Origin of the sequence: Micromonospora sp. NBC_00617 (assembly GCF_045161355.1) — a bacterium.
In the GTDB taxonomy this organism is placed as follows: domain Bacteria; phylum Actinomycetota; class Actinomycetes; order Mycobacteriales; family Micromonosporaceae; genus Micromonospora.
In genome coordinates this window covers 4,297,610-4,355,148 of sequence record NZ_CP107751.1, presented here as the reverse complement: position 1 = coordinate 4,355,148, position 57,539 = coordinate 4,297,610, and the positions used below count along the sequence as shown (strand labels likewise).

Annotated in this window: 52 protein-coding genes and 2 pseudogenes (2 of these 54 running past the window's edge); 37 read left to right on the top strand and 17 right to left on the bottom strand. The window is 71.3% G+C overall.

What is annotated here, in order from left to right:
- The 10 genes from rpsP to OG505_RS19865 all read left to right on the top strand — a co-directional run.
- Positions 1-166 carry the end of a 30S ribosomal protein S16 gene (gene rpsP, locus OG505_RS19910; RefSeq protein WP_405426452.1) on the top strand. The gene continues 338 nt to the left of window position 1, outside the view, so only the last 166 of its 504 coding nucleotides appear in the window; the start codon falls outside the window, past its left edge; its stop codon occupies positions 164-166.
- Entirely contained in the window at positions 141-401 is a 261-nt protein-coding gene (locus tag OG505_RS19905) for an RNA-binding protein (protein ID WP_172862164.1), read from the top strand. Before rpsP ends, OG505_RS19905 begins: the two co-directional genes overlap by 26 nt.
- Complete coding sequence (rimM, locus tag OG505_RS19900; RefSeq protein WP_405426450.1) at positions 401-955, top strand: ribosome maturation factor RimM; 555 nt, start codon at positions 401-403, stop codon at positions 953-955. Before OG505_RS19905 ends, rimM begins: the two co-directional genes overlap by 1 nt.
- Positions 956-966: 11 nt before the next feature.
- On the top strand, positions 967-1,740 hold the full coding sequence (trmD, locus tag OG505_RS19895) for a tRNA (guanosine(37)-N1)-methyltransferase TrmD (protein WP_405426448.1): 774 nt from the start codon (positions 967-969) through the stop codon (positions 1,738-1,740).
- 143 nt (positions 1,741-1,883) lie between these two features.
- Positions 1,884-2,240 (top strand): 50S ribosomal protein L19, encoded by a 357-nt coding sequence (gene rplS, locus OG505_RS19890; protein ID WP_007456548.1) that lies wholly within the window; start codon positions 1,884-1,886, stop codon positions 2,238-2,240.
- Between the two features lie 181 nt (positions 2,241-2,421).
- A complete protein-coding gene (lepB, locus tag OG505_RS19885) occupies positions 2,422-3,291 on the top strand; it encodes a signal peptidase I (protein ID WP_405426447.1) in 870 nt (289 codons plus the stop codon).
- A 10-nt stretch (positions 3,292-3,301) separates the two neighbouring features.
- Positions 3,302-3,937, top strand: coding sequence for a signal peptidase I (gene lepB / locus OG505_RS19880; RefSeq protein WP_405426445.1), 636 nt, complete (start codon positions 3,302-3,304; stop codon positions 3,935-3,937).
- 13 nt (positions 3,938-3,950) lie between these two features.
- On the top strand, positions 3,951-4,460 hold the full coding sequence (locus OG505_RS19875) for an NUDIX hydrolase (RefSeq protein WP_405426443.1): 510 nt from the start codon (positions 3,951-3,953) through the stop codon (positions 4,458-4,460).
- Positions 4,454-5,266, top strand: a complete 813-nt coding sequence (locus OG505_RS19870; protein ID WP_405426441.1) for a ribonuclease HII — start codon at positions 4,454-4,456, stop codon at positions 5,264-5,266. Before OG505_RS19875 ends, OG505_RS19870 begins: the two co-directional genes overlap by 7 nt.
- The gene (locus tag OG505_RS19865) at positions 5,263-5,586 is read left to right on the top strand and encodes a DUF2469 domain-containing protein (RefSeq protein WP_007075222.1); all 324 of its coding nucleotides are present in this window, start codon (positions 5,263-5,265) and stop codon (positions 5,584-5,586) included. Before OG505_RS19870 ends, OG505_RS19865 begins: the two co-directional genes overlap by 4 nt.
- A 54-nt stretch (positions 5,587-5,640) precedes the next feature.
- On the opposite strand, the gene OG505_RS19860 is transcribed toward OG505_RS19865, so the two are convergent.
- The gene (locus OG505_RS19860; RefSeq protein WP_405426436.1) at positions 5,641-6,768 is read right to left on the bottom strand and encodes a sulfite oxidase; all 1,128 of its coding nucleotides are present in this window, start codon (positions 6,766-6,768) and stop codon (positions 5,641-5,643) included.
- Positions 6,769-7,273: 505 nt separating this feature from the next.
- Here OG505_RS19860 and OG505_RS19855 point away from each other — a divergent pair.
- The 3 genes from OG505_RS19855 (at position 7,274) to OG505_RS19845 (ending at position 15,829) form a co-directional block, all read left to right on the top strand.
- On the top strand, positions 7,274-8,266 hold the full coding sequence (locus OG505_RS19855) for a hypothetical protein (protein WP_405426434.1): 993 nt from the start codon (positions 7,274-7,276) through the stop codon (positions 8,264-8,266).
- A 118-nt stretch (positions 8,267-8,384) separates the two neighbouring features.
- A complete protein-coding gene (locus tag OG505_RS19850; RefSeq protein ID WP_405426433.1) occupies positions 8,385-15,350 on the top strand; it encodes a LamG-like jellyroll fold domain-containing protein in 6,966 nt (2,321 codons plus the stop codon).
- A gap of 32 nt (positions 15,351-15,382) precedes the next feature.
- Positions 15,383-15,829, top strand: coding sequence for a DUF4240 domain-containing protein (locus OG505_RS19845; protein ID WP_405426431.1), 447 nt, complete (start codon positions 15,383-15,385; stop codon positions 15,827-15,829).
- Between the two features lie 84 nt (positions 15,830-15,913).
- On the opposite strand, the gene OG505_RS19840 is transcribed toward OG505_RS19845, so the two are convergent.
- On the bottom strand, positions 15,914-16,408 hold the full coding sequence (locus OG505_RS19840; protein WP_405426429.1) for a transposase: 495 nt from the start codon (positions 16,406-16,408) through the stop codon (positions 15,914-15,916).
- 16 nt (positions 16,409-16,424) lie between these two features.
- Here OG505_RS19840 and OG505_RS19835 point away from each other — a divergent pair, with 16 nt between their 5' ends.
- Entirely contained in the window at positions 16,425-16,784 is a 360-nt protein-coding gene (locus OG505_RS19835) for a suppressor of fused domain protein (protein WP_405426427.1), read from the top strand.
- A gap of 242 nt (positions 16,785-17,026) precedes the next feature.
- Here OG505_RS19835 and OG505_RS19830 read toward each other — a convergent pair whose 3' ends face one another.
- A complete protein-coding gene (locus tag OG505_RS19830; RefSeq protein ID WP_405426426.1) occupies positions 17,027-17,458 on the bottom strand; it encodes a hypothetical protein in 432 nt (143 codons plus the stop codon).
- Between the two features lie 195 nt (positions 17,459-17,653).
- Between OG505_RS19830 and OG505_RS19825 the strand changes: the two genes are divergently transcribed.
- Positions 17,654-18,373: a M23 family metallopeptidase gene (locus tag OG505_RS19825; RefSeq protein ID WP_405426424.1), complete on the top strand. Its 720-nt coding sequence runs from the start codon at positions 17,654-17,656 to the stop codon at positions 18,371-18,373.
- Here the strand turns inward: OG505_RS19825 and OG505_RS19820 are convergent.
- From OG505_RS19820 to OG505_RS19800, 5 genes are all read right to left on the bottom strand, one after another.
- Entirely contained in the window at positions 18,294-19,475 is a 1,182-nt protein-coding gene (locus OG505_RS19820) for an aminotransferase class V-fold PLP-dependent enzyme (RefSeq protein ID WP_405426422.1), read from the bottom strand. The genes OG505_RS19825 and OG505_RS19820 overlap by 80 nt on opposite strands.
- Positions 19,476-19,519: 44 nt before the next feature.
- The gene (locus tag OG505_RS19815) at positions 19,520-20,587 is read right to left on the bottom strand and encodes a tyrosine recombinase XerC (protein WP_405426420.1); all 1,068 of its coding nucleotides are present in this window, start codon (positions 20,585-20,587) and stop codon (positions 19,520-19,522) included.
- Between the two features lie 194 nt (positions 20,588-20,781).
- Entirely contained in the window at positions 20,782-22,080 is a 1,299-nt protein-coding gene (dprA, locus tag OG505_RS19810; protein ID WP_405434612.1) for a DNA-processing protein DprA, read from the bottom strand.
- On the bottom strand, positions 21,990-23,510 hold the full coding sequence (locus tag OG505_RS19805; RefSeq protein WP_405426418.1) for a YifB family Mg chelatase-like AAA ATPase: 1,521 nt from the start codon (positions 23,508-23,510) through the stop codon (positions 21,990-21,992). The genes dprA and OG505_RS19805 overlap by 91 nt, the downstream gene beginning before the upstream one ends.
- 30 nt (positions 23,511-23,540) lie before the next feature.
- A complete protein-coding gene (locus OG505_RS19800) occupies positions 23,541-23,900 on the bottom strand; it encodes a YraN family protein (RefSeq protein WP_405426416.1) in 360 nt (119 codons plus the stop codon).
- A 355-nt stretch (positions 23,901-24,255) separates the two neighbouring features.
- On the opposite strand from OG505_RS19800, the pseudogene OG505_RS19795 reads away from it, so the two are divergent.
- The 5 genes and pseudogenes from OG505_RS19795 (at position 24,256) to frr (ending at position 28,893) form a co-directional block, all read left to right on the top strand.
- Positions 24,256-25,192, top strand: a pseudogene (locus tag OG505_RS19795) (hypothetical protein).
- Between the two features lie 262 nt (positions 25,193-25,454).
- Positions 25,455-26,354, top strand: coding sequence for a 30S ribosomal protein S2 (rpsB, locus tag OG505_RS19790; protein WP_234584235.1), 900 nt, complete (start codon positions 25,455-25,457; stop codon positions 26,352-26,354).
- A gap of 136 nt (positions 26,355-26,490) precedes the next feature.
- Positions 26,491-27,318, top strand: a complete 828-nt coding sequence (gene tsf / locus OG505_RS19785) for a translation elongation factor Ts (protein ID WP_405426414.1) — start codon at positions 26,491-26,493, stop codon at positions 27,316-27,318.
- A 162-nt stretch (positions 27,319-27,480) separates the two neighbouring features.
- A complete protein-coding gene (pyrH, locus tag OG505_RS19780) occupies positions 27,481-28,248 on the top strand; it encodes a UMP kinase (protein ID WP_088946657.1) in 768 nt (255 codons plus the stop codon).
- A gap of 87 nt (positions 28,249-28,335) precedes the next feature.
- Complete coding sequence (gene frr, locus OG505_RS19775) at positions 28,336-28,893, top strand: ribosome recycling factor (protein ID WP_354856362.1); 558 nt, start codon at positions 28,336-28,338, stop codon at positions 28,891-28,893.
- Between the two features lie 82 nt (positions 28,894-28,975).
- Here frr and OG505_RS19770 read toward each other — a convergent pair whose 3' ends face one another.
- Positions 28,976-29,170, bottom strand: a complete 195-nt coding sequence (locus OG505_RS19770) for a hypothetical protein (protein ID WP_405426412.1) — start codon at positions 29,168-29,170, stop codon at positions 28,976-28,978.
- A 181-nt stretch (positions 29,171-29,351) separates the two neighbouring features.
- Here OG505_RS19770 and OG505_RS19765 point away from each other — a divergent pair, with 181 nt between their 5' ends.
- The 3 genes from OG505_RS19765 to OG505_RS19755 all read left to right on the top strand — a co-directional run bounded on the left by OG505_RS19765 (position 29,352) and on the right by OG505_RS19755 (position 33,167).
- Positions 29,352-30,617 carry a phosphatidate cytidylyltransferase gene (locus tag OG505_RS19765; RefSeq protein ID WP_405426410.1) on the top strand — a complete coding sequence of 422 codons (1,266 nt, stop codon included), beginning with the start codon at positions 29,352-29,354 and terminating at the stop codon, positions 30,615-30,617.
- 104 nt (positions 30,618-30,721) lie between these two features.
- A complete protein-coding gene (gene rlmN / locus OG505_RS19760) occupies positions 30,722-31,879 on the top strand; it encodes a 23S rRNA (adenine(2503)-C(2))-methyltransferase RlmN (RefSeq protein ID WP_405426409.1) in 1,158 nt (385 codons plus the stop codon).
- Between the two features lie 31 nt (positions 31,880-31,910).
- Positions 31,911-33,167 (top strand): DivIVA domain-containing protein, encoded by a 1,257-nt coding sequence (locus OG505_RS19755; RefSeq protein WP_405426408.1) that lies wholly within the window; start codon positions 31,911-31,913, stop codon positions 33,165-33,167.
- 87 nt (positions 33,168-33,254) lie between these two features.
- Here the strand turns inward: OG505_RS19755 and OG505_RS19750 are convergent, their stop codons facing one another.
- Positions 33,255-33,476 carry a DUF2631 domain-containing protein gene (locus OG505_RS19750; protein WP_405426407.1) on the bottom strand — a complete coding sequence of 74 codons (222 nt, stop codon included), beginning with the start codon at positions 33,474-33,476 and terminating at the stop codon, positions 33,255-33,257.
- Positions 33,477-33,674: 198 nt separating this feature from the next.
- Between OG505_RS19750 and OG505_RS19745 the strand changes: the two genes are divergently transcribed.
- On the top strand, positions 33,675-35,264 hold the full coding sequence (locus tag OG505_RS19745; protein WP_405426405.1) for a Rieske 2Fe-2S domain-containing protein: 1,590 nt from the start codon (positions 33,675-33,677) through the stop codon (positions 35,262-35,264).
- 171 nt (positions 35,265-35,435) lie between these two features.
- On the opposite strand, the gene OG505_RS19740 is transcribed toward OG505_RS19745, so the two are convergent.
- Together OG505_RS19740 and OG505_RS19735 are read right to left on the bottom strand one after the other, a co-directional pair.
- Entirely contained in the window at positions 35,436-37,031 is a 1,596-nt protein-coding gene (locus OG505_RS19740; protein WP_405426403.1) for a phytoene desaturase family protein, read from the bottom strand.
- A 74-nt stretch (positions 37,032-37,105) separates the two neighbouring features.
- Complete coding sequence (locus OG505_RS19735) at positions 37,106-37,945, bottom strand: YhjD/YihY/BrkB family envelope integrity protein (protein WP_405426401.1); 840 nt, start codon at positions 37,943-37,945, stop codon at positions 37,106-37,108.
- Between the two features lie 51 nt (positions 37,946-37,996).
- Here OG505_RS19735 and OG505_RS19730 point away from each other — a divergent pair, with 51 nt between their 5' ends.
- The 8 genes and pseudogenes from OG505_RS19730 to ispG all read left to right on the top strand — a co-directional run bounded on the left by OG505_RS19730 (position 37,997) and on the right by ispG (position 46,235).
- On the top strand, positions 37,997-38,548 hold the full coding sequence (locus OG505_RS19730) for a GNAT family N-acetyltransferase (protein ID WP_405426399.1): 552 nt from the start codon (positions 37,997-37,999) through the stop codon (positions 38,546-38,548).
- A gap of 595 nt (positions 38,549-39,143) precedes the next feature.
- Positions 39,144-39,269, top strand: a pseudogene (locus OG505_RS19725) (XRE family transcriptional regulator); the annotation flags it as partial.
- Positions 39,270-39,273: 4 nt separating this feature from the next.
- On the top strand, positions 39,274-39,456 hold the full coding sequence (locus OG505_RS19720; RefSeq protein ID WP_405434610.1) for a DUF397 domain-containing protein: 183 nt from the start codon (positions 39,274-39,276) through the stop codon (positions 39,454-39,456).
- 121 nt (positions 39,457-39,577) lie between these two features.
- The gene (locus OG505_RS19715) at positions 39,578-41,560 is read left to right on the top strand and encodes a PQQ-binding-like beta-propeller repeat protein (protein WP_405426398.1); all 1,983 of its coding nucleotides are present in this window, start codon (positions 39,578-39,580) and stop codon (positions 41,558-41,560) included.
- Positions 41,561-41,767: 207 nt separating this feature from the next.
- Complete coding sequence (locus tag OG505_RS19710) at positions 41,768-42,427, top strand: Uma2 family endonuclease (protein ID WP_405426397.1); 660 nt, start codon at positions 41,768-41,770, stop codon at positions 42,425-42,427.
- Positions 42,428-42,591: 164 nt separating this feature from the next.
- Positions 42,592-43,803, top strand: a complete 1,212-nt coding sequence (dxr, locus tag OG505_RS19705; RefSeq protein WP_405426395.1) for a 1-deoxy-D-xylulose-5-phosphate reductoisomerase — start codon at positions 42,592-42,594, stop codon at positions 43,801-43,803.
- On the top strand, positions 43,803-45,053 hold the full coding sequence (locus OG505_RS19700; RefSeq protein ID WP_405426393.1) for a M50 family metallopeptidase: 1,251 nt from the start codon (positions 43,803-43,805) through the stop codon (positions 45,051-45,053). Before dxr ends, OG505_RS19700 begins: the two co-directional genes overlap by 1 nt.
- A 9-nt stretch (positions 45,054-45,062) precedes the next feature.
- On the top strand, positions 45,063-46,235 hold the full coding sequence (ispG, locus tag OG505_RS19695; RefSeq protein WP_354856334.1) for a flavodoxin-dependent (E)-4-hydroxy-3-methylbut-2-enyl-diphosphate synthase: 1,173 nt from the start codon (positions 45,063-45,065) through the stop codon (positions 46,233-46,235).
- A 62-nt stretch (positions 46,236-46,297) separates the two neighbouring features.
- Here ispG and OG505_RS19690 read toward each other — a convergent pair whose 3' ends face one another.
- Positions 46,298-46,885, bottom strand: coding sequence for a PadR family transcriptional regulator (locus tag OG505_RS19690; RefSeq protein ID WP_139586621.1), 588 nt, complete (start codon positions 46,883-46,885; stop codon positions 46,298-46,300).
- A 112-nt stretch (positions 46,886-46,997) separates the two neighbouring features.
- Here OG505_RS19690 and OG505_RS19685 point away from each other — a divergent pair, with 112 nt between their 5' ends.
- Entirely contained in the window at positions 46,998-48,221 is a 1,224-nt protein-coding gene (locus tag OG505_RS19685; protein ID WP_405426391.1) for an MFS transporter, read from the top strand.
- Positions 48,222-48,279: 58 nt separating this feature from the next.
- A complete protein-coding gene (locus OG505_RS19680) occupies positions 48,280-49,119 on the top strand; it encodes a GNAT family N-acetyltransferase (RefSeq protein WP_405426389.1) in 840 nt (279 codons plus the stop codon).
- Between the two features lie 78 nt (positions 49,120-49,197).
- Here the strand turns inward: OG505_RS19680 and OG505_RS19675 are convergent, their stop codons facing one another.
- The gene (locus OG505_RS19675; RefSeq protein ID WP_405426387.1) at positions 49,198-49,758 is read right to left on the bottom strand and encodes a hypothetical protein; all 561 of its coding nucleotides are present in this window, start codon (positions 49,756-49,758) and stop codon (positions 49,198-49,200) included.
- A gap of 817 nt (positions 49,759-50,575) precedes the next feature.
- On the opposite strand from OG505_RS19675, the gene OG505_RS19670 reads away from it, so the two are divergent.
- Genes OG505_RS19670 through OG505_RS19660 form a run of 3 tightly spaced genes read left to right on the top strand, consistent with a single transcriptional unit; the run spans position 50,576 to position 54,265 of the window.
- Positions 50,576-51,430 carry an ATP-binding cassette domain-containing protein gene (locus tag OG505_RS19670; protein WP_405434609.1) on the top strand — a complete coding sequence of 285 codons (855 nt, stop codon included), beginning with the start codon at positions 50,576-50,578 and terminating at the stop codon, positions 51,428-51,430.
- Positions 51,427-53,661, top strand: a complete 2,235-nt coding sequence (locus OG505_RS19665) for a YhgE/Pip family protein (RefSeq protein ID WP_405426386.1) — start codon at positions 51,427-51,429, stop codon at positions 53,659-53,661. Before OG505_RS19670 ends, OG505_RS19665 begins: the two co-directional genes overlap by 4 nt.
- A 10-nt stretch (positions 53,662-53,671) precedes the next feature.
- Positions 53,672-54,265, top strand: a complete 594-nt coding sequence (locus tag OG505_RS19660) for a TetR/AcrR family transcriptional regulator (RefSeq protein ID WP_405426384.1) — start codon at positions 53,672-53,674, stop codon at positions 54,263-54,265.
- Positions 54,266-54,380: 115 nt separating this feature from the next.
- Here OG505_RS19660 and OG505_RS19655 read toward each other — a convergent pair whose 3' ends face one another.
- The 3 genes from OG505_RS19655 to OG505_RS19645 form a co-directional block, all read right to left on the bottom strand.
- Complete coding sequence (locus tag OG505_RS19655) at positions 54,381-55,448, bottom strand: NADH:flavin oxidoreductase/NADH oxidase (protein WP_405426382.1); 1,068 nt, start codon at positions 55,446-55,448, stop codon at positions 54,381-54,383.
- 65 nt (positions 55,449-55,513) lie between these two features.
- Entirely contained in the window at positions 55,514-56,806 is a 1,293-nt protein-coding gene (locus tag OG505_RS19650; protein WP_405434608.1) for a dicarboxylate/amino acid:cation symporter, read from the bottom strand.
- 197 nt (positions 56,807-57,003) lie between these two features.
- Positions 57,004-57,539: the 3' portion of a DUF998 domain-containing protein gene (locus OG505_RS19645; RefSeq protein WP_405426380.1), read on the bottom strand. The gene runs 133 nt beyond the window's last position; the window shows 536 of its 669 coding nt (coding positions 134-669); its start codon lies off the right edge, out of view; the stop codon is at positions 57,004-57,006.

Sequence of the window (57,539 nt, the reverse complement as noted above, 5' to 3'; positions counted from 1 at the left end):
CGGGCTCGCCCCGGAGACCCCGGCCAAGCCGGCCAAGAAGGCCGCCAAGGCTGCCGAGGCTCCGGCCGAGGCCCCGAAGGCCGAGGCCCCGAAGGCCGAGGCGCCGGCGACTGAGGCTCCGGCCGAGGCCCCCGCTGCCGCTGCCGACGCCGGTGAGCAGGCCTGACATGCCTCTGCGTCCGGCGTTGGAGCACCTGGTCAAGGGCATCGTCGACCACCCGGATGACGTCCGGGTGCGGATGGTCGATTCCCGTCGGGGCAAGCGGCTGGAAGTCCGCGTGCACCCCGAGGACCTCGGCACGGTGATCGGGCGGTCCGGCCGGACCGCCAAGGCGCTGCGTCAGGTGATCGGCTCCATCGGCGGGCGCGGGGTACGCGTCGACATCGTCGACTCGTACTGATGCAGCTCGTCGTCGGAAGGATCGGCAAGCCGCACGGTGTCCGCGGGGAGGTCACCGTGGAAGTGCGGACCGACGAACCCGAAGCACGGTTCGCCCCCGGTTCGGTGCTGCGCACCGAACCGGGGGCGACACCCCCTCCAACCATCGATGAGCCCGGGGTGCCGTTCCGGGTTCCCGCGGAGCTGACCATCGAGGAAGCCCGCTTCCACCAGGGTCGGGTGCTGGTCGCGTTCGAGGGCATCCTGGACCGCAACGCCGCCGAAGCGCTGCGCGGGACGCTGCTCGTGGTGGACAGCGCCGACGTGGAGCCTCCGGATGACCCGGAGGAGTTCCACGACCATCAGTTGGTGGGTCTGGCCGTGGTCACGCCGGCCGGTGAGCGTCTCGGCGAGGTCGCCCGGATCGACCACGCGCCGTCGTCCGACCTGCTGGTGCTGCGGCGACCCGAGGGGCGTACCGCGCTGATCCCGTTCGTCCGGGCGATCGTCCCGGAGGTCGACCTGGCCGGTGGACGCGTGATCGTCGACCCGCCGGCCGGCCTGCTCGATCTTTAGGACCAGCCCGCATGCGCGTCGACGTCGTGTCGATCTTTCCGGAGTACTTCGCCCCGCTGGACCTGTCGCTGATCGGTCGCGCGCGCGCCAATGACGTACTCCAGCTCGCCGTGCACGACCTGCGGTCCTGGACCCACGATGTGCACCGCACGGTCGACGACACCCCCTACGGCGGCGGCCCGGGGATGGTGATGAAGCCCGAGCCGTGGGGTGCGGCGCTGGACGCGCTCGCGCCGGCCGAGGCCGCGCCGCCCCGGCTGCTCGTGCCGTCGCCGGCGGGCGTGCCGTTCACCCAGGCCATGGCCCACGAGCTGGCCGCCGAGCCGCACCTGATCTTCGCCTGCGGCCGGTACGAGGGGATCGACCAGCGGGTCCTGGCGCACGCCGCCACCCGGATGCCGGTCACCGAGGTGTCGCTCGGCGACTATGTGCTCTTCGGCGGCGAGGTCGCGGTGCTGGTCGTCCTGGAGGCGGTCACCCGACTGCTGCCCGGGGTACTGGGCAACGCCGGCTCGCTGGACGAGGAGTCGCACGCGCACGGGCTGCTGGAGGCCCCGATCTACACGAAGCCGCCGAGCTGGCGCGGGCACGACGTCCCGGAGGTGCTCCGCTCCGGCGACCACGGCAAGATCGCGCGCTGGCGGCGCGAGGCGGGGCTGCTGCGGACCGCAACCCAGCGCCCGGACCTGCTGGCCGCGCTACCACCCGAGCGGCTCGACAAACGAGACATCGCGGCGCTGGAGCGGGCCGGATTTCAGCCGCCGCCGGGGGATGTGGCAAAGTAGGGGGGTTGCCGCATCCGTCCGCGCCCGTGGGCGGCTGCGAGGATCCCCGACCGGGGTCGGTCCGCCGATCACCACCCGGGAATCAGAATCACCCACCCGCGCGCCGAGTGACGGTGCGCCGTGAGCCTTACGAGGACGCAGCGATGAACATCCTGGACGCCCTTGACGCCCAGTCGAAGCGGACCGACCTTCCTGACTTCCGTGCCGGTGACACCGTCAAGGTGCACGCGCGGGTCGTCGAGGGCAACCGGTCCCGTGTCCAGATCTTCCAGGGCGTCGTGATCCGCCGCCAGGGTGACGGTCTGCGCGAGACCTTCTCGGTCCGCAAGGTCAGCTTCGGTGTCGGCGTCGAGCGGACCTACCCGCTCAACGGTCCGGGCATCGACCGGATCGAGATCGTGACCCGCGGTGACGTGCGTCGCGCCAAGCTCTACTACCTGCGCGAGCTGCGCGGCAAGAAGGCCAAGATCAAGGAGAAGCGGGAGAAGCAGCCCAGCTGACTTCCCGCTCGCCACGCCGCCTGAGCTGCGCGTATGCCGTACCGCCCAGACCGCACTACCCTGGTCGTACGGGCGCAGCCAGGCGGCGGCCCCGCCTTCGTGGCGGGCAGCTGTCCACTACCGCCCGTGGAGCCTCGACGAGGCTCCCGGGCGGTGGTGTTTCTGCGGACCGGGGAGTGGCGTGGTGCAGACGCTTGACGAGGACGGCACCGTCGATCCGTGGCGCCGGCGGGTACGCCGCGGCCGCCGCCAGATGCCTCTCTGGCAGGAGCTTCCACTGCTGCTGGTGGTCGCGTTCTGCCTCGCGGTGCTGATCCGCACATTCCTGCTTCAGGCGTTCTTCATCCCGTCCGGTTCGATGGAGGACACCCTCCTGATCGGCGACCGGGTGCTGGTCAACAAGGTCGTCTACGACGTCCGTGACCCGGTGCGCGGCGAGGTGGTGGTGTTCCGGGGCACCGACCGCTGGGCGCCGCAGGTCGACGAGCAGCCGGAGCCCGGGTTCGCCGGCAAGGTCGCCCGCACCGTCGGGGACCTGGTCGGGGTGAGCCGTCCCGGTGAGAAGGACTTCATCAAACGGGTGATCGGCCTGCCCGGTGACCGGGTGAAGTGCTGCGACTCCCAGGGCCGGGTCACCGTGAACGGGACCCCGCTCGACGAGCCGTACGTGCTGCGTGACTCCCCGCTGGATTTACCACCGAATCCGCAGGAGTGCCGCTCCCGACGCTTCGACGAGGTGGTCGTACCCCCGGGTCAGATCTTCGTGATGGGCGACCACCGTGAGGTCTCCCAGGACGCGCGCTGCCAGGGGCCGGTGCCGATCGACAACGTGGTCGGCCGGGCGTTCATGGTGGTCTGGCCGTCATCGCGCTGGGCCGCGCTGTCGGTGCCGTCGACCTTCGACGACGTGGCCGGGCCGGCCGCCGCCTCCTCCGGGGCGCCCCCGGTCCGTCCGTCCCCGCAGGGCGGTGTGCTGCTGATTCTCCCGTTGATGGCCGCGCTGAGAGGTTCCCGCGCGTTCCGGACGGTGCCGTCCGGCCCGGCAACGTAGGCTCCTTGGCGTGATTGACGAGCAGACCGACAAGCCGCGCAGCTCCTTCTGGAAGGAGCTGCCGATCCTGCTGGGTGTGGCGATCCTGGTCGCGGTGCTGGTCCGCGCCTTCGTGCTGCAGACCTTCTTCATCCCCTCTCCGTCCATGGAGAACACTCTCAAGATCGATGACCGGGTGTTGGTCAACAAGCTGGTCTACGACTTCCGATCACCGCACCGCGGCGAGGTGATCGTCTTCAAGGCACCCACCGAGTGGAGCGGCAACCCCGACGGTGAGGACTTCATCAAGCGGGTGATCGGCGTCGGCGGTGACCACGTGGTCTGCTGCGACGCGCAGGAACGGCTGATGATCAACGGCAAGTCGCTCGACGAGCCGTACATCTTCTCGATCGACGGGGTCCGCGACAAGCCGGCCGACCAGGAGTTCGACATCACCGTGCCGAAGGGGCGGCTGTGGGTGATGGGCGACCACCGGTCGGCCTCGGGTGACTCGCTGGAGCACTGGCAGCAGTCCGGGCAGAACATCACCGAGGCCACGATTCCCGAGGGCGAGGTGGTCGGGCGGGCGTTCACCGTCTTCTGGCCCGTCAACCGGGCCACCTGGCTGACCGTGCCCGATCAGTTCGACAGCATCGGAAAGCCGTAGAACCGGCGGGGGCATGGGCGATCGACCGCACGTCTGGCAGGCTGGTGCGGTGACCGTCTACACCCCTCGACGCGCGGCGCGGGTGCTGCTCGTCGACGCGGCCGGCCGGGTCCTGCTGTTCCAGGGCTTCGACCCGGCCCGCCCGGAGCACCGCTACTGGTTCACTCCCGGCGGCGGGCTCGACGAGGCGGAGTCTCCGGCGGCCGGCGCGGCACGGGAGCTGGCCGAGGAGACCGGGCTGCGGGTCGATCCCGCCGACCTGGGCGAGCCCGTCTGGTCCGACACGACCGAGTTTCCGTTCGACGGCGACTGGTACCGCCAGAAGCAGGACTTCTTCCTGTTCCGGGTGCCGTCGTGGCAGGTCGACACCGTCGGCTTCAACGACGTCGAGCAGCGCAGCATCGCCGGCCACCGCTGGTGGCTGCCGGCCGAGCTGGCCGCCAGCGGCGACCGGTACTACCCGCCCGAGCTGCCCGACCTGCTGGCCCGGCTCCTGCCGCCGGCCGTCGAGGCATCGTGCTGACCCCGCCGCGCACCGTCGTACGCCGGGAGGCCGGCCTGTACGCGCTGGAACGGGCGCTGCAGCGGCGCGGGTTCCGGCACGTGGCGGGCGCCGACGAAGCCGGCCGGGGCGCCTGCGCCGGCCCACTGGTCGCCGCCGCGGCGGTGCTGCCGGAGGGACGACGCGGTGAGATCGACGGGCTGGCCGACTCCAAGCTGCTCACCCCGGCCAGCCGGGAGCGGGTGTACGCCGAGGTCGTGGACCGCGCCCTGGCGTACGCCGTGGTGGTCATCCCGGCTGACGAGGTCGACGCCCGGGGGCTGCACGTGTGCAACCTGGCCGCGATGCGCCGGGCGCTCGCCTCGCTCACCACTCGACCGGAGTACGTGCTGACCGACGGCTTTGGCGTGGACGGCCTGGGCGTGCCGGGGCTGGCGGTCTGGAAGGGCGACCGGGTGGCCGCGTGTGTGGCGGCGGCCAGCGTGCTCGCCAAGGTCACCCGGGACCGGATCATGGTGGAGCTGGACGGGGTGTTCCCGGCGTACGGCTTCGCCGAGCACAAGGGCTACATCACCCCGGAGCACAGCGCGGCGCTGCGGGAGCACGGGCCGTGCCGGGAGCACCGCTTCTCGTACGTCAATGTCGCCGCGGTCTCCGGCCGCGACGGCCGGCCGCCGCGCGCCCGACGGCCCGTCGGCCCGGCGTCGGACGAGCCGATGGAGCGCTCCTGGGCGTCAGGGGGTACCGTCGGCGTGGCGTTGGGCGAGCAGCCTCGGCCTCCGTCGCCGGTGGGGGAAGATGTGGTCATGGAAGGCGGAGTGCGATGAGCGCGGAAGATCTCGAAAAGTACGAGACCGAGATGGAGCTGCAGCTCTACCGGGAGTACCGCGACATTGTCCGCCAGTTCTCCTACGTGGTGGAGACGGAGCGCCGGTTCTACCTGGCCAACCAGGTCGACCTGCACGTGCGCAACTCCGACGGCGAGGTCTACTTCGAGGTCGAGATGCACGACGCCTGGGTGTGGGACATGTATCGTCCTGCCCGCTTCGTGAAGAACGTCCGAGTGATGACCTTCAAGGACGTCAACGTCGAAGAGCTGGAGAAGCCCGACATCTCGCTGCCCGCCGACTCCGGCTTCGGCGGCTGACGACTCCCGGCCACGCCACGGTCCCCCCATCCGTGGCGCGGCCGGCCGGGTGGGTCACTCGGCCGGCACCACGACCTCGACGCGCTGCACCAGGTTGTTGGCGAAGCCGCCACGGTTCCACGGCTGCTCGACCGGCTGGGTCCGCCCGGACGCGTCGGTCGCCCGCGCGCTGAGTACGTACCGGCCCGGCGTCGCCGTCCACTCGTGCCGCCACCGCCGCCAGGCGAACTCCCCGCCCGTTGCCGGGTCCAGCTCGGCCGGCGCCCAGCTCGCCCCGCCGTCGACGCTCACCTCCACCGCGACCACCGGCGCGTGCCCCGACCAGGCCCGCCCGTCCACGGTGCACGGTCCCGGTGGCAGCACCCGGCGGCGCGTCATGAAGTCGGGAAAGCCCGGCGGGCGGACCAACGCGCGCGGTTCGATCCGGGTGACCGGCACGCCGGGGTCGTCGGCGTCGCGACGCAGCCGGTACGCCACCGCGTTCTGGTAGCCCTCGAACGGCTCCGAGCGGACCTCGATCGAGCGCAGCCACTTCACGTGCGCCATGCCGTACCAGCCCGGCACGATCAGCCGCAGCGGGGCACCGTGCTGCGGCAGCAGGGGAGCCCCGTTCATCTCGTACGCCAGCAGCACCTCCTCGCGCAGCGCGTCGGCCACCGGCAGCGCCCGCTGGTAGTCCTGCTCGACACCGCGCTCGACACCGTGGTCGGCGCCGGTGAAGACCACGTCGACCGCGTCCGCGCCCAGGCCCGCCTCGCGCAGCAGCGCAGCGAGGGGGGTGCCGGTCCACTCGGCGTTGCCGACCGCCTCGACCAGCCAGGGTTGGCTCACCGGCCGGGGGTGCAGCAGAGCCCGGCCGTTGCCGGCGCACTCCATCGTGACCCGTTGGGTGACCCGGGGTCGCTCGCGCAGGTCGGCGAGGGTGACGGTCAGCGGCCGGTCGACCGCGCCCCCGATGGTCAGCGCGTGCGTCGCCGCGTCGACCTCCGGAATGTCGTAGTGGATCAGCAGGTAGTGCAGCCCGGCCGGGGTCACGTCGTAGCGCAGCGCCTCCAGCGGAAGGCCGTGGTTGCGGGCGGCGAGCTGCAACTCGTCGGCACTGATCGCCTCGTCGGGCTCGGCGAGCCGCGACGGGCCGCTCACGTCGGCCACCGTCGGCGTCCGGTCATCGACAGTCGTCATGTGGGCCTCCCCGGTCCGAGCGGCGGCGCCCGCCGTACGCGGCCCAGCCTAGGCCCTCTGCGACGGCCCGAACACGGCCCGACCCGCTGCCGCAGCGCGCTCGGGTGGGGTCAGTTGGGGAGGGAGTGGAACATCGTCACCCCGGAACGCAGCGGTCGGGGTCGGTATACGCCGGGCTGGCTCTCAGGCGCGGTCCGCACCCGGTCAATACTGGGTCCGTACGGGTGACAAACGCCATTGGTGGAAGGGCTTGCGCCGCCGGTGGCTGCCGTGCATCTCCTGGTTCCGAGGAGTGGCGTGCGCGGTCTCGCTGCTGCCGACCTGCGAAACATCTAGCGCGTGACTCCATGCCTGGCATTTCCAGACTGCAGCTTAACGTCCTTTTAGTATTGTTATCGCCGGCCGGATATCCAGTGATCCGGTTCCGTGTCAAGAGATAGAAAAATTTCACCGGCCTTCGTACGCTTCCGCTCGCCTCACCCAGGGGCGGAACGGGGAGGGTGTCGTGCAGACGCATCGGTGGCAATCACGCGTCTTCATCACCTTGGCTGGGGAGGGCTGCGCGGCGTGGGTTCGCCGCACAGCAATCTTCCTGGTCTTCGTTCTGGTGGCCACGATGTCGGACGTGCCCACCCGGCCGATGCCGCAGGCTACGGCGTCGGCACCGACACCCGCACCAAAGCCGAAGTGTCCGGACGACCGCGCCAACGAGGTGTCAGCCGCAATCGCAGCGAAGCTCTGTGATTCCCGGGTTGAGGTGGCAAACCGACGGACCGAGACGACGCAGGTCTTCGCGAATCCGGATGGCACACTGACGGAGGAGCAGGCGCTCGCCCCGGTGCGGGTGCACCAGGGAGACCAGTGGGTGCCGGTCGACCTGACCCTGCAGCGCAGGTCGGATGGGTCGGTGGCACCGATAGCGCACCCGCTTGCTCTGACGTTCGCGGGCGCAACCTCGGGTGCCGGTGAGCACGAGGTGGTGAAGGTTGGTGAGGACACGGACCAGACGGGGCTGGCCTGGAACGGCGCACTGCCGGAGCCGGTCCTCAATGGCCGCACGATCACCTACCGTGACGTACGCCCAGGCGTCGATCTGGTGTTTCACGCTCACGCCACCGGTTACGAGCAGCACTTCGTGGTCAAGGACCGGGCGGGGCTGGCGCAGGTGCGGAAGCTGTCGCTGCCGCTGCGGACCGGCAAGCTGACCGCGGCCACCGACGGCATGGGCGGCCTGCTGTTGAAGGACGGCCGGGGCCGGCAGGTGGGCCGGGCGCAGACGCCGCTGATGTGGGACGCCAAGGTGGCTCCGCAGTCTGGCGAGCGCGTCAACCACGCTCCGGTCGCGCTGCGCACCGTCACGGCTGGCAAGGGTCGTACGGTCATGGAGTTGACGCCGGACGCGGGATTCCTGGCGCGGACAGACCTGACCTTCCCGGTGACCATCGACCCGCCGACGTCGCTGTCCCCCTCGTTCGACGCGTTTGTGCAGAACACTTAACTCCAGCGACCAGTCTGGCTCGGCGGACCTGAAGTTGGGCTACTCGAACGACGATGGCTCGTTCACTGCCCGGTCCTACCTGCGGTTCAACACCACTGGCTTCGCCGGGAGCCGGATCATGTCGGCCAAGCTGCGGCTGTGGAACTACCATTCCTGGTCGTGCACGGGGGCATCCTGGGAGGCGTGGCGCACCGACTTCGTCGACTCGTCGGTGCGGTGGACGAACCAGCCGACCGCGCGGGCGAAGGTGGGCACCTCCACCGAGACCCGGGGTTACAGCTCGTCCTGCGGTGACGGCTACGTCTACGTCGAGGTCGGCGGGGCGTTACAGACCAGCGCGGACAACAACTGGACCACCGCCAATGTCATGTTGCGGGCCACCTCGGAGACTTCCACGGCAGGCTGGAAGCGCTTCGACTCGGCGGAGGGCACCCACCCGCCGCTGGTGTCGATCACCTACAACACCGCGCCGTCGGTGCCGTCGGCGCTGGCCGTCGCGCCCTGCTACACCGCCTGCGGCTCCGGGGCCGCGACCGCCTCTCTGCGGCCGACACTGTCGGCGAAGCTGGCCGACGCCAACGCCGGGCAGACCCTGCAGGCCGAGTTCGTGGTGCGGAACAAGACCACCCTGGCCACTGTCTCCTCGTCCGGTCTGCGGTCGGGTAGTCCCGCGTGGACCAACGGCTCCACGGCCTCCTGGCAGGTGCCGGTTGACCTGGTCAACGGCGTCCAGTACGAGTGGCAGGTCCGGGCCAAGGACCCGTACGCCTACGGCACCTGGACGGCGTGGACCCCGCTGACCGTGGACACCACGAAGCCGGGCGTGCCGTTCGTGACGGCGGCGATCTACCTCAACGACGCCCAGCCGCACGGCGGCGCGGGCCAGGCGGACACCTTCACCTTCACCCCGGCCTCGGGCAGCACCGACCTCGCCGCCTTCGTCTACAAGTTCGACTACGACACGGCGGCCACCACGATCGCCGCGACCGGGGCGAAGTCGGTCACGCTCAGCCCTCGCGACGGGCACCGCATCCTGACCGTGCAGGCCAAGGACTCCGCAGGTAACCTCTCCGACCCCAACCTCTACGTCTTCGACGCCGGCAACGCGGCGCTGGCCGAACCGCTGCCGGGCGCGACGATCGTCAAGCGCACCAAGCTGCGGATCACCACGCCGGTCTCCGGCTACACGCGTACGTACTTCGAATATCGTCGCGGTCCAGGCGGTGCGACGCTGCCGGTGCCCTCGGCGAACCTGACCTCCGCCACCGGGGCGCCGATCACCGCCACCTCCGCCAGCCCCGTCGCCCTGTCCGCCCTCGGCGGGTACGCGATCTGGAGCGCGACAGACACACTCGGGCTGACCGGCGGGGTCGTCGAGGTTCGTGCCCACCTCTACACCGCCACCGGCATCACCCCGGCGTACACCATCCCCTGGGTGCGCGTCTCCGTCGACTCGAGCGGGGACGGCGCCGCCGGTGAGGAGATCGGTGCCGGCTCGGTCAACCTCCTCACCGGCGACTACTCCATCTCGTCGACGGATGCTGACGAACTGGGCCTCTCGGTCGCGCGGTCCACGTCGTCGCGGGATCTGGCCGCCGGCTACCAGCCGATGGCGGAGCGGTTGACACCCAACCAACAGCAGGTCTCCACCGATCTGACCGGATTTGCCGTGCCATCCACCTCGTCGGCGCTGCGCTCCACCGCGCGGGGCCAGGGCGAGACCACCCCGGCCGACTCGCTGGAGATCACCCCGGTCACCACCACCAGCAACGATACCTACGTGGCGGTCGGTGGTGACGGCGGAGCGATGCGGCTGGGCATGACCGCTGGCGGGACGTACCGCATGACCGGCTGGATCTACGTGCCCACCGCGACCGGGTTGCTGCCGGCGTTCAGCCAGCGTGGCCTGCGGATCGTCGGCTTCACCAAGACCGGGACCACGTACACCGAAGTCACCTCGACGATGGCCGGTTACACCGACGGGTGGCATGAACTGTCGCTCGACATGACCGTCCCGGCCGGGGCCACCGAGGCGTTCTTCCGCCTCTACAACGGCATGCAGGGCGGCTCCGGCCGCAAGGTCTACTGGGACAACCTGTCGTTCACCGAGATCGTTGCCCCGTTCGGCCCGGCCTGGACCGGCGGCGCCACCGGCGGCGCGGCGGACATCGAGTACAGCACCCTCACATTGCCTGAGCCGTCGATGGCCAGAGTGAACGGCATCGGCGGCGGCTGGATCACCTTTGCCAAGAACGCCGATGGTGTGAGCTTCACCCCGGAGCCGGGTGCCGAGGGGACGGTGCTGACCAAGGTCGGCGCCACCGCTTACCGGCTGTCGGAGCTGGACGGCGCAGTCACCGAGTTCACCTCGCAGGGCGGAGTCTGGGCGGCCACCTCCTCATGGACGCCGGAATCCGACACCACGTCCCGCTATATCTACGAAACGGCCGGCAGCCGGCTGCTGCTCAAAAAGGTGATCAACCCGGCCGAGCCGGGAGTGGACGACACCAACCACTGCACCACCGCCACCCCCGCCCGCGGCTGCGAGGTCCTGGAGTACGAGTACGCCACCACCACCAGTTCCGGGCTGAGTCAGACGGTGTTCGGTGATTACACCGACCGGGTCTCCGGGGTGAAGCTCTGGGCGTGGGACCCGAGCACCTCGGCGACGACCGCCACCCAGATCACGCGGTACGCGTACGACAACCTCGGCCAGCTCCGCGAGGTTTGGGACCCCCGGGTCACCCCGGCGCTGAAGACCACCTACGAGTATGGGGGCGGCCGGGTCACCAAGGTCACCCCGTCCGGCGAGCTGCCGTGGAACTTCGACTACGGCAACCCGGACGTCGACTCCGCCGCGCTGCGCTGGGACCTGGACGCCGGCTCGGGCACCGCCGTGGCCGACTCCTCGGGCAGTGGCCGCAACGGCACCATGGCCACCGGCGTCAGCTGGGGTCAGGGCAACGACCCGGACAACCCGGCCGACCGGGCCTCCGTGTTCACCGGGGGCACCGGCCAGCAGATCAGTCCGGCCGGCACCGCCCTGTCCAACACCGCCTCCTACACCGTCTCCGCCTGGGTGCGGATCAAGGACAAGTCCGTCAACCGCACCGCAGTGTCCAAGGACGGCTCCCGGACCAGCGGCTTCTTCCTCAACTACGTCGCCGCCGAGGACAAGTTCGCGTTCTCCCGCGTCACCTCGGACAGCGACAGCGCGACCCCGGTTCGGACCATCGCCAACAACACCGCCGTGGCGGGCAAGTGGACCCACCTGACCGGCGTCTACGACACCGCCAGCGCCAAGATGAAGCTCTACGTCGACGGCGTGTTGCAGAGCACCACCGCCGCTACCGGCGGCTGGAACGCCACCGGCAATTACGTGATCGGCCGAGCCAAGTGGGCCGGTGCCGCCTCGAACATCTGGGACGGCGAGATCGACGACGTTCGCATCTACGGCAAGGCTCTCACCGACCAGCAGATCATCCGTCTCTCCGGCGACGAGAACGCCGGCCGGCTGCTGAAGGTCCGCCGAAGTGCCCTCCAGCAGGGCTCCAAGACAGCCACCGACGGCGAGATCGCCACCAACATGGTCTACGACGTGCCGTTGACCAAAGCGGTCGGCGGTCCGTACGACCTGAATTCGGCGGCCATCTCCAGCTGGGGTCAGGTCGATCTGCCCACCGACGCGACCGCCGTGTTCGGTCCCGAGGAAAACCCAGGCCGTAATTCCGCGACCCCGTCCAGCCCGGGCACCAACGGCTACCCGTATGCCACCGTGCATTACCTGAACGCCGGCGGTCAGCAGGTCAACACCGCCAGCCCGGGTGGTTACATCGACACCGCGGAGTACGACCGGTTCGGCAACGTGGTCCGCACCTTGGAGGCCACTGATCGGGAACTGGCCCTCGGCACGTTCCAAGGCTCGACCGCCTACCTCGAGGAGTTGGGACTGGCCGGCTCGGACACCGCCAGTAGAGCGCTGGCCCTCTCCACCATCAGCACCTACAGCACCGACGGCGTCGATATCCTCGAATCCGTCGGGCCGACCTCGACGCTGGTGCTGGAGAATTCCGTCCCCGATCCGGACGGCGTCGGGCCGCTGGAGGCGATCCCGGCCGGCGCGACGGTGATCGGACGTTCGCATTCCGTCAACAAGTACGACGAGGGCAAGCCCGACGGGGCCACGTACCATCTGGTGACCACGGAAAGCGAGGGCGCGCAGATCGTCGGTTACCCGGACGCCGATGTCCGGGTGTCGAAGAACGGGTACGACGCCGAGTACGGCGGGGTCTCCGGCTGGACGTTGAAGACCCCGACCAAGGTGATCGCGGACGCCGGGGCAGGCGGCCAGAACCTGACCGCGTACGCGATCCGCAACGCCAGTGGCCAGGTGCTCAAGTCCTGGGGCATCGGCTCCACCGGCTCGGACGCGATGGCGAACGAGATCATCTACTACACGGCCGGGCCCAACGCCCAGGACGGCACGTGCGCCAATCGGCCCGAGTGGGCCGGCGAGCCCTGCGTGACCCGGGCGGTCGGAGCGGTGACCGGCCACGATCCCGCCCGGATGACCACCAATCTGCCGGTGCGGCGGGTCGAGTCCTACACCCGTTACGGCGACGAGGACGTGGTGTCCGAGACAGCGAACGGCAGGACCCGTACGACGACCACCCAGTACGACGCGGCCACGCGTGTGACCAGCATGGTCATCAGTTCCGACGAGGGTGTGCCAGTTCCGGCGGTGACCACCGCCTACAGCCCGACGTCCGGCGACGTCACCGTCACCACGATGGGCACTTCGACCATCACCCGCGAATACGACCTGCTCGGCCGGCTGGCGTCCTACACCGACGCCGACGGAGGCACCACGGTCAACGAGTTCGACCGGTTCGGCAAGTCGGTGAAGGTCTCCGACCCCACCGGGAACTCGACCTTCGCCTACGACCGTGCAGCCGAGCCGCGCGGACTGCTGACCAGCGTCACCGACAGTGTCGCCGGCACGTTTTCGGCCAAATACTCCCCGGACGGCCAGCTCACGGAGCTCAAGTACCCGGGCGGGCTGACTCGGACCGACCGGCTCGACGCAAACCTCCAGCCGGTGGAGCGGACCTACACCCGCGACTCCGACAACGAGGTCATCTACTCCGAGTCGGTGCAGGAGAACACAGCCAGTCAGTGGGTGAACCACACTTACACCGGAGGCAGCAAGGCCTACCGTTACGACCGGCTGGGCCGGCTGACCCGTGCCCAGCACGACAGCGCCATCACCGACGGCTGCGTCACCCGCACGTACGCCTACAACAGCCGGACCAACCGGATCGGGAACTCGCGGTACGCGCCGGCAGCCGACGGCATGTGCGATGAAACTGGCACCCCGGTGTCCGAGGCGCACACCTACGACACCGCCGACCGCCTCACCGACGCAGGTTACGTTTACGACGCCTTCGGGCGGACCACCACGCTGCCAGATGGCCTGACCAACACGTACTTCGCCAACGACCTGGTGCAGCGGCAGCAACTCGGCGATTCCCGGCAGAGTTGGACGCTGGACCCGGCGCACCGTTTCCGGGCCTTCACCACCGAGACCCTGGTCGACGGCAGTTGGGTCAATGCCACCTCGAAGCTGAACCACTACGGCGACGATTCCGACGAGCCCCGGTGGATCATCGAGGATTCCACGCTGGGCAGCTATACCCGCAACGTGTCCGGTCCGGACGGTGACCTGGCAGCCACCACCTCCGATGCCGGCGACATCCGCCTGCAGTTGGTGAACCTGCACGGAGACGTGGCCGCGACGATCGACACGACCTTGCTGGAGCCGGAGTTCTTCGACTACGACGAGTTCGGTGTGCCGGTGTCGGGGCAGGCCGACCAGCGGTACGGCTGGTTGGGCGGCAAGCAGCGCTCCGGCGAGGCGATGGGCGACGTCCTCCTGATGGGTGCACGCCTCTACTCGCCGGGGATCGGACGCTTCCTCCAGGTCGACCCGGTCGATGGCGGAAACGCCACCGCCTACGACTATTGCGCCGGGGACCCGGTCAACTGCACCGACCTGGACGGCAGGTTTGGCTGGGGCAGTATCAAGAAGGGCCTGTCCAAGGTTGCCAAGGTCGCTTCGTATGCGTCGATGATCCCGGGGCCGGTCGGCACCATCGCCGGGGTGGTCTCGGCCGTGTCGTACGCCGCCACCGGAAACTGGCGGGAAGCCGCCTGGGCCATCGGCGGCGCACTGGCCGCGACCGTGGGGGCGGGGGCGGCGGTCAAAGGAGCGCGCCTCGCGGTCGGCGCCGCTCGGGCCGCCCACAAGGCGCGGAAGCTCAGCCGCGCGCGACGGTTGTACAAGGGCAGGCATCGAAGTCGCTGCAACTCATTCACGCCGGAAACCCAGGTGTTGATGGCGGACGGGTCGTCGCTGCCCATCTCAAGCGTTCAGGTGGGCGATTGGGTGGTGGCGGTCGACCCCGACAGCGGCGAATCTCTGGCCAAGCCCGTTCTCGCGGTGATAAATGGTGTTGGCGCGAAACACCTGATCGACATCGACGTCGATGAAGATCGAGGCGGGGTGCTGGAGGCGACGGCCGAGCATCCACTGTGGGTCGAGGGCGCGGGTTGGACATTCGCCGAGAAGGTGCGCGCAGGCGATAAGCTGCGCGTGGCGAACGGTGCGACAGTGCAGGTGACTTCCGTTGTGGACCGCGGCTGGATTCCGGCCCAGACCGTGTACAACCTCAACGTCGGCGACGTGCACACGTATGCTGTCCGGGTCGACGGTGTCGACGTGTTGGCGCACAACGTCAGCGCGTGCGGGAAGCATGGCAACTCACTCGACTGCTCCTGCCCCCACTACGTTTACCGAATCGACAAGAACGGGGAGGTGTACAGGTACGGTGAAGGAAAGGGTGATCGGCTGCCGAAGCAGCTCAGAAAGCTCAATCGCAAGAATCCGAATGACAAATACACCGCTAAGTACCTGCGGCGCGGCATCCCGGGTAAGCGGCGGGCAAAGGCGATAGAAACACGATTGATCAGAGGCTTTTTCCGAATCTTCAGAAAGCGCCCTGACGGAAACAAGAACTGGCACTAGTTCGACCTGGTCGATGATTGGTTGAGGATTCGATGCTTGCAGATGAGGAATTCTGGCGGCTCGTTGCGGTGCTGGGCGGCCAGCCCGAGGTCCAGGATGACCGGCCGTACGAGCGGTTGACCTCCGTGCTGTCGGAAGAGCCGGTGGAGCGGATCATCGATTTTGCCGAGACGCTTGCATTCAAGCTCTACCAATTGGACCGTCGGGTGCTTGCTCGGGCTGTCCCGCCGGGCGCCGATCAACTGACTGAGGACGGCTTTCTGTATGCGCGCTGCGCTGTGGTGGTGGCGGGACCCGCCGCCTTCGATGCCGTGCTGACCGACCCGGCGGCGTTCGAACGCTTCACCACCGTCGAGGCCGCGCATGCGGATTCGATTCTTGACGTTCCCTCCAACGCCTACCAGAAGGTGACCGGAGAGGAGTGGGACCACGTCGAAGAGTACGACTACGAGACGGGGTCCAATGAACAGTGGTGGTGACTGTTCCAAACCCGTCCGCACGCGTCGGGAGGATGAAAGGTGGAGAGGTGCGGCAGCCGCCATTGGTTAGTTGACCAGGGCGTATTAGCGGTTGAGTCGGGTGCGTTGGTGGAACCAGCGTGAGCGGGCTTGGTGACGGCGTCGCCAGGTGGCCCAGGGGTGGGCGTGTTCCGGTGGTGTCGGCCGGTGCAGGAGCCTGTTCAGGAGGCGTCGGGTTTCGGGGACGGTCAGGGGGATCAGGCCGGGATGGGGTGGCGGGGCCTGGTCGGGCGTCGTGGGCGGCGGGGCTTGAGTGTCCGTGCGGGCGCGGAGTTGGGCGGCTGCCACGGCGCACACGGCCAGGGCTGCCATGACCAGCACGGTGTGCCGGCGGATCGCGGTGTAGAGGCGGGCCTGGCACTGGTCGAGACCGAACTGGTCCTTGCCGAACTCGAAGTCCTCTTCGACGGGCCACCGCAGCCCCGCGGCGCGGATCAGTGTCGTCACGCTCGTGCGTTGCCCCTGCGGCTGGTAGCAGTAGTGGAATGCCAGCTCACCGGTGCGTGCACCCCTTTCACCCGCCCCACCCAGACTGTCCACCCTGGTCAGACAGCTAATGGCGGCTGCCGTAGATATGCTGGACTTTGTGATGTCCTGCGCGGCGCGTTACGCGCAGCAGGGGCGACTCCTTTCGTGGGATGAGCCCGTTCGCCTGGATGTCGACGAGCCGTCCAGCTCCGGGATGAGGTTTCTCCTACCTACCCCGGCGGCCCTTTTCGAGGAAGATTTCCAGTTCGCGACCGGCCCTACGGGTGAAACCAACTTCTGCCTGTTGGTACCCGCCTACGAGGTGGAGGCCGACCTTTTGGCGTCCCGAGGGCCCGAGCATCTCTTTGATGTCCTTGAGGAACAGGACGTCGACGTTTCCGACCTTCGACGGTCGGCACTGCGTATTCGTGGGCACGGCCTCACGTAGGAGTCAAGGCGTACGTGTTTAGCTTGAGGTCGCGGCAGGGTCTGGTGGAAGCCAGGGGCCGGTGGTGAACAGGGCGGTGAGGACGTCGAGGAGGTCTTCGCCGTGTTACCCGCAGTGGACAGGTAGGTCCGTACGAGACCGGTTCCAATGAACAGTGGTGGTGACCTGATCCGGCCCCTGTGTTGCGGGCGTCGGTTAAACGGTGGGTGGAGGGGGCGTACCCGTCGTCGCGGCGGGCGGGATCAGTTGGGGAGGAAGTGGAACATCGTCACCCCGGAAGGCAGCGGTCGAGGTCGGCCGAGGTGCCGGTGTACACCGCCACCCACCCGATCCGCTGGAGTGCCGACCGCGATCTGCGCGAACCTCTCCCGCGCGAACCAGTCGCAGATGGCCGGCACCAGATCGGGCTCGCGCCGGTGCCGCGTCCAGATCACCGTGCCGCCGGTCGCGCAGAATGCGGCACAATGCCCGACGGTGGCTCTGACGTCAGCGTCCGACACATTGCCGAACACCCCGCAGAGCAGCACCAGGTCGGCCGGCACCAGATCGGCGTACGCGTCGGTCAGCGCGGCGTCGCCCACCACCACCTGTACGCCGGTCAGTCCGGCCGCCCGTGCGGCGTCCTCGGCCATCGCGGCGTTGCGTGGTTCCAACTCGACCAGGCGGGCGGTCACGTCGTCCCCGGCTGGTCGTAGTCCTCGTGCCAGGCGAGCCAGTCCCGAGTCATCGGCCCAGCACAGGCAGCGTCCACCAAACGCGACATAACAGATCGTCGAAGCCTGTGGGTGGTCGTCCACAGCACCTCCGGTTATCCACAGCTCCGCCGACCGGGCTGGCGGTCGACCCGGCCTCGGCCGGAGGCTGCCGGCATGCGACCGCCATCCGACCCGCGCCTCGGCTCGGTTCGCCGTACCGTGCTGCTCTGCACCGCATTCCCACTCGCCCTGACCATCCAGCTCTGCGGGCTGGCGGTGCTGAATGCGGCGGTGCCCGGCCGACCACCGGTGGGCGCTGTGCCGGTGGCGGTCCTGGCACCCGCCTCGGTGACCGTCGCAGTGCCTGCCCCGGCGTCCGCTGGGCCGGGGCGGTTCCGCTGGCCCGTCGACGGGCCGCCCCGTCCGGTGCGCCGGTTCGATCCGCCGCCCCAGCCGTGGCTGGCCGGGCACCGGGGTGTCGACCTGGCAGCCCCGGCCGGAACGGTGGTCCGCAGCGCTGGGCCGGGCATCGTCCTTTTCGCCGGTCTGGTGGCCGGCCGGCCGGTGGTCACCGTGGGGCACGCCGACGGGCTACGGACGACCCACGAGCCGGTCAAACCAGCCGTACGCCCCGGCCAGCCGGTCACCGCCGGTTCACCACTGGGCGAGCTGCTGCCCGGGCATCCGGGTTGCCCGGCCGACGCGTGCCTGCACTGGGGCCTGCGCCGGGGCACGGAATACCTGGACCCGCTGGCACTGCTCGGCCTCGGCCCGGTGCGGCTGCTACCGGTCAGCGGAGTCGACCCCGGCGAGGTCAGCGCTGGGCGAGCAGTGCCGGCAGCCGCATGGCCAGCCGTTCGTACTCGTCGGCGGCGTTGTAAACCTGGCCGGTGAGCCGCAGCCACCCCCGGCCGCTCCAGCTCATCACCGCCACCTCGGCGGCGAGCCGCTCACCGATCCGCGTCTGCAATGCCCGCCCGGCGTCGACGGTGGTGGCCGTGCCGGGCGGCAGCGGAATGAGGCGCAGAGACACCCCCGGCCCGCCGGGGTCGGGCAGGTCGGCGGGGGACACCCCCAGAGCGTCCCCCATCACCCGCTGGCCGTACGCGGCGAGCGCGGCGTTGTGCGCTCGCACCCGGTCGACGCCGAGGCTACGCAACGTGAACAGGCCCGCCGGAGCGGCCAGCCAGGACGTGTAGTCGAGAGTCGCCTGCCACTCGAGCCGGGCCGGGAAACCGGAGTCCTGCTCCCAGGAGACCACCAGCGGCTCGATCCGGTCCCGCCACCGCGGTGCCACCGTCAGCAGCGCGGTCCCGCGTGGGGCGTACGCCCACTTGTGCAGATTGCCCACCCAGAAGTCGGCGCCGATGCTGGCCACCGTGGTGGAGAGCATGCCCGGGGCGTGCGCGGCGTCCACCAGGACCGGCACGCCGTGTTCGCGGGTCACCCCGACGATGGCCGCGGTCGGGAAGAGCTTGGCCGTGGCCGAGGTGAGCTGATCGACGACGAGCAGCCGGGTCCGTCCGGGGCGCAGGCCGGCGCGGATGGTCTGCACGATCTGCTCATCGGTGGCGGCCAGTGGCACCGGCAGCACCCGGCTGACCGCACCGGTGCGGCGGCACTCGCGCTGGATGGCCAGGCTCACCGCCCCGTACCCGTGGTCGGTGCTGAGCACCTCGTCGCCGGGTTGCAGGCCCACCGACTGGAGCACCACGGCGACGCCAGTCGTGGTGTTGCCGACCAGGGCGCTGCCGTCCGGGTCGGCGCCGAGGAAGCCGGCGAGGTGTCGGCGGGTGTGCGCGATCCGGTCGACCAGCCCCTGGGTGAAGAAGCGCAGGGGGTTCGCCTCCATCTCGTCGCGCAGGCGCTGCTGGGTTCGCTGCACGCCGATCGGCACCGCGCCGAACGAGCCGTGGTTCAGGTGACTGACCGCCGGGTCCAGGGAGAAGAGCAGGCGGGCGCCCGGGATCGGCTCAGGGGGCTGCGGGACGCTCACTCGATGATCGTAACCGCCGAGGTCCCTCGCCCTCCGGCCCTTGATCAGGCGCGCGGATGGGCCTGGCGGTAGGCGGCGCGCAGCCGTTCCACCGAGACGTGCGTGTAGATCTGTGTGCTGGCCAGCGACGAGTGGCCCAGCAGCTCCTGCACGGCGCGCAGATCCGCGCCACCCTCCAGGAGGTGGGTGGCTGCGGAGTGGCGCAGACCGTGCGGGCTGGTCCGGGGCAGGCCGGCGGCCTCGGCGTACGCACCGACGATCTGACGCGCGGTCGTCGGGTTGAGCCGACCGCCTCGGGCGCCCAGCAGCAGCGCGTGGCCGGAGCGGGCGCCCACCATTGCCGGGCGGCCCCGGCGCAGCCAGTCGTCCAACGCTCGCTGCGCGGGCACCCCGTACGGCACCGAGCGCTCCCGTCCGCCCTTGCCGAACACCCGGATCACCCGCCGGCCGTGGTCGACGTCCCCGACGTCCAACCCGCATGCCTCGCTGACCCGTACGCCGGTGGCGTAGAGCAGCTCCAGCAGCACCCGGTCACGCAGTGGCACCGCCTGGGCCTCTTCCGTTGCGCCTGAGGTCGGCCCCGCTGGTGGATCCGCGGCCCCTGCTCCCGGGAGCGGCGGGCCCATGGGTGGTGGGCCCACCGGCGCCGGGTCCGTGGGCGCTTGTTCAGTGGGTGGTGACCGTCGGGTCGGCGCCTCGACCAGAGCCGCGGCCTGGTCGGCGCGCAGAACGCTGGGCAGCTCCCGGTGCGCACGCGGGCTGGCCAGTGCGGCACCCACGTCGGCGGGGAGCAGGCCGGCCCGGTGCGCCCAGGCGCTGAATGCCCGCGCTGACGCGGCCCGCCGGGCCAACGACGTGCGGGCTGCGCCGGTGGTTCGTTGCCGCGCCAGCCAGCTGCGCAGCACCGACAGGTCCAGCTCGGCGAGGTCGACGCACCCCATCCGTACGGCGTGGTCGAGCAGCGAGACGAGATCCGTGACGTACGCGCGAACGGTGTGCGCCGACCGGTTACGAACTCGGGACAGGTGCCCGGCGAAGTCGTCGACCGCGTCGCGCAGCGCTGGCGGTAGTGTCTGGTGCATGGCCCGGGTGCCCCGGTCGGGCCGGCTCATCGTGGCCGCGCCGGCGTGCCGGCCGGCTCATCGGCCCCGGCACCCTCACTGACAGCTGGCACGGCACCAGCCTACGGCCGATCGGCGTACGCCACCGGCCACCATGGTGCCGGTGTTCAGGCGTCGACTACCGGCGGCTCCTCTTGGCCCCGTACCGGTAGTAGTCGGCAGCCGGTTGCCCCGCGCAAGCGCCCTCAGGCCGACCCGGACGTTCCCGCCGCCGTCACCCGCTTGGGTGTGACGGGTGGGGCGAGGGCGTAGCCATCGTCGCGACGGACCACCATGGACAGCTCTTCCAGGAGGGACAGCTTGCGCAGCGCGGTCCGTACGTCGACACCGGCGCGGGCGGAGAGCCGGTCCACGCCGATCGCACCTCGGCGGGGCAGCGCCTCCAGCACCGACCGGGCGTCGTCGTCGAGGGTGTCGGCGGGCCGCTGCGGGCCACGGGCCAGCGGGGCGAGGTCCGCGCCGATCCGACCCACCTCCTCCAGCACGTGCGCCACCCCGGTGACCAGCCGGGCCTTGGAAAACTCGCGGAGCAACTCGTGCGCGCCGACGGACATCGCCGACGTCACCGGCCCGGGGACCACCATCGCCACCCGGCCGGTGTAGATGGCCCGCCGGGCGGTCTGCGTCGCGCCACTGCGCGCCGACGCCTCCACGACGACGGTGCCGAGGGTGCCCCCGGCGATGACCCGGTTGCGGATCAGGAACCGGGGCCGCAGCGGCTCCGCACCGGGCGGCCACTCGCTGACCAGCAGCCCGGTGTCGGCGATCCGGTCGAAGAGCGCGGCGTTGCCCATCGGGTACGGCCGGTCCAGCCCGCAGGCGAGCACCGCGACGGTGAGGCCGCCCGCGTTCAGGGCACCCCGGTGGGCGGCAGCGTCGATGCCGAACGCGCCCCCGGACACGACCGTCCAGTCCCGCTCGGCCAGCCCGTACCCCAACTCGGTCGCGACGTGCTGCCCGTAGCCGGTGGCCGCCCGCGCCCCGACCACGGCCACCGAGCGATCCAGGGCCTCGCCCAGCGGCCAGCCTCCGCGTACCCAGAAGCAGAGCGGCGGCGCGGTCTCACCGTCCACCCGGCGGGTGACGTCCGGCAGCTGCAGCGTGGCCAGGCCGGCCACCCGGGCCGGCCACTCCTCGTCGTCCGGCGTCACCAGCCGGGCACCGAGCCGGTCCGCCCGCTCCAGCGCCTCGGCCGCCACCGCCCGGGCGTCGCCGGCCGCGGACCGGGCGGCCACCGTGGTGTGCAGCCAGCCGTCCGGGCTGCCGCCGTCGAGCAGCAGGTCCAGGGTCGCTACCGGGCCGAGCCGTTCGACCAGGTGGTGCACCGCGCGGGTGCCCGGCTCGGCCAGCCAGGTCAGGGCAACCCTGGCCAGCCTGCGTTCCTCGTCGGCGCTCACGTCGCCTCCCCCGTCCGTAGTTGGATCGCCTCCCGGACGTCGTCCCGGTCCGGCCGGTCCCGGCCGTCCAGATCGGCAATGGTCCAGGCCATCCGGATCACCCGATCGAAGCCGCGTGCCGACAGCGAGCCGGAGTCGAGCCGGCCACGCAGCTCGGCGGTGACCCGGGCCGGCAGCCGCCACGGCGGTCGGCGCAGGTGTGGGCCGTCCACCTCGGCGTTGAGCCGCCGGCCGAGGCCGGCCCAGCGGGCGGCCGCCGCCTGCCGGGCCGCCGCCACCCGGGCGGCGACCGTCGCCGAGGGCTCGGCTTCGCCGTCGGGCGCCATCAGCTCCGCCGCCGACACCGGCATCAGCCGCACCTGGACGTCGATCCGGTCGAGCAGCGGCCCGGAGAGCCGGCCCAGGTAGCGGCGGCGGGCCAGCGGGGTGCACTCGCAGTGCGCGTCACCGGCCGGCTTGGCACACGGGCACGGGTTGGCGGCCAGCACCAACTGGGTCCGGGCCGGGTACTCGGTGCCGCCCCCGCTGCGACTCAGCTGGATACGGCCGTGTTCCAGTGGCTGGCGTAGTGCTTCCAACGCGCCCTTGCTGAACTCGGGGGCCTCGTCGAGAAAGAGCACGCCTCGGTGGGCCAGCGACACCGCGCCGGGGCGGGCCAGCCCCGAGCCGCCGCCGACCAGCGACGGCACCGTCGCGGTGTGGTGCGGCGCCTGGAACGGCGGGCGACGCAGTAACCGGCCACCCGGCGGCAGCAGCCCGGCGACCGAGTGCAGCGCGGTGACCTCCAGCGCCGCATCGTCGTCCAGCTCGGGCAGGATCGACGGCAGCCGTTCGGCGAGCATCGTCTTGCCGGCTCCCGGAGGGCCGAGCAGTGCCACGTGGTGCCCGCCGGCGGCGGCGACCTCCAACGCGCGCCGGCCCATCTGCTGCCCCGCGACCTCGGCGAGATCCGGCCCGCCGACGACGGGTGCCGGCGTGGCCTCCGGCGGCTCGATCAGCGGAGTGCCGTCGCGGACGAAGGCGACCAGCCGGTGCAGGGTGTCCACCGCCCGCACCCGTACGCCGGGGATGACCGCGGCCTCGGCGGCGTTGCCGACCGGGACGATCACCCGTCCGACGCCGGCCTGGGCTGCGGCGGCGACCATCGGGAGCACGCCGCGCACCGGCCGGACGGTGCCGTCGAGCCCCAACTCGCCGAGGACCGCCACCCCCTCCAGTGGGAGCAGCGGCAGCTCACCCGAGCCGCCCAGCAGAGCTGCGGCGATGGCCAGGTCGAAGGCGGAGCCGGATTTCGGCAGCGTGGCGGGCAGCAGGTTGAGGGTGATCCGCCGGTTCGGCCAGCGCTGGCCGGAGTTGACCACGGCGGCGCGGACCCGGTCCCGGGCCTCGTGCAGGGCGGTGTCCGGAAGCCCGGAGATCACGACTGCCGGCAGGCCGGCGGCCAGGTCTGCCTCGACCTCGACGAGGTGGCCGGTGACCCCGACCAGCCCCACGCAGAGCACCTTCGCGTAGCTCACGGCGTGTCACCGATCCTGTGGGTGCACATGTCAGAACGCGCCCTTGAGGTGGTCGACCTGCGCCGGGCCGGCGTCGGGCAGCCGTACCGACAGCACGTCGAAACGCACTTCCTCGGCGGTCGTGCCGGTCTCGGTCAGCCACCGTGCGGCGAGCCCACGCAGCCGGCGGGCCTTGGCCGGCACGACCGCCTCGGCCGGGGTGCCGAAGTCGTCGCCCCGGCGGGTCTTCACCTCGCAGAAGGCGAGCACCGGCCCGTCCCACGCGATGATGTCGATCTCCCCTGCCGGGCAGCGCCAGTTTTGGGCGATCGGGCGCAGCCCTGTCTCGGTCAGGTGCCGAGCGGCGCACCGCTCGCCGTACGCGCCAACCGCCTGGTTCCGCTTTGTCATGGCCGGCACGGTGCCCGCCAGAGTGCGAGCGCCGCGACCCCGACGACCCCAACCTGTGGACGACAGGTGTCCTGTGGACAACCGGACGATCAAGCCCACGTTGTGCTAGCGAGCCGGAGTCGAGCCGACTCCCGCGCAGCTCGGCCGTGACCCGGGCGGGCAGCCACCACGCGGTCGACGCACGTGCTGGCCGTCCACCTCGGCGTTGAGCCTGCGCAGATGGGAGTTCTAGGTTTCCGCCGCACGACGGACTGCGTACCCAACTCGCCGCAGAGCTGGAAATGCTCGCCGGCGGCCCGTCGGCGGGCTGAACCAGCGCGTCACCGGGGTGAACGACGGCCGCCGGGCGGTTGAAATGGCGCGGAGGCGGCCGGTCGCATACGGTGCCGGACGTGGACGGACGACGGAGCTTTCCCGAAGATCAGGAGTCGCGCTGGTACCCCGATGAGCGGGGTCGCGGTTACGGCGAGTCGGAGTGGCGTGGCACGGGCGAGTCGGACTCGGGTCGCCTGAACGCCGTGGACACGGGTCGCTTCGGCGCGCCCGAGTCGGACTCTGGTCGCTTCGGTGCTGTGGACGCCCAGCCGGGTCGCTTCGGTGCGGGTGAGGCAGACTCGGGCCGGTTCGGCGCGGTCGACCCGCTGGGTGACGCGCGACCGGAGGTGGACGGTTACCGGCCGACGCGGTCGCGGCGAGCGGACCGGGATCCCTCGGAGACCTCTGGTGAGCTGCCCGGACGCCGGACCGCATGGGAGCCGGCTGGAACGCTTACCGGCGGCCGCGAGGAGGCCGCTCGCGATGGCTCTCCGGTGGCCGACATGTCGGCCGGTGTGCTCGCCGATCAGGCTCGTCCCGCGCCGCTCGGCGGGTATCCGATCATCGACCCGGCCCGGGGCGGCGACACGCCACACCCACTGGAGATGCCGACCGGCCCGATGCCGGGGATCGGTCCCCGCATGGACCCGCCGGTGTATCCGCCGGTGGCCGACGGCGTCTACCGGACCCGCCGGCCGGTGCTGGCCGTACTCTTCGCCCTGCTGGCGTTGATCTTCGAGATCCCCGCGCTGCGGGTGCTGCTCGCGGGCGTGACCGGCGATCCGGTGGACGCCGGGAACGTGGTGGTGGGCATCGCCCTGGTTGCCGGGCTGCCGATCTTCGCGGCCGGGCTCTATGGGCTACGAACCGGAGGTTTGGCGCTTTCCGAGGGTGGCCGGGGCTGGCTCCGCCCACCGACGGCGTACCTGACCGTCGGCCTGGCGCTCTTCCTCGCCGCGGCGCTGGCCGCCGGCTGACCCGCGAGCGCTGGCCGCCGGCTGACTCGCCACACACCCCGCGCGCACCCCGGGGCGGCTGAACGGCGGAGGGGCGTACACTGGCCAACTGGCGACCGCCTCGCGCGGTCGACCTCGCGTGCCCTCTTCACGAATCGTCGTGAAGCGACGGCCTCCCTGGTCCCGATCTTGATCGGGCCCACCATGGGCCGGCGACCAGGCGCCAGGACGCCCGGCCACCGGCCGGGCGTGACAACCAGGGATCTTGAGGAGTACCCCACCCATGGCCGTCGTGACCATGCGTCAGCTGCTGGAGAGCGGTGTCCACTTCGGGCACCAGACCCGGCGCTGGAACCCGAAGATGAAGCGCTTCATCATGACCGAGCGCAACGGCATCTACATCATCGACCTGCGCCAGACTCTCGACTACATCGAGAAGGCGTACGAGTTCGTGCGTGGGACCGTCGCCGAGGGTGGCAGCATCCTCTTCGTCGGCACCAAGAAGCAGGCCCAGGAGGCCATCGCCGAGCAGGCGACCCGGGTCGGTCAGCCGTACGTCAACCACCGCTGGCTCGGTGGCATGCTGACCAACTTCCAGACGGTGTACAAGCGGCTCCAGAGGATGAAGGAGCTGGAGGGCCTGGGTGACCTCAGCGGCACCGCCGCCGGTTACACCAAGAAGGAGACCCTGCAGCTCTCCCGCGAGAAGATCAAGCTGACCCGCACGCTGGGTGGTCTGCGGGACATGCAGAAGCTGCCGGCCGCGGTCTGGATCGTCGACACCAAGAAGGAGCACATCGCCGTCGACGAGGCCCGCAAGCTGGGCATCCCGGTGATCGCCGTTCTCGACACCAACTGCGACCCGGACGAGGTCGACTTCCCGATCCCGGGCAACGACGACGCGATCCGCTCCGCCGAGCTGCTGACCCGGGTGGTCGCGGCCGCCGTCGCGGACGGTCTGATCGCGCGTTCCGGTCGTCGCCGGGGCGGGGACGAGAAGCCCGAGGGCGTCGCGAGCGACGAGCCGCTGGCCGAGTGGGAGCGCGAGCTGCTGGAGCCGAAGAAGGCCGACGAGTCGGCCGCCCCGGCCGAGCAGCCTGCCGCTGCCGCCGCCGAGCAGCCCGCTCCGGAGCAGCCGGCGCAGGCCGCCACCGAGCAGCCGGCGGCCGCCACCGCCGAGTGACCGGCACCGTCGCTGCCCGTCCGTCCGTTTTTCGCAGACGGCGGGCAGCGACGGTACGCCGGGCACGATCCGCCCGGATCCGGGTAACCGGCACCTCTGACCATCCACACGCCGTCTCAACACCGAAGAGAGAGCCATGTCCCAAATCACCGCCGCGGACGTCAAGAAGCTCCGCGACCTCACCGGCGCCGGCATGATGGACAGCAAGAAGGCGCTGACCGAGGCCGAGGGCGACTTCGACAAGGCCATCGAGATCCTGCGCGTCAAGGGCGCCAAGGATGTCGGCAAGCGGGCCAGCCGTACGGCCGCCAACGGCCTGGTCGCCCACTCCGGCAAGGCGCTGCTCGAGCTCAACTGCGAGACGGACTTCGTCGCCAAGACCGAGTCGTTCATCGCGCTGGCCCAGCAGCTGGTGGAGCACGGCGAGCGTTCCGGCGTGAACAACGCCGAGGAGCTGCTCGCCTCCGAGCTGGACGGCAAGGCCGTCGCGGACCTGGTCCAGGAGCAGTCCGCCAAGATCGGCGAGAAGCTGGTGCTCAACCGCTTCGCCAAGGTCGAGGGCACCACCGCGGTCTACCTGCACCGCAAGGCGCAGGACCTGCCGCCGGCCGTCGGCGTGCTGGTGTCGTACACCGGCAAGTCCGACGAGGCGGGCGACGCTGACGCCCGTGGTGTCGCCATGCAGATCGCCGCGATGCGGCCGAAGTACCTCACCCGGGACGAGGTTCCGGCCGAGGTCGTCGAGTCCGAGCGGCGCATCGCCGAGCAGACCGCCCGCGAGGAGAACAAGCCCGAGGCGGCCCTGCCGAAGATCGTCGAGGGCCGGGTGAACTCCTTCTTCAAGGACTACGTCCTGATCGAGCAGTCGTCCGTCGCTGACAACAAGAAGACGGTGAAGCAGGTGCTGGCCGAGGCCGGCATCGAGGTCACCCGCTTCGTGCGGTTCGAGGTCGGCCAGGCCTGAGCCGCCGCCGGGCGCCGCGCGCCCGTAAGGCAGGAGACGTCGACGAGGAGGCCGCCGGTGTACGTGATCAGGCACCGCGGCCTCCTCGTCACATAGGGTCGGCAGCGGCAGGTTCGCGGTAACGCGTCGCGCGGGGCGTGCGCGTGGGGGAAGGCGGGGCGGATGACGCAGGTTGTGAGTGACCGGACGCTGGCGGTGGATGATCCGACGGCGCCGCCGCCGGGGCGGGCCCGCCGGGTGGTGCTGAAGCTCTCGGGTGAGGTGTTCGGTGGCGGCGCGATCGGCGTCGACCCGGATGTCGTGCAGGCCATCGCCCGGCAGATCGCCACCGTGGTCCGCCGCGGCGTGCAGGTCTCCGTGGTGGTCGGCGGGGGCAACTTCTTCCGCGGCGCGGAGCTGCAGAAGCGCGGGATGGACCGCGCTCGCGCCGACTACATGGGCATGCTCGGTACCGTGATGAACTGCCTCGCGTTGCAGGACTTCCTGGAGAAGGAGGGCATCGAGACCCGGGTGCAGAGCGCCATCACGATGGCCCAGGTCGCCGAGCCGTACATCCCGCTGCGGGCGATCCGGCACCTGGAGAAGGGCCGTGTGGTCATCTTCGGCGCCGGCGCGGGTATGCCGTACTTCTCCACCGACACGGTGGCCGCCCAGCGGGCGCTGGAGATCCGGGCCGACGTGGTGCTGATGAGCAAGAACGGCGTGGACGGCGTCTACACCGCCGATCCGCGGATCGACCCCACCGCCAGCAAGCTCGACTCGATCACCTTCTCCGAGGCGCTGCGCCGCAACCTGCGGGTGGCCGACGCGGCGGCGTTCAGCCTCTGCATGGAGAACGGCCTGCCGATGTTGGTCTTCGGCGCGCAGGGTGACGACACCATCATCCGCGCGGTGGGTGGCGACAAGATCGGCACCCTGATCACCGCCTGAACCCGCCCCGCCCGGGGCGACGGCCACGGCGGTCCTGACGACTTTCAGCAGAGCCCACCACGAGCACAGAAGGAGGCGAGGAGACCGGTGATCGACGACACCCTCCTCGAGGCCGAGGAAAAGATGGAGCGTGCGGTCGAGCACGCCAAGGAGGAGTTCGGCGCGATCCGCACCGGTCGCGCCAACGCCGCCATGTTCTCCAAGGTCATCATCGACTACTACGGCACGCCGACTCCGTTGACCCAGATGGCGTCCATCGCGGTTCCCGAGCCGCGGATGGCCATCATCAAGCCGTACGACAACTCGCAGATCAACGCGATGGAGAAGGCGATCCGCGACTCGGACCTCGGGGTCAACCCGAACAACGAGGGCAACCAGCTGCGCATCCTGCTCCCGCAGATGACCGAGGAGCGCCGCCGCGACATGATCAAGGTGGCCCGGCACAAGGGCGAGGAGGCCAAGGTGGCCATCCGCAACGTCCGCCGCCGTGCGAAGGAGGAGCTGGACCGGATCGTCAAGGACGGCGAGGCCGGCGAGGACGATGGTCGCCGCGCCGAGAAGGAACTGGACGACCTGACGCAGCGCTACGTCGCCAGCATCGACGACCTGGTCAAGCACAAGGAGACCGAGCTGCTGGAGGTCTGAGGCCCGACCCGGCGTCCGCCGGGTGAGCAGCCGATGCGAGGCCCGCCCCCGATCCGGGGACGGGCCTCGCGCCGTCTGAGCGTCAGCGTGGAATCCGGACGGTACGGGTCGTCTCGGTCAGGGTCGTTCCGACGTACGCGTCGTGCAGCTCGAAGCGCACGGTGGCCCGACCCGGGTGCAGGACCGGGTCGCCGCTGCTGTGGTGGAGACCGCCGGCGGACGCCGGACCTCGCCCACCGCGACCCCCGCGAGGGGCCTCGGCGGTCAGGGGCGCCATCGTCCGCCTCGCCCTGACGGCGGGTGCAGTAGGCTCGGCAGGATTCCCGGCCACCGGGCGGTGCGCACCGGGAATCGACCGACCGTCGGGGCGGTCGAGCCGGAGGAACACAGTCGCACGTGTAGGGGATGCTTGTGGTTTTGCGTCATGTGGTGGTACTCGTGCCGCGTCGCGGTGCGTGATGTCCCACCCCGACCCCTACACCGACGAGCCGCGCGGCTGGGACCGGTCCGAGCGCCCGGTGGCCCTGCCCTGGCCCGAGCAGGAGCTTGAGGCGGGCCAGTGGAGTCGCCGTCCGGCCGCCGGGCCCGAGTTGTACGCCGAGCCACGCACCCGCCCGTACGCCGATCCGTATCCGGCGGACCCGTACGACGAGCGCGGCCGGACGGTCCGCCCGGACGACCGGGACCGCTTCGACGACCGTGACGCGCCGCCCTACTTCGACGACCGTGACGTGCCGCCGCGCTTCGACGACGATGCCGGTTTCCCGACCGCGCAGCTCGCGCCCATCGGCGCGGAGATCCTGGCGGACGACGACCCGGTGACCGAGCCGGAGCCGCCGAGGGGTCGGCGGCCGCGGGGCCGGCGACGGGCCAGCCTCGACCGGCCGGCGACCCAGCAGGTGGGCACCGGGCGGGCCGGCCGGAACCTGCCGGCGGCGATCGGGGTCGGGCTCGGCCTCGGCGCGCTGATCGTGGTTCCGCTGGCCTTCTACCCGCTGGCGTTCCTGCCGGTGATCGCCGCCGCCATCGCGGTCGGCATCTGGGAGATGGCCCGGGCGGTCCGCCGCAGCGGCGCCCACCCGCCGCTGGTACCGCTGCTCGCCGGTGGCGTGCTGACCATCGGGCTGGCGTGGTTCGCCGGCCCGGACGCGCTCAGCCTGGGCCTGCTGGTCACCGTGCTGGGCACGATGGTGTGGCGGTTGGGCGACGGCCCGGCCGGCTTCCAGCGGGATCTCACCGCGGCCACCCTGATCGCGGTCTACGTGCCGTTCCTCGGCGGCTTCGCGGCGTTGCTGGCGGCGGCCCCCGACGACGGCCGGCTGCGCATCCTGGCCACGCTGATCGCGGTGGTCCTCTCCGACACCGGCGGGTATGCGGCCGGCGTCTCCTTCGGCCGCCACCCGATGGCCCCGTCGATCAGCCCCAAGAAGTCCTGGGAGGGTTTCGCCGGCTCGGTCATCGCGGCGGCGCTGGGCAGTGCCCTGCTGCTGTGGCTGATGTTCGAGGTGGCCCCCTGGTGGGGTGCCGTGTTCGGGGTGGCCGTCTCCGGTGCGGCGGTCCTCGGCGATCTCGCCGAATCGATGATCAAGCGGGACCTCGGGGTCAAGGACATGAGCAACCTGCTGCCCGGGCACGGTGGCCTGATGGACCGGCTGGACTCGATCCTGTTCGCGGTGCCGACCGCGTACCTGCTGTTGGCGATCTTCGTGCCGGTGGTGGGGTGAGGCATGGATCACCGTGGCCCGAGGGTTCCCGACCGCCGGCCGGGGCCGGTTCCACACCTCCGCAGGGGTGCCCGGCGCCGGAGGCGTGACACACTGGACCAGCCATGACGAGCCTGCCGTTGATCCCCGCCATCTCGGAAGCCCCCGCCGCACGCCGGGCCTCCATGCCACCGCAGCACCTCGCCGACCTGGATCTGGCCGGTCGCCAGGCACTGGTCGCCGGGTTGGGTGAGCCCGCGTTCCGTGCCAAGCAGATCTCCAACCACTACTTCGGGCGGCTGGTTCGCGACCCGCAGGCGATGACCGACCTCCCTGCGGCGACGCGTGAGCGGCTGGCCGACCAGCTGCTGCCCAAGCTGCTCACCCCGGTGCGCGAGCTGGCCTGCGACGACGGGGCGACCCGCAAGGCGCTCTGGAAGCTGCACGACGGCGCGCTGGTGGAGAGCGTGCTGATGGGCTACCCGGACCGCGTCACGGTCTGCATCTCCAGCCAGGCGGGCTGCGGCATGGCCTGCCCGTTCTGCGCCACCGGCCAGGCCGGGCTGACCCGCAACCTGTCCACGGCCGAGATCGTCGACCAGGCGGTCTACCTGGCCGGGGTGGCGGCCTCCGGCGCGGTCGCCGGCTCACCGCCGCGGCTGTCGCACGTCGTGTTCATGGGCATGGGCGAGCCGCTGGCCAACTACAACCGGGTCATCGCGGCGATCCGTCGCCTGGTCAGCCCCGCTCCGGAGGGGCTGGGCCTGTCCCAGCGGCACATCACCGTTTCCACGGTCGGCCTGGTTCCGGCCATCCGCCGACTGGCCAGCGAAGACCTCTCTGTGACCCTTGCGTTGTCGTTGCACGCGCCCGATGATGATCTGCGCGACGAACTCGTGCCGGTAAACCAGCGCTGGAAGGTAGCCGAGGTGCTGGACGCAGCGTGGGACTACGCCGCCCGGACGGGCCGTCGCGTGTCCATCGAATACGCAATGATCAAGGACGTGAACGACCAGCCGTGGCGAGCTGACCTGCTCGGGCGGCTGTTGGCCGGCAAGTTGGCGCACGTGAACCTCATCCCGCTCAATCCGACGCCGGGCAGCCGCTGGGACGCGAGCCCGAAGCCGGTCGAGCGGGAGTTCGTCCGGCGCTTGCGTGACGCGGGAGTGTCCACCACCGTACGGGACACCCGGGGTCGCGAGATCGACGGCGCGTGTGGCCAGCTCGCCGCCGCCGAGGACACCGACACCTTCACCGACCGCGCCGGAGAGGCACCGGCGTGACCGGGCGTGGCGAACGAGACCAGGAGACATAGTGGCGAGTCAGGGTCAGCGTTTCCGGCGCAAGGCGCTCCGCCGGGGATACAAGGTCGACGAGGTGGATGCCTTCCTCGACCGGGTCGAGGCGACGCTCGACGGCCGGCAGGTGGGTGCGCCGGTGGCTTCCCAGGAGGTCCACGACGTCGTCTTCCGGGTCCGCTTCAACGGCTACGACGAGTGGCAGGTCGACCTGCACCTGGACCGGGTCGAGCGACAGCTGGCCGAGCTGGAGGAGCGCACGAGCGCCGGGCGCGGCGGCGACCCTCGGATGGGTGACCGGATGGGCCCGCCGGACCGGATGGGCCCGCCGCTGCGCGACGACCGTGGGGGCATGGTTCCGCAGCCGATGCCGCCCCGGCCGATGTCCGCCCAGTCAGGTCCGCCCGCCGACCGCTACGGCCGGTACGACGAGCCCACCGGCGCCTTCGCCGGCGGGTACGACGCTTCCCGCGGCGGCTACGACGCGCAGCGCGGCCCCGGCCCCGGCGGCCCCGGCGGCCCCGGCCCGATGGGGCCCGGTGGTCCGATGGGTGGCCACGGCGTACCGCAACGCGGTCTGCCCGCCGGTCCGGGTGGCTACGGCCCGCCCGACGAGCAGCGGATACCTGGCGGCTACGGCCCGCCCGACGAGCAGCGGATGCCTGGCGGCTACGGCCCGCCCGACGAGCAGCGCATGCCTGGCGGCTACGGCCCGCCCGACGACCAGCGCATGCCTGGCGGCTACGGCCCGCCCGACGACCAGCGTGGCCCCGGTGGCGGCTACCCGCCGGAGGAGCCCCGCTTCGACGGCTTCGAGGCCGGTCGGCACGGTCGCGCCGACATGACCGCCGAGATCCGGATGCCCGAACGGGACCCGCGCGACATGCGCCGTGGCCCGGTCGGCCCACCCCCGATGCCGCAGCAGGCTCTCGGTGGCCCGCCGGTGGCGGGTCCGCCCGCCGTGGCCGGCCCGCCGATGGGTGGCCCGCCGATGGGTGGCCCGCCGATGGCCGGCCCGCCCGGCAGCGACCTGTACCGGGTCGACCAGATCCGCCGCAGCTTCCAGGTGCGCCGGTTCGGCAGCGGGTACGACCCGGACCAGGTGGACCGGTTCTTCGAGACCCTGCTCGGCGGCATGCAGCGCCGCAACCCGATGCCGGTCGACCCGAAGGATCTGGACACTCTCCGGTTCGGCCTGGTGCCCGGCGGCTACTTCGAGGCCGAGGTCGACGCCGCGCTCAAGGACGTGCAGGACATCCTCTTCGGGCGCTGACCCCGACACGTACGCGAACGAGGGCCCGTCCCCGGGTGGGGGCGGGCCCTCGGCGTACGTCGGCCGGTCGTTCGGCGGCCGGTCGGGTCAGGAGCGCAGGCCGTTGCGCCGCAGCACGGCGTCGCCGATCACGATGACCAGCAGCAGCGCGGCCAGGCCGACCAGCCAGATGTCCTCGACCCTGCCCTCGTGGTTGCCGCAGATCATCGCCAGCAGCGCCAGCGCGGTCAGCACCGCGCCGATGCGCCCGGCCTTCCGGTGCCCGGGCTTGTGCTGGTCTGGCGACGTTACCGGCTCGCTTCCTGCCACTGTCGGTCCTTCCCTCGCGATCGGATCTTTGGTTAGTCTGGCACGCCTCCCGCCCGGGGCGGTGCGGTGGGGGTTTCCCCGCCTTCTGGCCCTGCCTGCCCAGGCCGGACGACACTACCGGCGTCGCGGGGCGGTGGTCAGACTCCCTCCGGTAGCGTTTGGCGTACACCTGATTGTCTGTTTGAGGGGGACTGTGCGGTGCGAGTGACCGGAACCGGGCACGCCAGCATGCGGATCGACACGGCCGCGGGCAGCATCCTGTGCGACCCGTGGGTCAACCCGGCCTACTTCGCCTCGTGGTTTCCCTTCCCGGACAATTCCCTGCTCGACTGGGAGAGCCTGGGCCAGGTCGACTACCTGTACGTCTCCCACCTGCACCGGGACCACTTCGACGCGAAGCACCTGCGGGACTTCGTCTCGAAGGACGCCACCGTCCTGCTCCCCGAGTTCCCCACCTCGGAGATGGAGGACGAGTTCCGGGCGCTGGGCTTCACGAAGTTCCTCAAGGCGCCCAACGAGCAGGTGGTGGAGCTGCCCGGCGGCCTGAAGATCATGATCCAGGCGCTGACCAGCCCCACCGACGGCCCGATCGGTGACTCCTCGCTCTGGGTCGAGTACGACGGTGTGCGGCTGCTCAACCAGAACGACGCCCGCCCCACCGACCTGAGCGTCTTCGCCGAGCTGGGGCACGTGCACGCGCACCTGCTGCAGTTCTCCGGCGCGATCTGGTACCCGATGGTCTACGAGTTGCCGCAGGCGGCGAAGACCGCGTTCGGCAAGCAGAAGCGCGACCGGCAGTTCGACCGGACGTGGCGCTACATCGACGACCTGAAGGCTGACCACGTCTTTCCGATCGCCGGCCCGCCGTGCTTCCTCGACGACGCCCTGTGGCAGTTCAACGACATCCACGGCGACGAGGGCAACATCTTCCCGGACCAGTCGGTCTTCCTGAGCGAGTACGCGAAGGTCGGCGGCACCAACGGCATCGTGCTGCTGCCGGGCAGCGTCGCCGAGGTCACCACCGAGGGCGCGAGCACCACGCACCCGGTGCCGGTGGATGAGTTCTTCGCGAACAAGGTCGCCCACCTGGAGGAGATGCGGGAGCGCAAGCGCCCGATCATCGAGGCGGAGAAGGCGTCCTGGCGGCACCCCGAGGTGGACGTGCTCGGCGAGATGAAGCGCCGGATCGAGCCGCTGCTCGACGAGTCGATCTACCTGGCCAAGGGGGTCGGCGGCCCGGTCCGCTTCGACCTGGTGGGCACCGACGACTCGGGCGGGGAGACCATTGAATCCATCGTGGTGGACTTCCCGGGCAAGGAGGTCCGGCCGTACGCGGACGAGAAGGTCCGCTACCGCTTCCGGACCGACCGGTCGCTGATCGAGCACCTGCTCTTCATCGACGAGGTCGACTGGGTCAACTCGCTCTTCCTGTCCTGCCGGTTCTCGGCGGCCCGGATCGGCCAGTACAACGAGTTCGTCTACGCGTTCTTCAAGTGCCTCTCCGAGGAGCGCCTCCAGTACGCCGAGGGTTGGTACGACGAGCACGAGCGCACCACCGACGCCGAGGACATCACGCTGGGCGACTGGGTGGTGCAGCGGCGCTGCCCGCACCTGAAGGCGGACCTGACCCGGTTCGGCATCGTCGAGGGTGACCAGCTCACCTGCCAGTTGCACGGCTGGAAGTTCGACCTCGCCAGTGGCCGCTGCCTGACCAGCGTCGGCCACAAGGTCCGCGCCCACCGCGTCGACGCGGAGACCCCGGCCCCCGCAGGCGAAGCCCTGAGCTGACCCCGCCCCTCCACCCCCGCGATCTTGCACTTTCGGTGGGTGCGAAGCACCGCAATCGCCCCAGAACGGCGACCGTAAGTGCAAGATCGCGGGGAGGGGTTGCTGGTCGGCTACTACCTGATCGGCGGCCCGGGAGACCTCCGACCGTCCGCTGGCCTGAGCGGGGACCGGTCAGCGGCCTAGATCGGCGAGGATGCGTCGGGCGGCGTTGTGGCCGGCGGCGCCGATGACGCTGCCGGCCGGGTGGCAGCCGGCGCTGCCCGCGTACACGCCGTCGATGCCGGTGGCGTACGGCATGCGGTCGGTGAACGAGACGGTGTTGTCGACGTGGTGGATGTGACCGCCAGCGATGCCGAAGTGCTTCTCGATGCCCGGCGGGGGCAGCGGCACCGCGTCGGCGATCAGGTCGGCGGTGCCCGGCGCGTACCGCTCGACGATCGCGACGAGCCGGTCGACGTAGCCGGGCAGCTCCGCGTCCCAGGTGGTGCCGGCCAGCTCGTAGGGGACCGACTGGACGAACAGCGCCGACGAGTGGTGCCCGGCGGCGTCGGAGAGCGACGGGTCGACGGTGGTGTGCAGGTACCACTCGATGGTCGGCTCCGCCGGCAGCCGCCCGGCCTGCACGTCCGCCCACATGCCGCGCAGCGCGGTCATCGGCGAGGTGGCGTCGCCGCCGACCAGCGAGGCGGACCCGGGCAGCAGGTGGATGGTCGACCCGAACGGGCTCGGGGCGTCGGCCGGCAGGCAGGAGAACCGCGGCAGCCCGGTGAGCGCCAGGTTGAGCTTGAGGGTGGTGCCGGGGCGGCGGACCGCCGCCATCCGCGCGTCGAGTGCCGCCGGCAGCGCGCCGTCGGGCACCAGGTCCATCAGCCGGTACGGGTCACACGCGCCGAGCACCACCCGCGCGGCGACCTGCCGACCGTCGGCCAGCACGACTCCGCTGGCCGCGCCGCCGTCCAGGGTCACCGCGCGCACCGGCGTACCGGTCAGGATGGTCGCTCCGGCGGCGCGTGCGGTGTCGGCGAACGTGGCCGAGACGGTGCCCATCCCGCCCTCGGCGATCATCCAGGTGCCGCCCGAGCCGGGCAGCCGGCACATGTTGTGCACGAGGAAGTTGTGGCCGGTCCCGGGGTCGTCCGGGCCGGCGTTGAGGCCGGACAGCCCGTCGGTGACCGCGTACATGCTGACCAGCAGTTCGGAGCGGAACTCGAACCGGGCCAGGTAGTCCGCGACCGAGCCCCGGACGAGGTCGACGAAGACCTGCCGCAGCGCCGGGCGGACGTGCCGCTCGGCGGTTTCCTCGGCGCTCAGCGGCTCGGCCAGCCAGGCCGGGGCGAGGTCCTCGCGCAGCGCGGCCAACTCGGCCTGCATAGCATCGTCGGCGGCCACGTCAGCGGGGGAGAAGAATTCGGCGAGCTGCGCCCGGCTGGCGGCGGTGTCGCTGCCGAAGAGCAGGTACGGCGAGCCGAGGCCGCCCGGTGTGGGCAGGAAGTAGTGCGGGTCGCGGCGCAGCACCGGGATTCGCACGTCGAGGGTGGCGAGCAGTTCCGGCGGCATGAGCCCGAGCAAATACGACCCGGTGGAGTGGCGCAGCCCCGGCACCTTCGGGAACGGGTTCTCGGTGCGGGTCGCGCCGCCGATCACGTCGGCCTCCTCCAGCACCAGGACGTCCAGGCCGGCGCGGGCCAGCAGGATGGCGGAGACCAGACCGTTGTGCCCGGCGCCGACGATCACGACGTCGGCCCGGCCGGGAAGTTGACTGCTCATGCCGCCGCAGCCTAGCCCCACCACCCCGCGGGGTCAGCCCACCGCGCGTTGATCAAGAGACGCAGACGTCTTGATCAACTCGGCCGAGGGGCGCGTTGGGCACGCCAGCGGGAGAGGGCCAGGGTGGCGGAATAGCCGGCCAGGACGATCACGTGGAACAGGTACAGCCACAGGAGCACCGCCACGCCGGCGCCGATCTCGTCGAAGCCGCCGAACGGGGCGCCCAGATCCAGCGGCAGGGACGCGAAGAGCACGAAGCCGTGCAGGAACCCGGAGAGGTTCGCCGCGGTGAACGACCCGAGCCCGAGGGTGGAGAGCCAGTCCGGCGAGGCCGGCCCGACCACCCGGAACACCCACATCAGCACCGGTGTGAGCACCAGCCACACCGCCAGGAACGACAGCACGACCCCCAGAGCGCCGACCCAGCCGCCCTGGGTGACCAGGTGGGTGGTGACCGGGAGCGCCAGCAGGATCGACAACAGCAGCGCGGGCGCCGGCGCGAGCAGCGGCAGCAGCAGCAGTCGACCTCGCCAACCGACCAGGTGCTCGTCGCTGCGCGGGGCCGCCACCGACACGAACGCCCGGCGCAGCCCCTCGCCGTACAGCGACGCGGGCAGCAGCGAGGCAAGGGCCAGCACCGGGGTCAACTCCACCCCCGCGTCGACCAGGGCGGCCACCGCCCGGGGCGTGCCGATCGCCGTCGGCAGGGCCTCCACGGCGTACGACGTGAGCCGGCGTACCCGATCGGCTCCCGCGATCAGCGAGGTGAGCCAGAGGGCCAGCAGCGCCACCGGGACCACGGCGATCGCCCCGTAGAAGGTGATCGCGGCGGCGTGCAGCGACAGGTCTCGCCCACGCACCGGACGGAACGCGGCACTGGTGATCCGCTTCGCGCGCTGCCATCCGTTGCCCATCGGGGTCTCCTTCCCTGTCCTCGGGGCGGTCACTCCCTAAGATCGCCGGTCATGACTGTTCTCGCCACCGAACGTCTCATCCTGCGCGATTGGACCGACGATCCGGCCGATCTGGCCCGCATCTACGACATCTACTCCCGTCCGGAGATCACCCGCTGGCTGGGCGTGGCGCCCGGGCTGCCCCTGACCGATCCGGCGCAGGCCGCCGAGCGGTGGCGACGCTGGCGGGACCGGCACGCCGCCGACCGTGGCCGGTACGGCACGTGGGCGATCGAGGTGCGCGACAGCGGACTGGTGGCGGGCACCGTGCTGCTCAAGCCGCTGCCGGGGCGGGACGAGACGCGCCGTACGTCGGACATCGAGGTCGGTTGGCACCTGCACCCGGATTCCTGGGGTCACGGCTACGCCACCGAGGCGGCGCGTGCCGTCATGGCGCGCGAGTTCGCCACCGGCACCCCGGAGATCTACGCGGTCGTGTCACCGGGCAACGAGCCGTCGATGGCGGTCTGCCGGCGACTCGGCATGGAGCACGTGGGACAGCGCACCGACTGGTACGGCGGAGAGTTGTTGGAGACGTTCGTCCTGGCGGCACCGGGCGGCTGATCACTCTCCTCGAAGGGCGCAGGTCCGGATGCCAATCCGGCACCCCGGTCCTGCGCCTCGCCGTGCGCACCCGGCCGTGCCCCGCCCCGCGCCCCACGCCCTGCGTTGCGCCCCGCGTCCCCGTGCCCTGCGTTGCGCGCCGCGCGCCTTGCCGCCCCGCGTCCCCGTGCCCTGCGTTGCGCGCCGCGCGCCTTGCCGCGCCGGGCCCCCGTGCCCTGCCCCGCGTCCCTGTGCCCTGCCCCGCGTCCCTGTGCCCTGCCCCGCGCCCCTGTGCCCTGCGTTGCGCGCCCTGCCGCGCCGGGCCCCCGTGCCCTGCCCCGTGCCTCCGCGCTCGCGGCCAACATGCCTCAAAGCCGTATACCTCAGGGGAATTTTTATGACTCTGAGGTATACGGCTCGAAATGACGTTCGCCCCGCCGCCCGCCGCCCGCCGCCCGCCGCCCGCCGCCCGCCGCCCGCCGCCCGCCGCCCGCCGCCTGTCCCCGCGGCCTCGCGACCTCGCGGAGTGTGGCGCCTAGCTGTCCGACGACGCGTCCGCGCGCGCAAGCCCATAAATAGTCACGCCAGTCGAAGTGTTGACGGTCCCATAGTGCGTGACAAGACCCACGAGATCGAAATCTACGAGGACGCGTGGCGCTCCGTTGGCGAGCGGGCGCTCAGCGCCGACGAGTCCCGTGAGTTGATCGCGGCGATGGCGAAGGAGATGACCGATGGTGCGTGACAGTGTGTGGCGCAAGTCGACCCGGTCCGGTGGCGAGGGCAACTGTGTCGAGGTGGCTGTTTTCGCCGCCGCGGTGGGCGTGCGCGACAGCAAAGACCAGCAGGGGCCGGTGCTGACTTTCACCGAGTCGGCCTGGAGCGACTTCGTCACGGCGACTCGCGCACAGCAGTTGAACGCCGACCGCTGAGCCGCCCGCGCCAACTCGTTCACGAGATTCTGGAGGAATCCGACCCAGGCGAGGCAGTTTCCCTCCAAGATCTGTCGTGGGTCCGGGTTAGCCTTCCCGCGAATTCTGGGGAGGCCGCGGGGTGGACCGGTTCGAACGCATGGTGGCGCTGTTACGCAGTGGACAGACGGCAGGTGCCGATCAGCTACGGGCAGAGGCGCCCGAGGCGCTCCTGCCCCGGTGGACGGCCGGCGAGCCGTTGAGTCCGGCGCTGCGGCAGGTACGTCAGCTCGAATCCTTGATCAAGGCGGTTCGCCTCGACGACACGTACGCCTGGGCGATGGCAGGTTGCAGCGTGCATCGCATTCCACTCGCCGAAGGCGAGGCACAGTGCGTGCGTCTGGAGAGCAGCGACGATGCCTTCTACGTGGAGGCGGTGTTCAACGGTGCCACCGTCGTCGCCGTTGAGGATGAGCGGCTGTGCGTATGGGACCTCGCGACCGGGAAGCTGTTGCTCGCCACCGACCCGGACGACATTCCCCGCCGAGCGGGGCGCCTCGTCAGCCTCGCGGTCGGCGTCGGAGTCGCGGTCACCGGCACCGAAGGCGGTTACCTACTGCTGTGGGATCTCGCCGACGGCCGGCAGTTGGCCAGGACCGCCGCCCACAGCGGAGATGTTTTCCGGGTGGCGATCAGTGCGGGCGAAGCTCCTATCGTCCTGAGCCTTGGCGGCGAGGACACCGATTCCATGACGCTGTGTTTCCACGACCTCGACGGCCTGCGCCGCGCCGGTGAGGTGGCCGTGGCCGGGTCGACGACGTGCGGCGGCTGGACGGTGCTCGACGGTCAGCGGCGCGCGGTGACGGTCGGCGACGGCCTCCTGACCGTCTGGGACGCCACGGCGGTCGAACCAACAGCGCAGTTTCCCACCCCGGCAGACCCGGACAGCGCTCCGGCGTTTCTTGCCGGCGGTGCCTGGGCCGTGCTCGGCGAGCGGCGTGCGTTGCGGATCATCGATCTGCGGAACGGCACCCTACACGGCACGATCCGGACCGATTTCACTCAGCGCGTCGGTCGGGTCGCCGTGCGCGGCTCGTTTCTCTTCGTGGCGCAGTCGAACAGCACCGAGGGGCGGACCAACCTCTTCGAACTCGCCGACCCGCTTCCGCAGGACGACAGGGACCGGCCCTACTTCCGGGATGCCGTGATCTCCAAGGTCGACGGGCGACCCGTGGTCGTCGCCGTGGACGAGGGCGGCGTATTCGAGGTCGTCGACGCCGCAGATGGCAGCGGGCTCGCAGGAGCGGCTGGTGAACGGCGGATCGTCCACCGGGCTGCGGGCTGGTCTCCGCGACTGGTCTCCACTACCGCTGCCGGCCGCGACCTGCTCGTCGTGATGGGGAGCCTCAAGCCGACGACAGTCGACCCGGCCACCGGCGAGACCCACACCACGCCCGAGCCGCCGCTGACACCCGCCGTGCTCCACGAGGTCGCCGCGCGCGGTGGCGTCATCGCCGCGATCAGCATTGGCGGCCTCCTCGCGGTCTGGGACGCGGCCACCCTGACCTTGCGGGCCGCCGTCCGACTGGAACTGCGCGAGACGACCTCGATGACGCTCGTCGACCTTCATGGCCGCACCGTCGTACTGACGGGCACCGACGCGGGCGGCTTCCGCTGGTTCGACAGTGCCGATCTGACCGAGCTGGCACCGCCGGGCCGGTTCGCCGAGCGGATCGACCGAACCGCCCCGGAGGGTTGGGACTGGCCGGGGGCAGCCGCCGTCAGGCGCTTGCACGTCCTTGGATCAGTCGTGATCAGCGTCGTCAGCGGCACGGTCACCTGCGCCGACATCGCGACCGGGGAGTCGATCGGCCCAGCCCTGGCGCATCCGGGCACGGTCGACGTGATCCTGCCCGTGGTCCTCGACGGCGTCCCGGTGGTCGCCACCGCGTGCGCCGACCGGGTCCTGCGGGTCTGGGATATCGAAAGCGGCCGTGTCACCTGGTCAGTCGCGCTACCCGAGCAGGTCCGTCGCATCCTCTCGGTCACCGCCGATCAGGTCGTCGTCCACACCAGCGGGTACGTGATGGCGGTCGGTCCGCTGAACGTGATCCCGTCCACCTGAGCGGACGCGATCGCCCCCGACTCGTCTGTGGTTCGCAGATCTTGGACAGTTTCCGTCCTGCCCTAACGGAAACTGCCCAAGATCTGCACGTGCCGCGCGAGATGCTGGGGGTGATCGCTGGCGGACTCGGTGTGCGATCCCCTGCGTCGAGAACTGTGGTGGCTAGGCTGACCTGAGCATGATGGTCCGCTGAGGGGGTGAGCCCGGATGGCCCAGGCAGCGTTCGCGCCGGAGCCGGCGCCGCAGCACACCGAGCCGTCGTTCGACGTGCTGCGGTGGCACGACGAGCCGTGGACCGCGCAGCTCGCCCTCGACCTGTTGCCGGAGACCAACGGCCCCAAGGTTGAGGTCCTGAGCGGAAGCGTGATCGTGACACCACATGCCGGGTACGACCATCAGGACGCGGAGCTGGATCTCGCGTATCACCTCAAGCAGGCGGCCCGCCGCGCCAAGCTGTGGCTTTATCTTGAGACGAACGTCGTGTCGGGTGACGATCTCTTCATCCCCGACATCGTCATCCTCGACGCGCCGGGCGGCGGCCGAACGACGATGAACATCAGACACGCCGTGTTGTTGGGGGAGATTGTCTCTCCCGGGAACCGACGCAAGGACATCATCGACCGGCCCCGCGAGTACGCCGCGGTCGGCGTGCCCTTCTTCCTCCGCGTCGACCTGCGCAACCGGGTGCCCACCCTTGCGCTGTACGAGTTGATCGAGGGGGAGTATCGGCCGGTGGCCGCCGCCGCGGCCGGGACGCGGTTCGTCATGCGGGAGCCGTTCGAGTTCTCCATCGATCCGGGCGATCTGCTCGGCGATGAGGCGCCGCCGGACGCGACGATCACCGACTCGGCCGGCGACAACGCTTGATCGACACGGTTTCGTTGACGTCGGGGTGTCGAGGTGCCGCGGATGCCCCGACTTCCTGAAAGTCGAGTCGATCATGGTCGACGGCGCGCACTGGGAGCGGCCGGCGGGCGCGGAGGGCTGAGGCTCCCAGCGGGCGTTCAGTGACGGTGGGGGAGAATAGCCGCGTGACTTCCCCCCGCGACCTCGTCCTGCTCGGGTCCACCGGTTCGATCGGCACGCAGGCCATCGACATCGTCCGGCGCAACCCGGACCGGTTCCGGGTGGTCGCCATCGGTGCGGGCGGTGGCAACGTCGAGCTGCTCGCCGCGCAGGCCCTGGAGTTGGGCGTCGAGGCGGTCGGGGTGGCCAAGGCGTCCGCCGCGCAGGATCTCCAGCTCGCGTTCTACGCCGAGGCGAGCCGGCGCGGGTGGGCAACCGGGGACTTCAAGCTTCCCAAGATCGTGGCCGGTCCGGACGCGATGACCGAGCTGGCCCAGTGGCCGTGCGACGTCGTGCTCAACGGGGTGGTCGGCTCGCTGGGCCTCGCTCCTACGCTGGCCGCGCTGCGTGGTGGTCGTACCCTCGCGTTGGCCAACAAGGAGTCGCTCGTGGCCGGCGGCCCGCTGGTCAAGGCCGCGGTGACGCGGCCGGGGCAGATCGTGCCGGTCGACTCGGAGCACTCGGCGCTGGCCCAGTGTCTGCGCTCCGGGACGCGCGGTGAGGTGCGGCGGCTGATCGTCACGGCCAGCGGCGGCCCGTTCCGGGGGCGGCGGCGCGACGAGTTGACGCAGGTCACACCGGAGCAGGCGCTCGCGCACCCGACGTGGAACATGGGGCCGGTCGTCACGATCAACTCGGCGACCATGGTCAACAAGGCGCTTGAGGTGATCGAGGCGCACGAGCTGTTCGACGTGCCGTACACCGACATCACCGTGATGGTGCACCCGCAGTCGGTGATCCACTCGATGGTCGAGTTCGTGGACGGGTCGACGATCGCCCAGGCCAGCCCACCGGACATGCGGCTGCCCATCGCGCTGGGCATCGGCTGGCCGGACCGGGTGCCCGAGGCCGCCACCGCCGTCGACTGGACGGCTTCGCACACCTGGGAGTTCGCGCCGCTGGACGACGCGGCGTTCCCGGCCGTCGCGCTGGCCAAGGCCGCCGGGGAGGCCGGACGGTGCCGCCCGGCGATCTACAACGCGGCGAACGAGGAGTGCGTGGCGGCCTTCGTCGCGGGCCGACTGCCGTTCCTCGGCATCGTCGACACCCTCGAACGAGTGTTGGAGGAGGCTCCAGACTTCGACGAACCAGGTACCGTCGGGGACGTGCTCGCGGCCGAGTCGTGGGCGCGTGCGCATGCGCAGGAGATCATCGCGGGTTCGGTGGAAGGAGCTTGATGTCGTACCTGCTCGGGGTGGTCCTCTTCGCCCTGGCCATCCTCGTCTCGGTGAGTCTGCACGAGGCGGGGCACCTGCTCACCGCCAAGGCGTTCGGGATGAAGGTCACGAAGTACTTCGTCGGCTTCGGCCCCACCATCTGGTCGTTCAAGCGGGGTGAGACCGAGTACGGCCTCAAGGGCATCCCTCTCGGCGGCTTCTGCAAGATCGTCGGGATGACGCCGCAGGACGACGACGTCGAGCCCGGCGACGAGCCGCGGGTGATGTGGCGCTACCCGGTCTGGAAGCGGACGATCGTGATGGCCGCCGGCTCGATCACGCACTTCGCGCTCGCGCTGATCACCATCTGGATCCTCGCCGTCTCCGCCGGCCTGCCCAACCCGGACTTCCCGACCACCGACGCGCAGGCCCGCAAGGAGCCCGCCGTCATCCAGCTCAGCCCCTGCGTGGTGCCGGAGAACGCGCTGCGGGCGTGCACCCCCGCCGACGCGGCCAGCCCGGCCGCTCAGGCGCAGCTACGCGACGGCGACCGGATCACCTCGATCAACGGCACGCCGATCGGCAACTACGGCGACCTGCTGACCACGCTGCGCAGTCTCAAGCCGGGCGACACCACGCGGATCGAGTACGTCCGCGACGGGCAGGCGGTCAGCACCAGCACGGTGCTCGCGCAGACCCAGCGTCCACCGCTGGACGACCCGAAGGGCGCCGCCGCGCCGGTGGCCGCGCTCGGCGTCGGTCTCGTGCCCAGCACCCCCACCCGCGTGACGTACGGGCCGGGGGCCGCCTTCGGGGCCACCGCCGACTTCACCGGTCAACTCGCCGTCGGCACCGCCCAGGCGTTGCAGCGCATCCCGCAGAAGGTGCCCGCCCTGTGGACCGCCCTCACCGGCGGCGAGCGGGACGTGGACACCCCGATCAGCGTGGTCGGCGCCAGCCGACTCGGCGGCGAGGCCGTGGAGAACAACGCCTGGCTGGTCTTCTTCATGCTCTTCGTGTCGCTGAACTTCTTCATCGGGGTGTTCAACCTGCTGCCGCTCCTCCCGGTGGACGGCGGCCACATCGCCATCGCCTGGTTCGAGCGGGTCCGCTCCTGGGTCTACGCCCGGATCGGCCGGGCCGACCCGGGCCGGGTCGACTACCTCAAACTGATGCCCTTCACGTACGCGGTGATCCTGATCGGCGGCGCGTTCACGCTGCTCACCATCGCCGCGGACGTCGTCAACCCGATCACGCTCTTCTCAAGGTGAGTGCCTGAAGTGACCGCTATCAGTCTCGGTATGCCCGCCGTGCCGCCCCCGCCGCTCGCTCCCCGCCGGGCCAGCCGCCAGATCATGGTCGGTTCGGTGCCCGTCGGCGGCGGTGCGCCGGTGTCCGTGCAGTCGATGACCACGACCCTCACCTCCGACGTCAACGCGACCCTGCAGCAGATCGCCGAGCTGACCGCGTCCGGCTGCCAGATCGTCCGGGTGGCGGTGCCGTCGCAGGACGACGTCGAGGCGCTGCCCGCGATCGCCAAGAAGTCGCAGATCCCGGTGATCGCCGACATCCACTTCCAGCCCAAGTACGTCTTCGCCGCGATCGACGCGGGCTGCGCGGCGGTCCGGGTCAACCCGGGCAACATCCGGCAGTTCGACGACAAGGTCAAGGAGATCGCTCGTGCCGCCGGGGACGCGGGGGTGCCGATCCGGATCGGCGTCAACGCGGGCTCGTTGGACAAGCGGCTGCTGACCAAGTACGGCAAGGCCACCGCCGAGGCGCTTGTCGAGTCGGCGCTGTGGGAGTGCTCGCTGTTCGAGGAGCACGGCTTCCGCGACATCAAGATCTCGGTCAAGCACAACGACCCGGTCGTGATGATCCGCGCGTACCGGCAGCTCGCCGAGCAGTGCGACTACCCGCTGCACCTCGGCGTCACCGAGGCCGGGCCGGCCTTCCAGGGCACCATCAAGTCGGCGGTCGCGTTCGGCGCGCTGCTGGCCGAGGGGATCGGCGACACCATCCGGGTGTCGCTGTCCGCCCCGCCGGTCGAGGAGATCAAGGTCGGCAACCAGATCCTGGAGTCCCTCGGTCTGCGCGAGCGCGGTCTGGAGATCGTCTCCTGCCCGTCCTGCGGGCGGGCCCAGGTGGACGTCTACAAGCTCGCCGAGGAGGTCACCGCCGGCCTGGAAGGGCTGCCGGTGCCGCTGCGGGTCGCCGTCATGGGCTGCGTCGTGAACGGTCCGGGCGAGGCCCGCGAGGCCGACCTCGGGGTCGCCTCCGGCAACGGCAAGGGCCAGATCTTCGTCAAGGGCCAGGTCGTCAAGACGGTGCCCGAGGCGCAGATCGTGGAGACGCTGATCGAGGAGGCGCTGCGCATCGCCGACGAGATGGGCGCCGAGCTTCCCGAGGAGCTGCGCGGGCTGGTCACCGGCCCGACGGTCACCGTGCACTGAGTCAGTTCGACGAATACGGGCCGTTCCCCCTCGGGGAGCGGCCCGCATTCGTTCTGCCGATCTCACTCGGATTCGGCGAGGATCGCGTACAGCTTGCGCCGGGTCTCGTCGAGCACCTGGGCGGCCCGCTCACGCTGGTCGTCGGTGCCGTTCATCATCACCTGACGCAGGGCGTTCATCGCCTGCGCGCCGGAGTCGCGGATGTCGTGCCAACTGCTCACGGTGCCCTGGGCGACATCCGCCCACGCCGGGGTCTGCGCGGCCGCGGTGGCCTCCGCCTGCCCGGCCTCGGTGACCGTGAACCGCTTGCGCCCACCGCTGGACTCCTCGGTGCTGGCGGCGATCACACCCTCGTCCTCCAGGAGTTGAAGGGTGGGGTAGATCGAACCCGGGCTGGGCCGCCAGGCGCCGCCGGTGCGCGAGTCGATCTCCTGGATCATCTCGTAGCCGTGCATCGGCCGCTCGGTGAGCAGGGCCAACACCGCGCCACGGACGTTGGGGCGGCGGCCCCTGCCCCGTCCGCGACCGCGTCCGCCCCAGGGGCCGCCGTGCTCGTGGCCGTGGCCGTGCGGGCCGGGCGGGACCGGCGGGAAGCCGAACCCCCGCATCCGCGCCTCGTGCATCGGGTGGTGCTGTCGATGGAACCTCATGCGGTTCTTCCTCTCTCCGTACTGTCGCTGATGCATCAACGATATATCGGCAATGCATCGCCGGCAAGGCCCTACTTATAAACCGTACGTACGTCTTGTTAAGGTGTCGGGCATGCGTCTGCTCCCACCGCCCGGCCCGGCCCGGATCCTCACCATCGGCACCCTGGTCAAGACCGTCGGGCGGGGCCTGTGGCTGGTCGCCAGCGCGCTCTTTCTCACCCGCTCGGTCGGCCTCTCGGCCACCCAGGTCGGTGTCGGGCTGACCATCTCGGCGCTCGTCGGCGTGCTCGCGAGCGCGCCGAGCGGCTACCTGGCCGACCGCGTCGGGCCACGCGGCGCACAGGTCGGCGGGCTGATCGCGGCCAGCGTCCTGACCGCCGGGCTGATCACCGTCCGCTCGTTCCCCGCCTTCCTGCTGGTCGGCGCCGCCACGGCGCTCGCCGACGCGGTCGAGCGCGGCGCCCGGGGAGCGCTCATCGCCGGCTCGATCCCGGCCGACCAGCGGGTGCACACCCGCGCCTACCTGCGAGCCACCACCAACGTCGGGATCTCCGTCGGCGCCGTCCTCGGCGGCTTCGCCATCGCCGCCGACACCCGCGCCGGCTACCTCACGCTGATCCTGACCACGGCGGCGGCGTCGCTGGCCGCAGCGGCGATCTCCGTCCGGCTGCCCACCGTCGCACCCGTCGCCGCCCCGACGCGAGGACCCCGGCTGGTCGCCCTACGGGACCGCCCGTTCCTCGCCTTCACCCTGCTCGACGGGCTGATGTCCATGCACTTCAGCCTGCTCACCCTCGCCCTGCCGTTGTGGATCGCCGGGCACACCACCGCGCCGGCCTGGATGATCTCGGTGTTGACGCTGGTCAACACCGCGCTGGTGGTGCTCCTGCAGGTACGCGCGGCACGCAGCGCCGTCACCCTGCCGGGGGCCGCCCGCGCGTCCCGCCGGGCGGGGGCCGTCATCGCGCTGGCCTGCGTACTGTTCGCCGCCAGCGGCGCGCTGCCCACACCGGGCGCCATCGGCCTGCTCTGCTGCGGGTCGCTGGCGCACGTGATCGGGGAGCTGTGGCACTCCGCCGCCGGATGGGGGATCTCCTTCGGGCTGGCGCCCGCCGACGCGCACGGGCAGTACCAGGGGACGTACGGCATGGGTTACGAGCTGGGCAAGATGCTCGCGCCCGTCGTGGTGACCAGCCTCGCCCTCGGTTGGGGCGTATTGGGATGGCTCGCGCTGGGCGGGCTGTTCCTCCTGCTCGGTGCCCTGGTTCCCCCGGTCGTCCGGTGGGCCGGCCGGACCCGCCCGACCAGCCCGGTCGCCGCGCCGCTGACCGTCTGACGGCCGGGCTCGCCACTCGGCCGGCGGGGCGGGGGGTCGATCTGGCAGGCTGGTAGTCGTGCTGACGGTGCCGGTACGGCAACTGGGGGAATCGGAGCGCCGCGCGGTCGAGCGCCTCCTCGACCGTGACCCGTTCGCGGGCGCGCAGGTCGCGGAGCGCATCGCCGCGCGCGGGCTCTCCTGGTGGCGGGCCGAAGGGCGGATCCTGGGGTACGGCACCCGGCGCAACCTCGAATCGCTGTGCTGGCTCGGTGGCAACCTGACGCCGGTGCTCGCCACCGACGCCGCTGTGTCCGCCTTCGCCGACCTGCTCGCGGGGGAGGAGCGGCTCTGCTCCTCCATCGTCGGCCGCGCCGACGCCGTCCTCGGCCTCTGGGACCGGCTCTCCGGCACGTGGGGCCCGGCCCGCGACGTCCGCCCCAACCAGCCGCTGTTGGTCACCGACACACTGCCGGCCGTACCGGCCGATCCAGAGGTACGCCGCGTCCGCTCCGGCGAGGTCGACCGGCTGTTTCCGGCGGCCGTCGCCATGTACACCGAGGAGGTGGGTGTCTCCCCGCTCGCCGAGGACGCCGGCCGCAGCTACCGCCGCAGAGTCAACGACCTGGTCCGCGCCGGTCGCGCGTACGCCCGGTTCGTCGACGGCAAGGTCGTGTTCAAGGCCGAGCTGGCCGTGGTGACCAAACGGACCGCTCAGGTCCAGGGCGTCTGGGTCGCGCCGGAGTGGCGGGGCCGGGGCATCGCCGCCGGTGCGATGGCCGCCGTCGTACGCGACGCGCTGCTCCGGGCCGCCCCCACGGTCAGCCTGTACGTCAACGACTTCAACCTGCCGGCCCGCCGGGTGTACGAGCGGTGCGGCTTCCAGCCGGTCGGCACGCTCGCCACCGTCCTCTTCTGAGCCCGAGCCGGGGTTGGGTATGCCGATGGCCGGCACCCGTTCTCGGGTGCCGGCCATCGGTCGGGGTGGTGCGGTGGGTCAGCTGTTCCAGTGCTGGGCGACGAGGTCGGTGGCCTGCTGCTCCCACTGGGCGTAGGCGTCGGGGTAGGCGGAGACCTGCACGGTCTGGGCGGCCTTGGTCAGCGGCATGTCCTGCCAGCCGTCAACCTGACGCAGGCCCTTGAGGAACGCGGTGGTGGAGTACTCGGGGTTGGTGATCTGCTCGGGGGTGCCCCAACCACTGGAGGGGCGCTGCTGGAACAGGCCCTGCGAGTCGTGGTCGTTGGCGTCGCCGAGGTGACCCAGGTTCTCCAGCTTGGACTCCTGCAGGCTCGTGGCGATCGAGATGACCGCGGCGCGTTCGGGCAGGCCGGCCTTCTTCGTGGCGGCGATGATCGCCTTGACGTTGGCGGTCTGCTCGTCGTTGAGGGTGATGTGCGACTGGGCGCCCTGCGGCTTCGACGCCGCGGTGTGTACGGCTGCCGCGGCCGGCTTGGCATCAACGGGGTTGGCGTGCGCGGCGATCGGGCCGGCGAAGACACCACCGGCGAACGCGATACCGGCAACGGACAGCATGCTCTTGCGGAAGATCGTGTTCATGGGGGTAGCTCCTTCGGGGGTAGGAACACCACACACCACCATCGGGGGACGGTGACGCGGGTGTGAGCACCTCGTCCGGCGCTGCACAAACAGGGGAAAGTCTGCGGGGCGGCCGGCGAACCCGGGGGTTCGCGGCGCGGGCGACCTGCGAGCGGGGGCTCGTGGCGCCGGGACCGTATGTAACGACCACCGGCCCGAGGTCATTCCCGGGGGCGGCCCGCGAGCGGGGCTCGTGGCGCCGGACCGTGTGTAACGACCGCCGGGCCGGGGTCATTCCCGGGCCCTGACCGGGGCCAGGCCCTGGGGGCGAGCCCACGGTCGTTCGGGGATCTGCAACGACCCGGCCCGACCGGCCATTCCCATCCCAGTCGAACCGGGCGGGGTGGTCGTGGTCCTGCGATCGTCGGGTATGTAACGACCCCCGGCCCGCCACGATTCCGCCCGACGGATGCGACCGGTCACACCTGGGCGCCGCTCGTCGAAGCCGTCGCCGTCGACGCCGCCGTCAGGCGGGCCCAACGGCCGTCCGGAAACGGACGTCCCGCCCATCTGGCGCAGCGAACGCCGCCGGAGGGTGCGTCTGGGTGGTGATCGACTCGGGTCCGCCGATGTCGGGGTATCCGGGGCGGGTTGATACCCCGACATCGCCGACCTCGTGTTGATCACGCCAAGCGGCGGAGCCGGCTCGGCGGCACGCATCCACGCGCGGGTGATGACCGGGATCACGCGTCCCAGACGGGCGCGAACCCGACCAGCACGCCTAGGCTGGGCCATGTTTTTAGACTGACCAGTCAGTACAGTGATCGGGGTGGGCGTGATGGTCGTCGAGGCGAGGGGTCTTGGCCTGCGTACCGCCCGAGGGTGGGTTTTTCGGGGTGTCGACCTTGCGGTCAACGCGGGTGAGCTGCACGCGATCGTCGGGGTGCCCGGTAGCGGACGGACCTCTCTGCTCCTCGCCCTGGCGAGCCGCTTCCCCACTAGCGAAGGCCAGTTGGAGCGCCGTGCGGTGGCGGCGCTCGGTCAGGTGGCCGGGGTGCACGAGCCCGACCCGGAGTTGACGGTCGCCGAGCACATCTCGGAACGACTGTCGCTGCTTGGGCGGCGAGCTGACCGCGCCGGACCCACGGCCCTTCGTGGCGGTGCGGCGGGCGAGTTCGCGGCTGTCGGGCTTGCCGACGCTGCCGAAAGCGAAAGCGAAAGCGCTGGTGAAGGCGGAGGCGGCCGAAGGTCGACGGGCCGTCGAGGGTTCTTCGGGTGCGGCACGGTGGGCGGTCGACCAATTGGCCGTCGCGGGTGGCCGAGACAGGGCCGGCGGGACGCGGTCGCCGCAGTTGTCGAAGGTGCCGGACTGGGCACGGACATCCCGCTCGACCCGGCCAGCCGAGGACGGGACCTGACCCCGGTGCAGCGCCAGATCCTCGGGCTGGTGCTCGCCACCCTCGCGGGGCCGGGGCTGATCCTTGCCGACGACATCGACGCGGGTACGGACGATGCGGACCGCGCCCTGCTCTGGGGCCTTCTCGGTCGGCTGACCGACCGGGGCATCGCGGTGGTGGTGACCGCCCGCGAGGTGGAACCGCATTCGCCGTCGATCGTGCACCGACTGGGCCCGTCCACAACCGCTGTTGCCGTCGGGGCCGCCGCCGGCCAGGACGCCGAGGTGAACCGATGAGTGTTGTCCGACTGGCCTGGTTCGAGTTGCGCCGGATGACCCGGGGGCGGCTGCCGCGCGCCGCGCTGGCCGTGCTGACCGTCGTGCCGCTGCTCTACGGGGCGCTCTACCTCTACGCCTTCTGGGATCCGTACGGAAAGATGGACCGGATTCCGGTCGCCCTGGTGAACGCCGACCGGCCGGCGACGGCCAGCGACGGGTCGGTGGTGCACGCCGGGCAGGACCTGACCGACGAGCTGATCGACCGTCGGGTGTTCGGCTGGCAGGTCACCGATGCCGAGGACGCCGACGCGGGGTTGCGCAACGGCCGTTACCACCTGGTGTTCTCCATTCCGGCGGACTTCTCGGCGACGCTCGCCGCGAGCCCGGAGCCCGGCCAGCGGGCCCAGCGGGGCGAGCTGAAGGTGGTCAACGACGACGCCACCAACTACCTGTCCGGTCTGCTCGCCCGCTCGGCGTTCAGCGAGATCCGGGCCGCCGCGGCCGAGAGCGCCGCATCCGGTTACTTCGCCCGGATGCTGGTGGGCTTCACCGATGCCAAGGCCGAGACTCATCGGGCCGCCGACGGCGCCGGTCAGCTCGCCGACGGGCTGGGCAGCTCCGAGGCGGGCGCGGGTCGTATCGCCGACGGGTTGGACAGCTCGGCCGACGGTGCCGGGCAGGTCGCAGACGGGTTGGACAGCTCCGCCGCCGGGGCGGGCCGGCTCTCCGCCGGCCTGGACGCGAGCGCGCGGGGCGCCGACGAGTTGGCCACCGGGCTGGATCAACTGCGGACCGGTGCCGCGCAGCTCGCCGACGGCACCGCGCGCGCCGCGACGGCGACCCGCGCGGTGGCCAGCAGGGTGGACGGCGCGGCCGCGACGATCGAGCCGGTGCTGCGGGAGAACGCCGAGCAGATCGAGCGGTCGGCGACGGCCATCGCCGACGGGGCGCAGGCGCTCGCCGACGGTCTGGACGCTCTGCCGCAGCGTGCGCAGAAGGCCCAGACCCAGGCCCAGGTGGTGCGCGATCGGCTCGACGCCCTGGTCGCCGCGCACCCGGAGCTGGCCGACGATCCGACCGTCGTCGCCGCCCGGACGGCGGCAGTGGCCGGAGTCGAGGCGGCGCGGGCGGTCGTCGATGGTCTCGACCAGGCCGACCTGACCGCGCTGCGCGAGCGGATGACCGTGGTGGCCGCCACGGCGCGGCAGATCGCCGCCGCGGCGCCGCACCTGGCCGACGACGTGGCCGCCGCACGCGGCAAGGTCGACGAGCTGGCAGCCGGGCTGGGCACCCTCGCCGACGGCAGTGCCCAACTGCGCGACGGTCTCGGCGACGCGGCGACCGGGGCCGAGCAGCTGCGCGGCGGGCTGTTCCGCCTGGCCACCGGGGCCCGCGAGCTGGACGGCGGGCTCGACCGGCTCAGCGTCGGCGGCGACCGGCTCGCCGACGGCCTGGTCCGGCTGGAGAGCGGCGCCGGCGAGTTGGCCTCCGGGCTGACCCGGCTGGGCGGCGGGGCCGGTGACCTCGCCGACGGCCTGGCCGACGGAGAGAAGAAGATTCCGGGGTACGACGACGCGGACGCCCGCTCCGGCATCCTCGGCGATCCGGTGTCACTGGACCGTTCGGCCCGCCACCCGGCCGGCTCGTACGGGGTCGGCTTCGCGCCGTACTTCCTCGGTCTGGCGCTCTGGGTCGGCGCGATGATCACATACATGCTGCTGCGGCCGGTCAACCGGCGGCACGTCATGTCCGGCGCTCCCGTAGGGAGGGTCGCGCTGGCCGGCTGGCTGCCCGCCGCGGCGGTCGGGCTGGCCCAGGCCGGTGTCCTCTTCACCGTGGTGACGCTGGTGCTGGGGCTGGACCCGGTGCGCCCCGCCGCGACGCTGGGTCTGCTGGCGCTGGTCTCGCTCGCCTTCACCGCGATCATGCAGTGGCTGGGCGCCCAGCTCGGCCCCGCCGGGCGGCTCGCCGCGCTGGCCCTGCTGATGCTTCAGCTCACGTCCTCGGGCGGCACCTACCCGGTCCAGACCTCGCCCGCCTTTTTCCAGGCCATCCACCCCTGGTTGCCGATGAGCTACGTGGTGGCCGGGCTGCGCCACACCATCAACGGCGGCCCGGCTGGCCCGGTGGTGACGGCGGTGCTCGTGCTGCTCGGTTTCACGGTGGCGGCGCTGGCCCTGACCGCCAGCGCGGCCCGTCGCTCACGCCGGCTCACCCCGGCGAAGCTGCACCCCGAGCTGACCATGTGAGGATGGGCCGGTGACGGACGGACGGTCGAGACGGCGGGAGGACACGCGTCAGCGGCTCTTCGTCGCCGCGGTGGACCTCATCGCCGAGCGCGGCTTCTCCGCGACCACCGTGGACGACATCGCGGCCCGGGCCGGTGTCGCGAAGGGCACGGTCTACTACAACTTCGAGTCCAAGACGGTGCTCTTCGAGGAGCTGTTGCGCCACGGCATCGGCCTGCTCACCGCCGAGTTCCGGGCGGCGGTCGCCGGGCAGCCGCCGCGCGCCGCGCTGGCGGCCCTGGTGCGCGCCGAACTGGAGTACATCCGCCGGTACCGGGCCTTCGCCCAACTGCTGCTGTCGGAGATGTGGCGGACCAACCGGGAGTGGCAGCAGACGTTGCGGCTGTTACGCGGCGAGGCGATCGCGGTGATCGCCGAGACCGTACGGGCCGGGGTGGACAGCGGGGACCTGCCGGCCGATCTGGACGTGCCCACCGCCTCCTCGGCGCTGTTCGGGGTGGGTCTGGTGGTGGCCGTGGACTGGCTGGTGTTCCAGCCCGACCGGCCCATCGACGACGTGCAGGAGGCGCTGCTCGGCATCGTGCGCCGCGTCGCTCAGACCTGACCGCAAGCCCTGCTCAGGGCTCCGTGATCTGTGGGGCACCTCGCCGCGCCGTCTGACGCTGGCCGGCTGACGGTCGGGCGACTGCCGGTGACGGCAGCCGCCCGACCGGCGGGAATCACCAGGCGCGGGCGTACTGGGCGGGCCCGCTGTACGCGCCGCCGAGCTTCGCCGCGGCGCGGCGCGGCCAGTACGGGTCGCGCAGCAGCTCCCGGCCGAGCAGCACCAGGTCGGCCTCGCCGCTGGCGACGATCTGCTCGGCGTGCTCCGGCTCGACGATCAGGCCGACCGCGCCGGTCGGCACGCCCGCCTCGCGGCGAATCTGGGCGGCCAGCGGCACCTGGTAGCCGGGGCCGAGCGGGATGCGCTGGTCGGCGCTGACGCCGCCGGAGGAGGTGTCAACCAGGTCGACGCCGACGCCGGCCAGTTCACCGGCGAGCACCACGCTGTCCTCGACGGTCCAGCCGCCCTCGACCCAGTCGGTGGCGGAGATCCGGGTCAGCACCGGCACGCTCTCGCCGACCGCGGCGCGCACCGCACGGGCGACGTCCAGGGTGAGCCGCATCCGGGCGGCCCGGTCGCCGCCGTAGGAGTCGGTGCGGTGGTTGGTCAGCGGCGACAGGAACTCGTTGAGCAGGTAACCGTGCGCGGCGTGGATCTCCACGGCGGCGAAACCGGCCGCGAGGGCCCGCTCGGCGCCGGCGGCGAACGCGTCGACCACGCGGGCGATGCCCGCCGCGTCGAGGGCGGTCGGCGTCCGGTAGCCGGGAGTGAACGGCTCGGACCCGGGAGCGACGGGCGTCCAACCACCCTCGGCGTCCGGCACTCCGCCGCGCTCCGGCGCCCACGGGCGGTAGGTGGAGGCCTTGAAACCGGCGTGCGCGAGCTGGACGGCCGGCACCGCACCGTGGGCGGCGACGAACGCGGTCACCGGTCGCCAGGCGTCCACGTGCGCGTCGGACCACAGCCCGGTGTCCTGCGGGGAGATCCGGCCCTCGGGGAGTACGGCGGTCGCCTCGGTCAGCACCAGTCCGGCCCCGCCGACCGCGCGGGTGCCGAGGTGGATGAGGTGCCAGTCGGTGGGCAGGCCGTCCGCTCCGGCCGAGTACTGGCACATCGGCGCCACGGCGATCCGGTTGGGCAGGGTGACGCCGCGCAGGGCCAGGGGAGTGAACAGGGCGCTCATGGGGTCATCCTTTCCAAAACGGCGACGGGCCCCGGGTGAGGGGCCCGTCGCCGTGCAGTGAGCTGTCAGGCAGGGACGGGGCTGAGCTCGGGCCGGGTGTCGGCGACCGGCTCCGGGTCGACGAGATCCCGCCGGCCCGCGGACTCGTACGCGGCCCGGTCGAGGGTGCCCTCACGGGCGGCGACGACGGTCGGCACGAGCGCCTGCCCGGCCACGTTGGTGGCGGTGCGGATCATGTCCAGGATCGGGTCGATGGCCAGCAGCAGGCCGGCGCCGGCCAGCGGCAGACCCAGCGTGCTCAGGGTGAGGGTGAGCATGACGATCGCTCCGGTCAGGCCGGCGGTGGCCGCCGAGCCGACCACCGAGACGAACGCGATGAGCAGGTAGTCGGTGACGCCGAGCTGCACGCCGAACACCTGCGCCACGAAGATCGCGGCGAGGGCCGGGTAGATCGCGGCGCAGCCGTCCATCTTCGTAGTGGCGCCGAACGGCACCGCGAACGAGGCGTACTCGCGGGGGACGCCGAGCCGCTCGACGGAGCGCTGGGTCACCGGCATGGTGCCCACCGAGGAGCGGGACACGAAGGCCAGCTCGATCGCGGGCCACGCGCCGGCGAAGAAGCGCAGCGGGTTGAGCCGGCCGGCGAGGATCAGCACCAGCGGGTAGACCACGAACAGCACGATGGCGCAGCCGACGTAGACGGCGGTGGTGAACTTGGCGAGGGGCGCCAGCAGGTCCCAGCCGTACGACGCGACGGCGTTGCCGATCAGGCCGAGGGTGCCGATCGGGGCGAGGCGGATGACCCACCAGAGCGCCTTCTGGACGATGGCCAGCACCGAGCGGTTGAGGCTCACGAACGGCTCGGCGGCCTCGCCGATGAGCAGCGCGGCGGCGCCGACCACCAGGGCGAGGAAGACGATCTGAAGGACGTTGCCCTCGACGAACGCGCCGACCGGGTTGGTCGGCACGATGCCGGTGAGGAAGTCGGTCCAAGAGCCGGTCTTCTTCGGCGCGGTGGCGCCGGCCACGTCGAGGGTGACGCCCTTGCCAGGGTCGGTGAGCAGGCCGAGGCCGATGCCGATGCTCACCGCGATCAGCGCGGTGATGCCGAACCACATCAGGGTCTTGAGCGCGAGCCGGGCGGCGTTGGCCACGCCGCGCAGGCTGACCACGCTGACCACGATGGCGGTGAAGACCAGCGGCGGCACGGCCAGCTTGAGGAGCTGGATGAAGAGGCTGCCGACGGTGTGCAGGGTGCTGGTCAGCCAGCTCAGGTCGTTGCTGCGGGCCAGGAAGCCGAGCGCGACGCCGAGCACGAGGCCGAGGAGGATCTGCACGGAGAAGGGAATTTTGCGCAGGCCGAAGGGCATGAGATGTCCACTTGTCTGATCTGGTCGGGGTAGGCGCGTGGTGGGCGGCTACGCCGGACAGATGCCGCTGGCCTGCAGTCGGAGATCGACATACAGGCGAACGGTGAGATCCCAGATGTTGGTCATCACTCGCCGACGATACGCCGATCGGCGCGATCTGCAAGGCGCGATGGCCGTGACGCTCCTTACAAACCCTGCTCGCGGCGGGCCAGGGCCAGGGCCGTGCCGGTGGCCGCGCCCCACAACACCGCGAGCCCGAGAACCAGCCGCTCCACCACGCCGACCAGGGCGCCCCGGCCGACCACGAGCATGGCCAACCCGATCGTCGCGCACAGCGGCAGGGCGAGCACGGCCGTGCCGGCCGCCAACCGGCGGACCATTGCCCCGGCCGGCCCGGACACGGCCAGCGCGACCATGGCGAGGACCACCGCCGCCGTCGCCGCGATGCTCGCGCCCCCGTGCACCAGGTCGGCCACCGTGGTCCGCTCGAACGGCGGCAGTGGGCAGCCGGCGGAGCAGGTCACCGCCCCGGACACCGCGGTGAGCACCGCGCCGGTGGCGAGCAGCGCCGGCACCACCCGTACCCCGGGAGGCAGCGCCGCGGCGATCAGCAGCAACGCGCCGGCCAGGGCGAGAACCCCGATCCGGTACGTCACCGCGTGCGCGCTGCCAGCGATGCCCGCCTCGCTCACGTACCCGGTCAGACCGGGACCGGGACCGG

Coding starts and splice junctions, on each gene's coding strand:
- rimM (WP_405426450.1), top strand. CDS start 401: ATGCAGCTCGTCGTCGGAAGGATCGGCAAGCCGCACGGTGTCCGCGGG.
- trmD (WP_405426448.1), top strand. CDS start 967: ATGCGCGTCGACGTCGTGTCGATCTTTCCGGAGTACTTCGCCCCGCTG.
- rplS (WP_007456548.1), top strand. CDS start 1,884: ATGAACATCCTGGACGCCCTTGACGCCCAGTCGAAGCGGACCGACCTT.
- OG505_RS19875 (WP_405426443.1), top strand. CDS start 3,951: ATGGGCGATCGACCGCACGTCTGGCAGGCTGGTGCGGTGACCGTCTAC.
- OG505_RS19865 (WP_007075222.1), top strand. CDS start 5,263: ATGAGCGCGGAAGATCTCGAAAAGTACGAGACCGAGATGGAGCTGCAG.
- OG505_RS19860 (WP_405426436.1), bottom strand. CDS start 6,768: ATGACGACTGTCGATGACCGGACGCCGACGGTGGCCGACGTGAGCGGC.
- OG505_RS19850 (WP_405426433.1), top strand. CDS start 8,385: ATGTCGGCCAAGCTGCGGCTGTGGAACTACCATTCCTGGTCGTGCACG.
- OG505_RS19845 (WP_405426431.1), top strand. CDS start 15,383: ATGCTTGCAGATGAGGAATTCTGGCGGCTCGTTGCGGTGCTGGGCGGC.
- OG505_RS19835 (WP_405426427.1), top strand. CDS start 16,425: ATGGCGGCTGCCGTAGATATGCTGGACTTTGTGATGTCCTGCGCGGCG.
- OG505_RS19825 (WP_405426424.1), top strand. CDS start 17,654: ATGCGACCGCCATCCGACCCGCGCCTCGGCTCGGTTCGCCGTACCGTG.
- OG505_RS19815 (WP_405426420.1), bottom strand. CDS start 20,587: ATGAGCCGGCCCGACCGGGGCACCCGGGCCATGCACCAGACACTACCG.
- OG505_RS19800 (WP_405426416.1), bottom strand. CDS start 23,900: ATGACAAAGCGGAACCAGGCGGTTGGCGCGTACGGCGAGCGGTGCGCC.
- rpsB (WP_234584235.1), top strand. CDS start 25,455: ATGGCCGTCGTGACCATGCGTCAGCTGCTGGAGAGCGGTGTCCACTTC.
- tsf (WP_405426414.1), top strand. CDS start 26,491: ATGTCCCAAATCACCGCCGCGGACGTCAAGAAGCTCCGCGACCTCACC.
- pyrH (WP_088946657.1), top strand. CDS start 27,481: ATGACGCAGGTTGTGAGTGACCGGACGCTGGCGGTGGATGATCCGACG.
- OG505_RS19770 (WP_405426412.1), bottom strand. CDS start 29,170: ATGGCGCCCCTGACCGCCGAGGCCCCTCGCGGGGGTCGCGGTGGGCGA.
- OG505_RS19765 (WP_405426410.1), top strand. CDS start 29,352: ATGTCCCACCCCGACCCCTACACCGACGAGCCGCGCGGCTGGGACCGG.
- rlmN (WP_405426409.1), top strand. CDS start 30,722: ATGACGAGCCTGCCGTTGATCCCCGCCATCTCGGAAGCCCCCGCCGCA.
- OG505_RS19740 (WP_405426403.1), bottom strand. CDS start 37,031: ATGAGCAGTCAACTTCCCGGCCGGGCCGACGTCGTGATCGTCGGCGCC.
- OG505_RS19735 (WP_405426401.1), bottom strand. CDS start 37,945: ATGGGCAACGGATGGCAGCGCGCGAAGCGGATCACCAGTGCCGCGTTC.
- OG505_RS19730 (WP_405426399.1), top strand. CDS start 37,997: ATGACTGTTCTCGCCACCGAACGTCTCATCCTGCGCGATTGGACCGAC.
- OG505_RS19710 (WP_405426397.1), top strand. CDS start 41,768: ATGGCCCAGGCAGCGTTCGCGCCGGAGCCGGCGCCGCAGCACACCGAG.
- OG505_RS19700 (WP_405426393.1), top strand. CDS start 43,803: ATGTCGTACCTGCTCGGGGTGGTCCTCTTCGCCCTGGCCATCCTCGTC.
- OG505_RS19690 (WP_139586621.1), bottom strand. CDS start 46,885: ATGAGGTTCCATCGACAGCACCACCCGATGCACGAGGCGCGGATGCGG.
- OG505_RS19685 (WP_405426391.1), top strand. CDS start 46,998: ATGCGTCTGCTCCCACCGCCCGGCCCGGCCCGGATCCTCACCATCGGC.
- OG505_RS19675 (WP_405426387.1), bottom strand. CDS start 49,758: ATGAACACGATCTTCCGCAAGAGCATGCTGTCCGTTGCCGGTATCGCG.
- OG505_RS19670 (WP_405434609.1), top strand. CDS start 50,576: ATGGTCGTCGAGGCGAGGGGTCTTGGCCTGCGTACCGCCCGAGGGTGG.
- OG505_RS19665 (WP_405426386.1), top strand. CDS start 51,427: ATGAGTGTTGTCCGACTGGCCTGGTTCGAGTTGCGCCGGATGACCCGG.
- OG505_RS19655 (WP_405426382.1), bottom strand. CDS start 55,448: ATGAGCGCCCTGTTCACTCCCCTGGCCCTGCGCGGCGTCACCCTGCCC.